This window comes from Ruegeria sp. (assembly GCF_965199275.1).
Classification (GTDB): Bacteria; Pseudomonadota; Alphaproteobacteria; order Rhodobacterales; family Rhodobacteraceae; genus Ruegeria.
Genome location: NZ_CBDAQX010000021.1, coordinates 963,259 through 1,006,990 on the forward strand (window position 1 = coordinate 963,259; position 43,732 = coordinate 1,006,990).

At 57.5% G+C, this 43,732-nt stretch carries 39 protein-coding genes (1 of these 39 cut by a window edge); 21 read left to right on the plus strand and 18 right to left on the minus strand.

Features of this window, described 5'->3' with window-relative positions:
* On the minus strand, positions 1-630 hold the 5' portion of the coding sequence (locus ACOERD_RS19525) for an ABC transporter permease (RefSeq protein ID WP_419740119.1). 174 nt of this gene lie to the left of the window's left edge; the window shows 630 of its 804 coding nt (coding positions 1-630); the start codon lies at positions 628-630; its stop codon lies off the left edge, out of view.
* Between the two features lie 125 nt (positions 631-755).
* On the opposite strand from ACOERD_RS19525, the gene ACOERD_RS19530 reads away from it, so the two are divergent.
* Complete coding sequence (locus tag ACOERD_RS19530; protein WP_170719371.1) at positions 756-1,331, plus strand: GcrA family cell cycle regulator; 576 nt, start codon at positions 756-758, stop codon at positions 1,329-1,331.
* Positions 1,332-1,558: 227 nt separating this feature from the next.
* Here the strand turns inward: ACOERD_RS19530 and ACOERD_RS19535 are convergent, their stop codons facing one another.
* Positions 1,559-2,323, minus strand: a complete 765-nt coding sequence (locus ACOERD_RS19535) for a hypothetical protein (protein WP_419740120.1) — start codon at positions 2,321-2,323, stop codon at positions 1,559-1,561.
* Between the two features lie 238 nt (positions 2,324-2,561).
* On the opposite strand from ACOERD_RS19535, the gene istA reads away from it, so the two are divergent.
* The 3 genes from istA to ACOERD_RS19550 all read left to right on the plus strand — a co-directional run bounded on the left by istA (position 2,562) and on the right by ACOERD_RS19550 (position 5,730).
* Entirely contained in the window at positions 2,562-4,070 is a 1,509-nt protein-coding gene (gene istA, locus ACOERD_RS19540) for an IS21 family transposase (protein ID WP_419737605.1), read from the plus strand.
* Positions 4,057-4,788: an IS21-like element helper ATPase IstB gene (istB, locus tag ACOERD_RS19545; protein WP_419737606.1), complete on the plus strand. Its 732-nt coding sequence runs from the start codon at positions 4,057-4,059 to the stop codon at positions 4,786-4,788. Before istA ends, istB (ACOERD_RS19545) begins: the two co-directional genes overlap by 14 nt.
* A gap of 195 nt (positions 4,789-4,983) precedes the next feature.
* Positions 4,984-5,730, plus strand: coding sequence for a glutamate synthase-related protein (locus tag ACOERD_RS19550; protein WP_419740121.1), 747 nt, complete (start codon positions 4,984-4,986; stop codon positions 5,728-5,730).
* Between the two features lie 6 nt (positions 5,731-5,736).
* Here ACOERD_RS19550 and ACOERD_RS19555 read toward each other — a convergent pair whose 3' ends face one another.
* Positions 5,737-7,479: an IS1634 family transposase gene (locus ACOERD_RS19555; protein WP_419737624.1), complete on the minus strand. Its 1,743-nt coding sequence runs from the start codon at positions 7,477-7,479 to the stop codon at positions 5,737-5,739.
* On the opposite strand from ACOERD_RS19555, the gene ACOERD_RS19560 reads away from it, so the two are divergent.
* Together ACOERD_RS19560 and ACOERD_RS19565 are read left to right on the plus strand one after the other, a co-directional pair.
* A complete protein-coding gene (locus ACOERD_RS19560) occupies positions 7,472-7,687 on the plus strand; it encodes a hypothetical protein (RefSeq protein ID WP_419740122.1) in 216 nt (71 codons plus the stop codon). The genes ACOERD_RS19555 and ACOERD_RS19560 overlap by 8 nt on opposite strands.
* Before the next feature lie 96 nt (positions 7,688-7,783).
* A complete protein-coding gene (locus ACOERD_RS19565) occupies positions 7,784-9,130 on the plus strand; it encodes an FMN-binding glutamate synthase family protein (RefSeq protein ID WP_419740123.1) in 1,347 nt (448 codons plus the stop codon).
* A 3-nt stretch (positions 9,131-9,133) separates the two neighbouring features.
* Here ACOERD_RS19565 and ACOERD_RS19570 read toward each other — a convergent pair whose 3' ends face one another.
* From ACOERD_RS19570 to ACOERD_RS19585, 4 genes are read right to left on the minus strand one after another with little or no spacing between them, the layout of a single operon-like run.
* A complete protein-coding gene (locus ACOERD_RS19570) occupies positions 9,134-9,790 on the minus strand; it encodes an ABC-type transport auxiliary lipoprotein family protein (protein ID WP_170378328.1) in 657 nt (218 codons plus the stop codon).
* Positions 9,787-11,103 (minus strand): MlaD family protein, encoded by a 1,317-nt coding sequence (locus tag ACOERD_RS19575; protein WP_419740124.1) that lies wholly within the window; start codon positions 11,101-11,103, stop codon positions 9,787-9,789. The genes ACOERD_RS19570 and ACOERD_RS19575 overlap by 4 nt, the downstream gene beginning before the upstream one ends.
* Positions 11,104-11,116: 13 nt before the next feature.
* Entirely contained in the window at positions 11,117-11,923 is an 807-nt protein-coding gene (locus ACOERD_RS19580) for an ABC transporter ATP-binding protein (protein ID WP_419740125.1), read from the minus strand.
* 1 nt (position 11,924) lies between these two features.
* Positions 11,925-13,049, minus strand: a complete 1,125-nt coding sequence (locus ACOERD_RS19585) for an ABC transporter permease (RefSeq protein ID WP_419740126.1) — start codon at positions 13,047-13,049, stop codon at positions 11,925-11,927.
* Positions 13,050-13,272: 223 nt separating this feature from the next.
* Between ACOERD_RS19585 and ACOERD_RS19590 the strand changes: the two genes are divergently transcribed.
* The 3 genes from ACOERD_RS19590 (at position 13,273) to ACOERD_RS19600 (ending at position 17,820) form a co-directional block, all read left to right on the plus strand.
* Positions 13,273-15,168, plus strand: a complete 1,896-nt coding sequence (locus tag ACOERD_RS19590) for a PAS-domain containing protein (protein ID WP_419740127.1) — start codon at positions 13,273-13,275, stop codon at positions 15,166-15,168.
* Entirely contained in the window at positions 15,168-15,869 is a 702-nt protein-coding gene (locus tag ACOERD_RS19595) for a response regulator transcription factor (RefSeq protein ID WP_170666619.1), read from the plus strand. Before ACOERD_RS19590 ends, ACOERD_RS19595 begins: the two co-directional genes overlap by 1 nt.
* 181 nt (positions 15,870-16,050) lie before the next feature.
* On the plus strand, positions 16,051-17,820 hold the full coding sequence (locus ACOERD_RS19600) for an ABC transporter ATP-binding protein (protein WP_419740128.1): 1,770 nt from the start codon (positions 16,051-16,053) through the stop codon (positions 17,818-17,820).
* A gap of 282 nt (positions 17,821-18,102) precedes the next feature.
* On the opposite strand, the gene ACOERD_RS19605 is transcribed toward ACOERD_RS19600, so the two are convergent.
* On the minus strand, positions 18,103-19,845 hold the full coding sequence (locus tag ACOERD_RS19605; RefSeq protein ID WP_419737624.1) for an IS1634 family transposase: 1,743 nt from the start codon (positions 19,843-19,845) through the stop codon (positions 18,103-18,105).
* Between ACOERD_RS19605 and ACOERD_RS19610 the strand changes: the two genes are divergently transcribed.
* Positions 19,838-20,002 carry a hypothetical protein gene (locus ACOERD_RS19610; protein ID WP_419740129.1) on the plus strand — a complete coding sequence of 55 codons (165 nt, stop codon included), beginning with the start codon at positions 19,838-19,840 and terminating at the stop codon, positions 20,000-20,002. The two genes, ACOERD_RS19605 and ACOERD_RS19610, sit on opposite strands and share 8 nt — an antisense overlap.
* A gap of 11 nt (positions 20,003-20,013) precedes the next feature.
* On the opposite strand, the gene ACOERD_RS19615 is transcribed toward ACOERD_RS19610, so the two are convergent.
* Complete coding sequence (locus ACOERD_RS19615) at positions 20,014-21,324, minus strand: HlyD family type I secretion periplasmic adaptor subunit (RefSeq protein WP_419740130.1); 1,311 nt, start codon at positions 21,322-21,324, stop codon at positions 20,014-20,016.
* Positions 21,308-23,191, minus strand: a complete 1,884-nt coding sequence (locus ACOERD_RS19620; protein ID WP_419740131.1) for a type I secretion system permease/ATPase — start codon at positions 23,189-23,191, stop codon at positions 21,308-21,310. The genes ACOERD_RS19615 and ACOERD_RS19620 overlap by 17 nt, the downstream gene beginning before the upstream one ends.
* 80 nt (positions 23,192-23,271) lie before the next feature.
* Here ACOERD_RS19620 and ACOERD_RS19625 point away from each other — a divergent pair, with 80 nt between their 5' ends.
* A complete protein-coding gene (locus tag ACOERD_RS19625) occupies positions 23,272-24,402 on the plus strand; it encodes a tyrosine-type recombinase/integrase (protein ID WP_419740132.1) in 1,131 nt (376 codons plus the stop codon).
* A gap of 62 nt (positions 24,403-24,464) precedes the next feature.
* Positions 24,465-25,511, plus strand: a complete 1,047-nt coding sequence (locus ACOERD_RS19630) for a tyrosine-type recombinase/integrase (RefSeq protein ID WP_419740133.1) — start codon at positions 24,465-24,467, stop codon at positions 25,509-25,511.
* Between the two features lie 413 nt (positions 25,512-25,924).
* Here ACOERD_RS19630 and ACOERD_RS19635 read toward each other — a convergent pair whose 3' ends face one another.
* Together ACOERD_RS19635 and ACOERD_RS19640 are read right to left on the minus strand one after the other, a co-directional pair.
* Positions 25,925-27,106, minus strand: a complete 1,182-nt coding sequence (locus tag ACOERD_RS19635) for an ISNCY family transposase (RefSeq protein WP_419737600.1) — start codon at positions 27,104-27,106, stop codon at positions 25,925-25,927.
* A 78-nt stretch (positions 27,107-27,184) separates the two neighbouring features.
* The gene (locus ACOERD_RS19640) at positions 27,185-27,559 is read right to left on the minus strand and encodes a hypothetical protein (RefSeq protein ID WP_419740134.1); all 375 of its coding nucleotides are present in this window, start codon (positions 27,557-27,559) and stop codon (positions 27,185-27,187) included.
* Positions 27,560-28,094: 535 nt separating this feature from the next.
* Here ACOERD_RS19640 and ACOERD_RS19645 point away from each other — a divergent pair.
* Positions 28,095-29,420, plus strand: a complete 1,326-nt coding sequence (locus ACOERD_RS19645) for a hypothetical protein (protein WP_419740135.1) — start codon at positions 28,095-28,097, stop codon at positions 29,418-29,420.
* Between the two features lie 132 nt (positions 29,421-29,552).
* On the opposite strand, the gene istB (ACOERD_RS19650) is transcribed toward ACOERD_RS19645, so the two are convergent.
* From istB (ACOERD_RS19650) to ACOERD_RS19665, 4 genes are all read right to left on the minus strand, one after another.
* Positions 29,553-30,284 carry an IS21-like element helper ATPase IstB gene (istB, locus tag ACOERD_RS19650; protein WP_419737606.1) on the minus strand — a complete coding sequence of 244 codons (732 nt, stop codon included), beginning with the start codon at positions 30,282-30,284 and terminating at the stop codon, positions 29,553-29,555.
* The gene (locus ACOERD_RS19655) at positions 30,271-31,119 is read right to left on the minus strand and encodes a Mu transposase domain-containing protein (protein WP_419740136.1); all 849 of its coding nucleotides are present in this window, start codon (positions 31,117-31,119) and stop codon (positions 30,271-30,273) included. Before ACOERD_RS19655 ends, istB (ACOERD_RS19650) begins: the two co-directional genes overlap by 14 nt.
* Positions 31,098-31,610 (minus strand): hypothetical protein, encoded by a 513-nt coding sequence (locus tag ACOERD_RS19660; protein ID WP_419740137.1) that lies wholly within the window; start codon positions 31,608-31,610, stop codon positions 31,098-31,100. The genes ACOERD_RS19655 and ACOERD_RS19660 overlap by 22 nt, the downstream gene beginning before the upstream one ends.
* Positions 31,611-31,748: 138 nt before the next feature.
* The gene (locus ACOERD_RS19665; protein WP_419737624.1) at positions 31,749-33,491 is read right to left on the minus strand and encodes an IS1634 family transposase; all 1,743 of its coding nucleotides are present in this window, start codon (positions 33,489-33,491) and stop codon (positions 31,749-31,751) included.
* Between ACOERD_RS19665 and ACOERD_RS19670 the strand changes: the two genes are divergently transcribed.
* The 8 genes from ACOERD_RS19670 (at position 33,484) to ACOERD_RS19705 (ending at position 40,737) form a co-directional block, all read left to right on the plus strand.
* Positions 33,484-33,759: a hypothetical protein gene (locus ACOERD_RS19670; RefSeq protein WP_419740138.1), complete on the plus strand. Its 276-nt coding sequence runs from the start codon at positions 33,484-33,486 to the stop codon at positions 33,757-33,759. The genes ACOERD_RS19665 and ACOERD_RS19670 overlap by 8 nt on opposite strands.
* A gap of 315 nt (positions 33,760-34,074) precedes the next feature.
* Positions 34,075-35,238 (plus strand): NAD(P)/FAD-dependent oxidoreductase, encoded by a 1,164-nt coding sequence (locus ACOERD_RS19675; RefSeq protein ID WP_419740174.1) that lies wholly within the window; start codon positions 34,075-34,077, stop codon positions 35,236-35,238.
* 39 nt (positions 35,239-35,277) lie between these two features.
* Entirely contained in the window at positions 35,278-35,961 is a 684-nt protein-coding gene (locus ACOERD_RS19680) for a glutathione S-transferase family protein (protein WP_419740139.1), read from the plus strand.
* Between the two features lie 134 nt (positions 35,962-36,095).
* Complete coding sequence (locus ACOERD_RS19685; protein WP_419740140.1) at positions 36,096-37,619, plus strand: ABC transporter substrate-binding protein; 1,524 nt, start codon at positions 36,096-36,098, stop codon at positions 37,617-37,619.
* The gene (locus ACOERD_RS19690) at positions 37,616-38,299 is read left to right on the plus strand and encodes an ATP-binding cassette domain-containing protein (RefSeq protein WP_419740141.1); all 684 of its coding nucleotides are present in this window, start codon (positions 37,616-37,618) and stop codon (positions 38,297-38,299) included. Before ACOERD_RS19685 ends, ACOERD_RS19690 begins: the two co-directional genes overlap by 4 nt.
* The gene (locus ACOERD_RS19695) at positions 38,278-39,018 is read left to right on the plus strand and encodes an ABC transporter ATP-binding protein (protein ID WP_419740142.1); all 741 of its coding nucleotides are present in this window, start codon (positions 38,278-38,280) and stop codon (positions 39,016-39,018) included. The genes ACOERD_RS19690 and ACOERD_RS19695 overlap by 22 nt, the downstream gene beginning before the upstream one ends.
* Positions 39,015-39,953 carry an ABC transporter permease gene (locus ACOERD_RS19700; protein WP_419740143.1) on the plus strand — a complete coding sequence of 313 codons (939 nt, stop codon included), beginning with the start codon at positions 39,015-39,017 and terminating at the stop codon, positions 39,951-39,953. Before ACOERD_RS19695 ends, ACOERD_RS19700 begins: the two co-directional genes overlap by 4 nt.
* The gene (locus ACOERD_RS19705; protein ID WP_419740144.1) at positions 39,946-40,737 is read left to right on the plus strand and encodes an ABC transporter permease; all 792 of its coding nucleotides are present in this window, start codon (positions 39,946-39,948) and stop codon (positions 40,735-40,737) included. Before ACOERD_RS19700 ends, ACOERD_RS19705 begins: the two co-directional genes overlap by 8 nt.
* Positions 40,738-41,329: 592 nt before the next feature.
* Here ACOERD_RS19705 and ACOERD_RS19710 read toward each other — a convergent pair.
* Together ACOERD_RS19710 and ACOERD_RS19715 are read right to left on the minus strand one after the other, a co-directional pair.
* Entirely contained in the window at positions 41,330-42,070 is a 741-nt protein-coding gene (locus ACOERD_RS19710; protein ID WP_419737952.1) for a dCTP deaminase, read from the minus strand.
* Between the two features lie 293 nt (positions 42,071-42,363).
* Positions 42,364-43,732 (minus strand): IS1634 family transposase (locus ACOERD_RS19715; protein WP_419740145.1); only part of this gene is annotated, 1,369 nt, incomplete at its 5' end.

Below are 43,732 nucleotides of genomic sequence, written 5' to 3' on the forward strand. Positions count from 1 at the left end.
GTTGAGCACAGGCGGCAGCGCCTCGACCGAGTAGAAGGTACCCGACAGGAAGGCCAAAGGCGTGACGATGAAGTTGGTGATCGCCGCCATCTGGTCGAATTTATTGGCAAAAATCCCCGCAAACAGGCCCAACGCGCCCATAAAAGCGCCGCCCAGAATGACGAAGATCAGAGTGATGAACAGGTTCTGCGGCGCAATCGACAGAAACACCAGAAACGCGAGGGCCACAACACAAGCAATCAAAACGCCGCGCGCGATGCCGCCTGCAAGATAGCCCAGCAGGATCTCCAGAGGAGACAGCGGCGGCATCAGGGTATCCACGATGTTCCCCTGAACTTTCGAAATCACCATTGAGGACGAGGTATTGGCGAAGGCATTCTGGATAACCGTCATCATCATGATGCCAGGTGCCAGAAAGATCAGAAACGGCACACCCATCACGTCAGGCCGGCTTGGGCCGATGGCAATGGTGAAGATCAACAGGAACAATCCAGCCGTCACCAACGGGGCCAGCAAGGTCTGGGTCCACACCGCCATAAAGCGCAGGGTTTCGCGTTTGGCCAGCGTGTAGAGGCCCATCCAATTGACCGCGCCAAACCGGCGCGCGTCCTGATCCATAAGATTTTGCATGAGTGCCTCTTAACTGATTCGAAGACCGCTTGTAACTCGGCCCGCAGTGATTAGAATAGGGCGCTGAGACGAATTCCCAAGGCGGCCCGAATCCGGGGCCGCTTTCCGCTTTTGAAAGGCAACCGATGTCCTGGACTGACGAGCGCGTAGAACTGCTGAAGAAAATGTGGGGCGAGGGCCAGTCGGCCAGCCAGATCGCCAAGGAACTGGGCGGCGTGACCCGCAACGCGGTGATCGGCAAGGTCCACCGTCTGGGCCTGTCCAACCGCGCAACCGGTGCAACGCCCGCCAAGGCCGAGCCCAAGGAAAAACCGGCACCCGCGCCCAAGGCCGAGGCGAAACCAAAGCCCGCACCCAAGACCGAACCCGCGCGTCCCGCCCCTGCCCCGGCAGCGGAGACGAAGCCCGCGGTTCCCGCCCGTCGTCAGATTATCCCGGCGGGTCAACCTCTGCCGCCGCAACCTTCGGCGAATGAGATCAGCCCCGAGGCGCTGGCCAAGGTCAACGAGGTTGAGAAGAAAGCCAAGAAGCTGACGCTGATGGAGCTGACCGAAAAGACCTGCAAATGGCCCGTAGGCGACCCCGCAACCGAGGATTTCTGGTTCTGCGGCCTGCCGGTTGAAGCAGGCAAGCCCTATTGCGAGGCGCATGTGGGCGTGGCCTTCCAACCCATGAGCTCGCGCCGCGACCGCCGTCGGTGATTTGGAACGCCAGAACCATATTTCTATTCTTGGGTCTGGGAAGGGTACGGGGTTTCTCCGAGCCTCTTGTCAGAAGAGTTGCGAAGTCAGAACAACGCTAGGCGTAACGGGCGCTTTCAAAAACACCCTCGCAGCTTTCTGCAAAGGTGTTTTAGATCGGGGCGTCGGATGTGCGGACAAAGCCGACCTCAGAACTTCCAATTCTTTGGGGTGCTCCGACGCCTTATTCACTCTTGGAAGGGAATGCTTGTATAAGCTCCGACTTCGTCATTTCCTGTGCGTTCGTTGAATGCCCTGATCATTTCGTTTGTAGCTTCAGCTGCTCCGAGATCCATGCTCTCGAGATCAAATTCGGAGAACGGGAACTCTGCAGCTGAGTCAGGCGGTTGCTTGGGCATTTGTACTGGTGCCGGGAAAGACTCTTCATTGGGCACTCCTTGACGAGTACGAATACTATCTTTGGTTACATTCCAGGTCATGAAATCAGCCGCCAAGTCCAATGGCCCATCATATGTTTCTCGGATTGCTGAATAGACGGCCAGCGCAATGTCATGATCATTTTGGAAGTGGTAGCAAACCGCCAATCTTGGTTCCGTTTCGGACATAATCTTGCCGAATGCTTGCGCGGAAGTGTGCCCTTGAGAACCAACAAAAATTGCTTCGGAAGGGGCAAACCCATATTTCTCGATCATGAAATCTGGAGGGGTGAAGCATTCATGAATCGCAAGGTCCGCACCTACCGCATGCTCTCTCCACCATCGCGTGGGAAGCGTGTCGGATGAAAAAGCAAACTTCAGACCGTTCCATTCAAGTAGAAAACTAACTGATTGTTCACCATGTATGGCTGGCAGGGTTCTGACCTGAACACCGTTTTCGTCAAAAATGACGTTATTTACGATTTTCCAATCGAATTCGTTAACCTCAAGTTGCAGCCCTCTGGGGTCGACCGCCGCACCGCGAGTCGCTTCTTCCCATGCCCACATTTTCTTCATGTGATCTGCCCAAGACTTTGTTCCCCACTCAGGCTTGATGCCTTCGGGCCCCCAAAGTCGAACAGGCGTTAGACGGTTGTTTACGGGACCGGTGAAGTAAAAGGCTGGAAAATCGCCAGCATTGTAGAAAAGCGTGCAATTTTGACCCCCTAAGCGGGGAAATCGGCGTCCAAATTTGACCCCTCCCTATGGTTGTAGACATCCTTTTCATTGAGCAGTCGATGGAGAGGCAAGCGGGATGATTTGCGTGGAAACTATTAGAAAAGTGCGTCGCTTACACCTGATCGAAAAAAAGAGCATCAAGGAAATTTGCCGTTCGCTCAATTTGAGCCGTGCAACGGTTCGAAAGATAATCCGATCGGGAGTGACGGAGTTCAAATATGAGCGCAAATCGCAGCCATACCCGGTGCTCGGGCCTTGGCGCGCGCGTCTGGATGAAACGCTTGAGGAGAACGAGGCGCTTCCGAAGAAACACCGCAAGCGGATGACCAAAATCTGGAAGGAACTCTCCGATGATGGTTTTGGCGGCGGGTATGACAGTGTTCGACGCTACACAAAGAATTGGCGCATTGCGCACGGCCGACAACAGGCGCAGGCGTTCATCCCGCTGATCTTTGATCCTGGGGAGGCGTACCAGTTCGACTGGAGTGTGGAGACGGTTTTGATGGACGGTGCACTCACGACCGTGAAGGTTGCCCATTTCAAACTTTGCCATAGCCGCATGCCATTCTCCATTGCCTATCCGCGCGAGACGCAGGAGATGGTCTTTGATGCCCACGACGAGGCCTTCAAATTCTTTGGTGGAGGCTGCATCAACGGGATCTACGATAACATGACGACCGCCGTCGATGCGATCCTGTCGGGCAAGGAAAGAAAGTTCAACAAGGCATTCTCCCGGATGTGTTCTCATCATCTGGTGAACCCGATCGCCTGTACGCGCGCGGCCGGTTGGGAGAAGGGTCAGGTTGAGAATCTGGTCAAGGAGAGCCGCGCCTATAGTTTTACACCGCGTCTGGAGGTGGCCGACTTCGATGAATTGAATGCCCGGCTGCAAAAAGACGCGATCAAACGCGCAAAAGAACTGCGGCATCCGGAAAACCTGGAGGTGACGGTCTGGGAGGAGTTCCAGCAGGAAAAGCCGCTGCTGACGCATCTGCAGAAGCCCTTCGTCGGGTTCCGTGAAAAGACGGTCGCCGTGAGCCGAACCTGCCTGATCAACTTCGAAAGAAACAAATACAGCGTTGAGGCAAGAGCTGTTGGACGTCAGGTCCAGTTGCAGGTCTACGCCACGCGGATTGTCCTGCGCCAAGACGGTGAGATTGTCGGAGAGCACGAACGGTGCTTCGGCCGAGGAAAAACGATCTTCAACCCTTGGCACTATGTGCCCGTCCTCAAGCGCAAGCCTGGCGCTCTGCGCAATGGAGCACCGTTCCGTGACTGGGACCTACCACCGGCAATGACGCAGATCTGGACCCATCTGCGGGGCACATCCGACGGAGACCGGCAACTTGCCGATATTCTTTTCGCTGCTTACCAGCACGACATTGATGTGGTCGAGGCTGCCTGCGAAGAAGCTCTAAAATCTGGCCTGCGCAAGGCCGATGCGATCCTGAACATTGTCTCTCGGCGCACCAATCCCCCGCCGCCAAAGGCGATTGAGCCGCCTGCCCACCTGCAGCTGAAAATGGCACCGATCGCGGATTGCGCTCGCTATGACAGGCTTGGAGGCTCCCATGCAACTGCGTAAGGAAATTCTCGAACTTGCCCGTCAACTGAAGTTGCCAGGCATCGTCAACTGCTTTGACGAAGTGATGCAGGCCGCAGCCAAAAACAACTGGCGGCCCCAACAGGTCGTGGCCGAACTCCTCACGGCCGAACTGGCCGAAAAGACTGCGCGCTCGATCCGGTATCAGATGGGTGCCGCAAAGTTCCCGGTCTGCAAGTCCTTACCTGAGTTCGACTTCACGGTCAGCCCCGTCAACGAGGAAGTCGTGCGCAATCTTCATGACGGCGATTTTATGGACCAGGCCAGGAATGGCGTGCTGGTCGGTGGAACCGGATCGGGCAAAACGCATCTCGCAACAGCGATCGGGGGCCACGCGGTCAATAACCGCCGGCGGGTCAGGTTCTTCAGCGCTGTGGATCTCGCGAACAAGCTGGAGGCTGAACATCGCGAAGGCAACGCCGGGCGGCTCAGCGAGCAGCTGATCCGCGTCGACCTCGTGATTATAGACGAACTCGGTTATCTGCCGTTCGCAGAGTCTGGTGGACGATTACTCTTCCATCTCATCAGCAAACTGTACGAGCGAACGTCTATTCTGCTAACAACCAACCTCGCATTTGCTGAATGGCCGAGTGTGTTCACAGATGCCAAAATGACCACTGCTCTCCTGGATCGACTGACACACCATTGCGATATCATCGAAACCGGGAACGAAAGCTGGCGAATTAACCACCGCGACTAACCTCGAAATCGGGGAATAAATTCAAAACAGACAGCAGGTCAAACCTTCAGTCGAGCTACGCTCTCTTTTCGGTTTGACCTGCTGTCCACCCCCTCCTGAATCAACCTAAACACGACCCCCTCAACGCCCCTCTTAGCTCCAAGGGGGGTCAAATTTGGACGCCGATGGGGGGTCATTATTCAATGCCGATTGACAGTGGAAACTAACGAAAGCGGTCGTCCCTACAACCGGATCGTTCGCAGCCTGATTTACTCCCGTGCCAAGGGTCAGGTCGATACGCAGGCCTTTGGCACGCAATACGACATCACGACCGTGGGCTACCACCGTGCCAATCATTCGTTGGCCCCCAAACACGTGGATGAAAGCGAAGAACGTATCATGTTGGGCGGGCCGCAATGTGAAAAACCGTACAGCGCGTCGCGCCTGAATGTCTCGGCTATGAGTTTCGGGGCGCTTAGCGCCAACGCCATTCGGGCTTTGAATGGTGGGGCAAAAGATGGCGGTTTCGCCCATAACACGGGCGAGGGCGGATTGTCTCCGCATCATTTGGCCGAAGGCGGTGACATTATCTGGCAGATTGGCACCGGCTATTTCGGTTGTCGGACCCCCGACGGCGGGTTCGACAAAGGCAAGTTCGCAGAAAAGGCCACTACGGACGTGGTCAAAGCGATTGAGATCAAGCTGTCTCAGGGGGCTAAACCCTCGCATGGCGGGGTACTGCCCGCGGCCAAGGTCGACAAAGAGATTGCTGAGATCCGAGGCGTACCGGAGCATAAGGACGTCATTTCCCCGCCGGTTCATTCGGCCTTTGACGGCCCGACCGAGCTGCTCGAATTCCTGACTTCCGACATTTTTTCGTATAAGTCATTGATATTATTATGCCTTGGTTGCCAAAAGGCACTACACGGACTTTTTTCGCCAGCGATTGTTTCGGAGTGTTGAGGGAGCTCAGGCTTTGGTCTGGCCAGTTTTTCGGGTGCGCCCGGGGGGTATCTTGAAAGGGGCTTCGTTCCAGGTCAGGCCGACGCAGGTGAGGATGCGTCTGGCATCGACCGTGGCATGGCTTGGCATGCCGTAGCGGTCAGGGGTGCCTTTGTGGCGCAGGATCGAGAGCTGCAATGCGTTCAACTCGTTGCGGATACGAGCCGGGCTCATCGGGTGTCCGAGCAGGTCCAGATGCTTGCGCAGGTGCTGCAGGCAGCAGAAGGCCATGTAGCAGATGGCGATATGGGCCCGGACCCGACGCGGCGACCAGTGATAGATGGGCCGGATTTTCAGATCGTGCTTGTTGGTGCGGAAGCAGGCTTCGATCTCCCACAACTGGTGATAGCGGGCAATGACGTCCTGTGCCTCCAGTTCGTCCGCACCATGAACAACAATGGCATGCAGCCCGTCCCATTGTGCCGCTGCCTTGATCTTTGCATCATCCAGCGTGACGTCCCCGCTGTCGGGGAAGGCCAGGAAGCGGCCATATCCCCGGCTGCTGAAGCTGCCGGGTTTGCGAGAGCGCTTGAGCTTCTTGTGCAGCTTTTCGATTGCCTTGTCGCGCTTGTGGGCATCATTGCGTGCCCGGGTGGGTGACCAGGTCACAATGACCCGCGCTCCCTCCTGGTCGATCACCTTGTACCAGCCCTTCTCGGTTGCCTCTTCAGAACCGTGTCCAGCCCAAGGCTGGCGTCCCTCCGGGCTCAAAATGTTCGCCTTCACGGCGGCCGGGGCGGACTTCATGCGATAGCCGAGGATGTAGGGCAGACCCTTGTTCTGCAACATCTGCTGGTTGTCCTTGCTGAGCATGGCGGCATCGGCCACGAACGTGACCCTGGCCACGTCGAAGCGTCCCTCCAACGCCTTCAGCGCAGCTTCCAGCGTATGACCTTCCCAGGTGTTTCCCGGGAAGAGTTCATAGCCCACAGGCAGCCCATCGGAGGTGACGATCAGCGCCAGCATGACCTGAGCGCGGTGATGCTTGCCATCCTTGCTGAAGCCCTTGGCCAGAAGATGATCCTGCTCGACCCCGTCCGCATCCTCGGCCGGGTCCTCGCGCTCGGTGTCAAAGGCCAGGGTCGTGCAATCGTAGAACAGCACGGTCACTGGCCCGCCCAGCAACTTCTCTGCCGCCGCGTGAGAGGTTTTGCAAATCCCGTCTATCACCGGCGTATTGATGTAATCCATGCTCCGATAGACCACGTCCAGATTGAGCGTGATGCCTGCCTGGTTCTCCAACGCCTCCACGGTCGCGCGCTTGCTCTCGGGCTGTGCGATCCGCGCCATAACCAGCTCTTTCACAATGCGATTGGCACTTTTACGCGCCGCCCCCAGAAGGGCCCCCCAACCCAGTTGGTCATACATCGTCCCCATGACATCCCGCAGACCCAGAGAGACCCGCGCCTCCTCACGGCACTCGGCAAGATCAACGCCAAGCTTGTCCGGCCGCGGAGCGCGGCGCACCAGCGCCTGCAGATCGGCATATTCCGTGGGCGTGAACAGTTCCATTTGCGGCGAGCGATCAATGCGTAATTGCTCCATCAAGCGGCCCGCCAGACGCTTGATATCCTCAATCTCGCTGTCGTTATGGGCCACACCCACATGGCGCAGGATCTTCTGGCGTACCTTGGAGCCGGTGCGGACGGATTCAACGATCTGGATCCGTGTGCGGTTGAGCTTTGCGTCATGTTTGGTGCGGATGAACATGGGCGAAGAGGTTAGCCATCTGAAGGCCCATGTCAATACTTTTTATAATAATGGGGCACTACAACGCGCCTCTGAGCAACCACACCTGAAAACAAACCAAAAACCCAGTCAGATCAACAAAAAGGTCGGAAGTCAGGAGACAGCAGGTCAAACCTTCAGTCGAGCTACGCTCTCTTTTCGGTTTGACCTGCTGTCCACCCCCTCCTGAATCAACCTAAACACGACCCCCTCAACGCCCCTCTTAGCTCCAAGGGGGGTCAAATTTGGACGCCGATGGGGGGTCATTATTCAATGCCGATTGACAGTGGAAACTAACGAAAGCGGTCGTCCCTACAACCGGATCGTTCGCAGCCTGATTTACTCCCGTGCCAAGGGTCAGGTCGATACGCAGGCCTTTGGCACGCAATACGACATCACGACCGTGGGCTACCACCGTGCCAATCATTCGTTGGCCCCCAAACACGTGGATGAAAGCGAAGAACGTATCATGTTGGGCGGGCCGCAATGTGAAAAACCGTACAGCGCGTCGCGCCTGAATGTCTCGGCTATGAGTTTCGGGGCGCTTAGCGCCAACGCCATTCGGGCTTTGAATGGTGGGGCAAAAGATGGCGGTTTCGCCCATAACACGGGCGAGGGCGGATTGTCTCCGCATCATTTGGCCGAAGGCGGTGACATTATCTGGCAGATTGGCACCGGCTATTTCGGTTGTCGGACCCCCGACGGCGGGTTCGACAAAGGCAAGTTCGCAGAAAAGGCCACTACGGACGTGGTCAAAGCGATTGAGATCAAGCTGTCTCAGGGGGCTAAACCCTCGCATGGCGGGGTACTGCCCGCGGCCAAGGTCGACAAAGAGATTGCTGAGATCCGAGGCGTACCGGAGCATAAGGACGTCATTTCCCCGCCGGTTCATTCGGCCTTTGACGGCCCGACCGAGCTGCTCGAATTCGTCCAACATCTGCGTGAGATGGCGGGCGGAAAACCGGTCGGCTTCAAGCTTTGCATCGGCAACCCATCCGAATTCATGGCAATCTGCAAAGCGATGTTGGAGACTGGGATCCTGCCCGATTTCATTACCATTGACGGCTCCGAAGGCGGCACAGGGGCTGCTCCGGTCGAGTTCACGAACCGCCTTGGCATGCCGCTGAACGAGGCGTTGATCTTCGTGAACAACTGCCTGAAGGGGGTGGGCCTGCGCGACAAAATCCGCATCATCTGTTCAGGCAAAGTGGCCACGGGCTATGATCTGGTCGAAAAATTTGCTCTGGGGGCCGATATCTGCAACGCCGCGCGTGCCATGATGTTTGCGGTCGGTTGCATTCAGGCGCTGCATTGCAACACCAACCGCTGCCCATCCGGCGTGGCGACCCAAGACCCGGTCCGGGGGCGGGCGGTAAACGTGCCGCAAAAACGTCAGCGGGTTCATCGCTACCACGATGCCACCTTGGAGAGTTTTCGCGAATTGCTCGGCGCGATGGGAAAATCAACGGTAGCCGAGCTTCATCCACGTGACATCCTACGCCGGACCGCCGACGAGCGGGAGCATTCCTACGCGCAAATGCACACGATCCTGGAAGAGGGCGCGCTGCTGTCAGACGCTATACCCGCTGAATTTGCCGACGATTGGAACCGTGCGTCGGCCCAGCATTTCTAGGGTCTATTGCAAAGACGGTCGGGGATTGTTGGCCGCGTGCGAGTGGATTTTACGCACGCTCCACTCCACGGCATCCCGCATGGTTTTGCCGAGCGCGATGTCGAAAGCCTCTACCAGATCAGGAGTTTGATCGCTGGCCGAGACGACATATTCGCGGAATGAGCTTGAGGCGATGATTTTGTCTTCGAACTCGTCGATGATCTTGATGTTCATCCGCACCTCGACCCTTACCGACGTGGAATCCTCAGTTTCCGATACGACAAGACCCTGAAATTCACGCAAGTCCGGTTGAATGACATAGTCCGCGCGCAGACCGACTGTGGATCGACCCACCGCAGCAACCTTGCCCGAGTTCTCAAAGCTCTCAACCATCAGCGCCTGCACGATCAGCGGCGCGCGATCGACCCAGCGCGCTTGCGGCAGGTATTGCACCTGAAGCGCAGTGGGCTGAATGGCGATCTGGTCGGTGTTGACGGCGGCCGTCGCCGTCGGCTCTTGCACGACGATCTGCTTTTGGACCCGGGGCAGCGAAGAAGAAAACGTGCTTTTGGGTGTCAGCAGATACAGGTTGTTGGGTTTTGAGGCCTGTCGCAGCGTACCAAGACCGGCGCAGGCCCCCAGCAACGTCAAAGACAGGGTCAGAAACAGGGTCCTAATCATTGACGGAACTCCGATGCTTGGGTGCCCAGCAGGAACCGTGCCGGGTCGCGTTCTATTCTGTCAGCCAAGCGGTCGAGGGAAATGACCAGCCGCTGCGCCTCTTCGACAAAACGGACGAATTGAGGCAGGCCAACGCGTAGGAAGTTCGACACCTGCCGGCTGTTGTCTTGTACGATCTTGTCGACCGTTCCCAGCAGCTCCTTCGCTGAGTTCGAGGCGCTGAGGACATCGTCCGAGATTTCGTCGATTTTATTGGTGATGTTTGAGACGGTCTCGGTCACCTGATTGGCCGCTTTGCGGATGTCTTCAGCCACAGGAGCCACGTCTTCGTCTATTACCCGGTTGGCCGTATCAAAGGCGCGCTCGGCCGAGGCCAATACGCCTTTGGTCGAGTCCATCGCGGTGGTGATTGACGCCAGCGTGGTGTTGGCATTCGCCACAGTTTCGGTGATCACACCTAGCGAGACACTGGCCTCATTTGACAGCCGCGTCAGGTTCTCGGCCAGTTCCGAGCCGCGCTGAATAAAGGGCTTGATGTCTTCGGCCATGACGCTGTTTGCCGTTGTCAGGGTTGTTTTGGCTTCATCCAACGCGCCTGTCGCCGAGTCCGCTGCTGTTTTGACCGATTGCAGCGTCTCGTTTCCGGTCTGAAGCGTGGTTTCAGCCGCAGCGATCAGCGGGTCGAGACGTTTGGTGAACTCACCGATATCCTTGGCCGCATCGCCGATATTGCCGGAAACAGTTTCAAAATCCGACATGGTCTTGTCCAAACGCCCGGTGGCGGAGGCTAGGTTTTCGAGAATATCCGAGACGGCCTTGCGGTTCTTTTCATCGACGACCGAGTTCAGCTCCTGCAACAAAGTGATCGCTTCATCGAGCACCTTCGGCGCGCCTTCGAACAGAGATTGAATCGTACTGCGTTTGCTTTTGATCACGCTGTTTTGTGGCAGGCGAGCGGCGGTGGTCGATCCTCCTGTCAGTTCGACATAGCCGACGCCGGTAACGCCAAGCGACTGCAATTGGGCGATCGTGTCTTCTGTGACGGGGATATCTGCATCGACCTCAATCCTCACCCGCACTTTCGAGGGGTCGTCATCATCCAGATTTAATGAGATCACCTGACCCACAGGAAGGCCGTTGAAACTGACCCCGCCAGCGGCCGACAGGCCAGAAACGTTGTCGAACAACACGTCATAGTAGGCGTATTGGCGGGTCACCTCGAACTTGGCGAGCCATATGAAAAAGCCAAAAGCCCCTAATAGTGCTGCAAGGGTAAATGCGCCGATTAGAATATAGTTCGCTCGGGTTTCCATCGCCTTACCTGCCTTACCCCTTCTGCTGCGCCGCGCGGGCGCGGGGGCCTGTGAAGTATTCCTGAACCCAAGGATGGTCGACCTTGGTCATCTCTTCTATCGGACCTTCAACCAGTACGCGTTTTTCTGCAAGTACCGCGATGCGGTCGCAAATCGCATACAGACTGTCCAAATCATGGGTGACCATGAAAACCGTCAGGCCCAATGCCTGCTGCAACTCTCGGATCAACTCGTCATAGGCGGCGGCACCGATTGGGTCCAAACCAGCGGTGGGCTCATCTAGAAACACGATCTCGGGGTCCATGGCCAAGGCGCGAGCCAGCGCAGCCCGTTTGCGCATCCCGCCCGAAAGTTCGGATGGAAACTTGCCGCAACTCAGCTGTGGCAGACCCACTAGGCTGATCTTCAATGCGCCCAGAGATTCCATCAGTTTTTCACTCAGGCCAGTATGTTCACGCAGCGGGGCCATGACGTTCTGCAAAACGGTGAGCGAGGAAAACAGCGCACCATCCTGAAACGCCACGCCCCAGTGGCGTTCGATACGGCGGCGGTCTTCCTCGGGGCCATTCAGGACATCTACGCCCAGAACCTCGATGCTGCCTGCCGCTGGCGTGTTCAGCCCCACAATCGTCCGCAGCAGTACCGATTTACCGGTGCCCGAGCCGCCCACGATGCCCAAGACCTCACCCCGCCAGACATCGAGATCCAGATTGTCATGGACAACCTGCGGCCCGAACTGATTGCGAAGCCCGCGCACGCGGATCACCGCCTCGCGTTGCGCGTCTGCCTGAGTGGTCTGAATTTGCACCGTGCCGTCCATGTCAGATCCCAATCTCAGAGAAGAAGATCGAAAACAGGGCGTCGATGGCGATCACCATGAAGATCGACTGCACGACCGAGGCCGTGGTGCGCTGACCCACGCTCTGGGCCGAGCCTTTGACCTGCATGGCCTGCCAGCAGGCGATCACGCCGATGACCAGCGCGAAGAAGGGCGCTTTGATCAACCCAACCGCCAATTGCCAAACATCGGTGCTTTCGTTCAAACGGGTGACGAACATACCGGGGCTGATGCCGAGGTCGATCCAGCTCATCAGTCCGCCGCCGAAAAGCCCCGCCAGATCGGCGACAAAACCGAGGATCGGGAGCATGATCAAAAGGGCCAGGACACGCGGAACAACCAGCACCTCTATCGGATCGAGACCCAGCGTGCGCATGGCGTCTATTTCCTCCTGCACCTTCATCGACCCGATTGAGGCGGTAAAGGCCGACCCCGACCGACCGGCAACGATGATAGCAGTCAGAAGGATCCCAAGCTCACGCAGAACAGAGATCGAGATCAGCTCGACCACGAAAATCTCGGCCCCGAACTGTTTCAGCTGTGTCGCCCCCTGAAAGGCCAGAACAACGCCGATCAGAAACCCCATCAAAGCCACGATGGGCAGGGCCTTAAACCCGGTTTCCTCCATATGTGTAAACAGGGCAGCCCGGCGCAAACGCCAGGGCATGACCAATGTTCGCCCAAGCCGATGCAGCGTTAGACCTAGGAACCCCAGGATCGAGAGCGTGTCCGTCCACGCGCCAACTGTTTTTTGACCCACGCTGGCGACCCAATCCACGGCATTGCGAGGCGGGGCCAGTTTTCCTGGATGGTCTGGGATGTTCTGCGAAACGGTCTCGATCAGTGCGGCATGGGCCGGTTGAACACCTCGGAATTCCAGTTGCGCGCCAGCCGTCGTGAACCGCTTGGCAAGATCCGCAACCAGCCACGCGCCGCTTGTATCCAATGCTTCCACATCCGATAGATCCAGCGTGACATGCCCGCCCGCTGGTTGAACGTTTGCAAAAGGCCCCTCGACCGGAGCAAGCGATTGCGTCAGCATTTCGCCTGCGATACGGATCCGGGTGCCATCGCTTTCGCGTTCGGCGGAAATGGTTGGGCTGCTCATATCTGTATGTGATGCAAAAAAAGCCTGAATCTGCAATGGTTGTATGCCTTTGTCGGCGGATTTACAAATCCAGCATTGCGCCGCTGCGACACGTGCAGCTTGCACGCCACGGTTGTTCGACGCGGACCTGCTTGCCGATTGTGGGACAAAATAACCGGCTGGGCGTTCGCCTCTACACCAAGTCTAAATCTGATGCTACGGATAGGCCGCAGGGAGGGCGATCTTGACCGTTAGCGAAAAGCGCATCAAAGCGATGACGACTGCCGGGCTGAATTTGATCGGTCAGGCACTGTCGATCTACGACAACAAACTGCGTCTGGTTCTCAGCAATCGACGTTTTCAAGAGATGTTCGGCCTTCCCGACGACCTCGTGCAACCCGGCGCGTTGTTTCGTGACACGATCCATTTCCTTGTCACCCGCGGAGAATATGGGCCCGAGGGCGATGTAGATGAAATGGTGCAGCAGCGCGTCGAGCAAGCCATGGCGTTTGAGCCGCACTATATGGAGCGTGTCCGCCCGAACGGGCAGGTTGTGGCTGTTGAGGGATCGCCTCTGCCGCAGGGTGGTTGGGTCGCCGTGTACACCGATATCACAGGCACGAAACGCGCTGAAAACCTGCTGCGCGCCCGATCCGAGGAGCTTTCCGACCAGCTTCTCAGCCATACTGAGGAGCTTTCGGCCACCAACCGTAAGCTTGCCGCCACCATCGCTGCGTTGGAGGAGGCCAAGCGCGAACTGACCGAGATCGAAGCCCGCACGCGCATGACGACCGAGATGATGCCCGCCCATATCGCGCATCTCGATGTCGATGGGCGCTACGATTACTCAAACCGGCGGCTCAGCTCGGTGCTGCCGGGTCGCCCGTCGGACATTCTGGGGCTGCATATCTCTGACGCCCTTGGCCGACACGCCTTTTCACGGGTCGAGCCGCATCTGTCAAAAGCCTATGGCGGAGAAACCTCCGTTTTCGAGTTCACGGAAGAACAGGATTCCCGCCGCATTCGCGTGTCCTTTACCCCGGATGGGGAAGGTGGCGTCTACATCATGTCCGTGGACATCACCGAAGAAACCCAAACCCGCGTTGCGTTGCAACAAACCCGCCGCCGCGAGATGGCCGCGCAGATGACCAGCGGGCTGGCGCATGATTTTTCGAACTTGTTGACCATCATCCTGGGGATGCAGGGGCGGCTGGACAAAATGAACCTGCCCGATGAAGCGCATGAGCTGATTGCGGCGACCCGTCAAACCGCACAGCGCGGCGGGCAGCTTTTGAACCAGATCGCGGATATGACGGGGACCCGGACGCCGCAGCCCAAAGCGACGGATGTGCTGCAATTGCTTGAGGATCTGCGCATTCTCGCCTCACCTTCTCTGCCGCGCGGGGTGGGGCTGTCGGTGGTCAACACTCTGCCGGATCAGGCCCTGATGCTGGATCCGGGCATGGTGCAGGATGCCTTGCTGAATTTGGTCCTGAATGCGCGCGATGCTTGCGGCAACAACGGTCAGATCACCATCAGCGCCCATGCGATTGGCGCGATTTGGATTGAGATTACGGTCTCTGATACCGGGCCGGGGTTTTCGCCCGAAGCGCTGGACAAAGCCCTCAATCCGTTTTTCACCACCAAGGGCAGCGACGGGTCCGGACTTGGTTTGCCGATGGTCTATGACACGGTGAAACTGGCCGGAGGGGATTTGAGCCTGAAGAACACACCCTCGGGCGCGTCGGTGGTATTGCGGCTTCCCTACCGTCCTGCGCCCCCCATGCGCGGCGGATTGGTTCTGCTGGTCGAAGACAATCAGGACTTGCGCCTCCAGTTTCGCGACATGCTGATCGACTTTGGGTTTTCGGTCATCGAGGCTACCTCGGTCGACGAGGCATTAACGCTGGTGAGCGAATTGGATGACATTGTTCTGGTCTTGTCCGATATCCGGTTGGAAGGGGAGGCAACCGGGCTGGACCTGATGGAGCGTCTCAAACCCCGGCTACCATGTATCTTGATGACGTCGCTGCCATCGACTGATCCTGTGCTGAAACGCGCGATCGGTCGGGTGCCCGTCTTGCACAAACCGTTCACCCCCAAACAACTTTCGGCGTTGATCCGAACCGAGGCTGCTTGATGACCCAACCGTTGGTGACCATTCTCGATGATGAGCCCGAGATCCGCCATATTCTGACAGAGACCCTGCAAGACGCAGGTTTTCGAACCCAGAGCTTTTCAAGGGCCCGAGAATTCGAGGCCGCGTTGAACCGCGTGACGCCCGATGTCTGCCTGGTCGATCTGTCCCTGCCAGATACGGATGGTTTGGCGTTGGTGCATCGGCTAGCGCTGGAACAGGGCGCCGCCGTCATCATCATTTCTGGACGTGCGCAGGTACAAGATCGGGTCACCGGGCTAGAGCTTGGCGCCGACGACTATATCACCAAACCCTTCGACCCTGCCGAGGTCGTTGCCCGAGTGCGGGCGCGTTTGCGGGCGCCGAAGGGGCAGGTGGCGCATTCGGAGACGGCCAGTTTCAACGGTTGGGTCGCGCATTTTGACCGCTATATTCTTGAGGACCAAAACGGTGCAGAAACCGCGTTTAGCCATGCAGAAGGTGAAGTGCTGCGTCTGTTTCTCGAAAGTCCCAAACGTCTGATTAGCCGCGCCCAGATGCAGGAAACGCTGGGCGGCGCGGCTGGTGAGAGCTTTGATCGTGCAATGGATGTGCGTATTTCCCGCCTCAGAACCAAGTTGGGTGAAGATCCCAAAAACCCGCGATTGATCAAAACGATCTATGGCGCAGGCTATATTTTCCTGGGCGATGTGGTCTGGCACTGAAGGTCCCGGTGCGCGCATTTGACCCTGCTTCAAGGATATCTGCACGGGTGGGCTGGAAAGTCGGGCTTGTCCTGATTAACTAAAGCGACCTCGACGACCGAGGGGCAGAGGTATAAGACACCGCTGTTTAACCGTGCGGTTGCCCGATAAGGGCGGCTACAACGACGATCTGGAGTGTGAAATGATCGGCAAGGCCTGGGCAAAATGGCGATCGGGCTATATCGGAAGGCTTGTCGTGGAAAGCCTGCGCAAGCAAGGATGGATGTACGGCATCGCGATGGGTGCGATGGTAATCGTTGCTGCCACGACCGCTGGTACGGCTTGGATGATGGAGAACATCGTTGATGCCATGACCACCCCGGAAATGAGGTCTCAGGCACATTGGATCGCGCTTCTTGTTGTCGGGTTGTTCGGCGCTAAGGCGTTCGCTTCCTATATTCAGTCGATTTTTTTGGCGCGCGCGGGGAACCGAATTATCGCAGTCCAGCAGGAGCGGTTATACAATCGGCTTCTACAGCGCGGCATTGGGTATTTTGCCGAGATTGAATCCTCGAACCTGTTGATGAGGGTCACCGCAGGGGCGGGTGCCGCCCGGAACCTGGTAAACATCATCGTGACCAGCTTCGTACGCGACGCGCTGACGCTTGTTGGTCTGGTTATTGTCATGATTTATCAGCAACCGCTGCTTTCCGTGCTGTTTTTCGTCGTTGGTCCGGTTGCTTTGATCAGCGTGCGCTACCTTTTGAAGAACGTACGGCGAATTATGCAGGCCGAGTTGAAATACCTTTCCGAGATCATCCAGGTCCTTCAGGAAACGTCGAACGGGATCAAAGTTATCAAGGTCTTCAGCCTTGAAAACCGCATGACCGATCGGATGAACACTGCGATCAAACGCGTCGAGAAACGTTCGAACGACATCGCCTCTTTGCAGGCCATCGCCAGCCCGCTGATGGAATTTCTGGCCGGTCTTGCTGTTGCAGGCATTCTGGTTGTCAGCACTTTGGGGATCGGAGGGTCTGAGCCTCCGACGGCGGGTCAGCTGATGTCGTTTATCACGGCCCTGCTGATGGCCTATGAACCCGCCAAACGCTTGTCGAAAATGAGGGTTTCGATCGAGACCTGCATGGTACCGATTGGTCTGATGTTCGAGCTTCTGGATGAACAGGATTCTATGCAGGAGCATTCAGAACCTAAAGAGATGGTTAAAGGTCCGGGCGAAATTCGCTTGCGTGATGTGACCTTCGGGTATCAGGGGGCAATACCCGTTATCAAGGATATGGATGTCACTTTCGAAGCAGGAAAAACCACGGCCCTTGTAGGCCAATCCGGCGGAGGAAAGTCCACGATTTTCGGCCTGATCATGCGATTTTATGATCCTAATCAGGGCTATGTTGAGATTGACGGCCAGGATTTGACCGAGGTCAGCTTTGCATCGCTTCGCCGAAAAATATCCTATGTTGGGCAGGACACGTTCCTCTTCTCAACCACCGTCATGGACAATTTGCGCTATGTAGCGCCCGACGCAACGGATGAAGAAATTGTCGCAGCTGCGCGAGCAGCGCATGCCCATGACTTCATCTCTCAGTTGTCAGAGGGCTATGACACTCAGGTTGGGGAAAACGGAGCTTTTCTTTCCGGAGGTCAGAAACAGCGGATCGCAATTGCCCGTGCAATTTTGCGCAAAGCGGAAATCCTTCTGCTGGATGAAGCTACAAGTGCGCTCGACGCAGAATCCGAAACTCTGGTCAAAGAGGCCTTGGACAAGTTGACGGAAGGGGTCACGACAATTGTAATCGCCCATCGGCTATCGACCGTTCTGGAAGCGGACAACATCATGGTCGTTCAGGATGGTCAAATCGTCGAGCAAGGGACCTTGAATGTGTTGTTGGAAGAAAACGGCGCGTTCCGCCGGCTGTTTGACCAGCAATTCAAGAAGCCTAACACGTTATAACAACAGGTTTTCACGTGACGTTAATGAGTTGAGTGTGGAGCTGTGACCAAGCCTGCGCTATTCCCGCAGCGCTTGGTCCTTAATCTTCACGACCGGTTGGATCAAATAGTCCAGAACGGTTTTACGCCCAGCCAGAATATCGACCTCGGCAATCATGCCGGGAATGATTTCCTGACTTCCGACATTTTTTCGTATAAGTCATTGATATTATTATGCCTTGGTTGCCAAAAGGCACTACACGGACTTTTTTCGCCAGCGATTGTTTCGGAGTGTTGAGGGAGCTCAGGCTTTGGTCTGGCCAGTTTTTCGGGTGCGCCCGGGGGGTATCTTGAAAGGGGCTTCGTTCCAGGTCAGGCCGACGCAGGTGAGGATGCGTCTGGCATCGACCGTGGCATGGCTTGGCATGCCGTAGCGGTCAGGGGTGCCTTTGTGGCGCAGGATCGAGAGCTGCAATGCGTTCAACTCGTTGCGGATACGAGCCGGGCTCATCGGGTGTCCGAGCAGGTCCAGATGCTTGCGCAGGTGCTGCAGGCAGCAGAAGGCCATGTAGCAGATGGCGATATGGGCCCGGACCCGACGCGGCGACCAGTGATAGATGGGCCGGATTTTCAGATCGTGCTTGTTGGTGCGGAAGCAGGCTTCGATCTCCCACAACTGGTGATAGCGGGCAATGACGTCCTGTGCCTCCAGTTCGTCCGCACCATGAACAACAATGGCATGCAGCCCGTCCCATTGTGCCGCTGCCTTGATCTTTGCATCATCCAGCGTGACGTCCCCGCTGTCGGGGAAGGCCAGGAAGCGGCCATATCCCCGGCTGCTGAAGCTGCCGGGTTTGCGAGAGCGCTTGAGCTTCTTGTGCAGCTTTTCGATTGCCTTGTCGCGCTTGTGGGCATCATTGCGTGCCCGGGTGGGTGACCAGGTCACAATGACCCGCGCTCCCTCCTGGTCGATCACCTTGTACCAGCCCTTCTCGGTTGCCTCTTCAGAACCGTGTCCAGCCCAAGGCTGGCGTCCCTCCGGGCTCAAAATGTTCGCCTTCACGGCGGCCGGGGCGGACTTCATGCGATAGCCGAGGATGTAGGGCAGACCCTTGTTCTGCAACATCTGCTGGTTGTCCTTGCTGAGCATGGCGGCATCGGCCACGAACGTGACCCTGGCCACGTCGAAGCGTCCCTCCAACGCCTTCAGCGCAGCTTCCAGCGTATGACCTTCCCAGGTGTTTCCCGGGAAGAGTTCATAGCCCACAGGCAGCCCATCGGAGGTGACGATCAGCGCCAGCATGACCTGAGCGCGGTGATGCTTGCCATCCTTGCTGAAGCCCTTGGCCAGAAGATGATCCTGCTCGACCCCGTCCGCATCCTCGGCCGGGTCCTCGCGCTCGGTGTCAAAGGCCAGGGTCGTGCAATCGTAGAACAGCACGGTCACTGGCCCGCCCAGCAACTTCTCTGCCGCCGCGTGAGAGGTTTTGCAAATCCCGTCTATCACCGGCGTATTGATGTAATCCATGCTCCGATAGACCACGTCCAGATTGAGCGTGATGCCTGCCTGGTTCTCCAACGCCTCCACGGTCGCGCGCTTGCTCTCGGGCTGTGCGATCCGCGCCATAACCAGCTCTTTCACAATGCGATTGGCACTTTTACGCGCCGCCCCCAGAAGGGCCCCCCAACCCAGTTGGTCATACATCGTCCCCATGACATCCCGCAGACCCAGAGAGACCCGCGCCTCCTCACGGCACTCGGCAAGATCAACGCCAAGCTTGTCCGGCCGCGGAGCGCGGCGCACCAGCGCCTGCAGATCGGCATATTCCGTGGGCGTGAACAGTTCCATTTGCGGCGAGCGATCAATGCGTAATTGCTCCATCAAGCGGCCCGCCAGACGCTTGATATCCTCAATCTCGCTGTCGTTATGGGCCACACCCACATGGCGCAGGATCTTCTGGCGTACCTTGGAGCCGGTGCGGACGGATTCAACGATCTGGATCCGTGTGCGGTTGAGCTTTGCGTCATGTTTGGTGCGGATGAACATGGGCGAAGAGGTTAGCCATCTGAAGGCCCATGTCAATACTTTTTATAATAATGGGGCACTACAACGCGCCTCTGAGCAACCACACCTGAAAACAAACCAAAAACCCAGTCAGATCAACAAAAAGGTCGGAAGTCAGGAGTTGAGTGTGGAGCTGTGACCAAGCCTGCGCTATTCCCGCAGCGCTTGGTCCTTAATCTTCACGACCGGTTGGATCAAATAGTCCAGAACGGTTTTACGCCCAGCCAGAATATCGACCTCGGCAATCATGCCGGGAATGATTTCAACGGCGACACCGGAGGCGTCGAGCATCGTGCCATTTGTCCGGATCTCGATGACAAAGACCTCTTCGTCGTTGCGCTCGGACCGGGTGATGGTATCTGCGCCAATACGAACAATTTCCCCGCCCAGCCCGCCGTAGCGGGCGAAATCATAGGCGGTGACTTTGACTTTGACGGGCTGTCCAGCATGAAGAAACGCGATATCTTGCGGGCGAACATAGGCTTCGACCAGTAGACTGTCATCCAATGGAACGATCTCGATCAACTCCTCTCCGGTGCGCGCAAGGCCACCAAGAGTGGTGCGGTGTATACGGTTTACGATGCCGCGCGCCGGGGATTGAACCTTGGCTCGAGACGCTCGATCCTGTAGAGCTGGCAGTATTGGTTCCAGGGCGGACAGCTCAGCTGTCGCAAGGGCGAGGTCGGTCAGAGCATTGCTCCGAAATCTACTGCGCGCCGCTCGGATTCGGTCATCAATCTCTTCCAGACCAGTTTTTAGTCGGCTGGTCGCAGCTACGGCTCTGACCTGGCGGCCCCTCCATTCTGCCTCACTGCGCCTAAGGGCCAGAAGCGTGGTCGCGGGTTCCATTTTGCTGGCGACCAGAGGCGCCATTATCGCCCGTTCCTCAGCCAGAACATTCAGTGTCTCTTCCGCAGTGACCTGATCTACCAATCCTTCCTCGTATTCCCCATGGCGTTGTTGTTGCTGTCGCAGCAAGATATCAATTTCAGCCTGCAGTTCGGCTTGCCTGCCTTGGTACAAAACCGTTTCCGATTGAACTACATCCGGGGCGCCTGTGACGAGCGCAGTGTCAAACTGAAGGTCGCGCCCCTCGATCTCGGAGTGTAGCCGCTGGATCCGAGCCATCAGGCCATAAGCACGTTGTTGTTCCTGATTCAACTGACTGTCGATTTGCGTCGTGTCGAATTCCATCAACAAGGTGCCGGCTTGAACCACTTGGCCTTCCCGCACGTGCAATGCCTTCAAAACGCCTGGCTCTATTGCCTCGATGATCTGGATGTCTCCAGATGGCACAATCCGGCCATCTACGCGGGTTACGTCGTCCAACTCGGTCAGATACGCCCAAAGCCCGGCCGTGAGGAGGCATGCGAGAATTGCCACAAGCAGAAGAGAATTTCGCAAAGGCGACGCTCCGCGCGTCGCGCGTGCCAACGAGGCAAAATCATGATACTGCGACATTCAGGTGCCTCCTGTTTTGGCGTGCATGTTGTGACAGAAGGCTTTTTGGCCCGTCTTTCGCGATTTGACCGTCGTCAATGACGATAACGCGGTCCACCAGTTCCAAGAGGCTAGGACGGTGCGTGACGATCACCATCGTCGTGTCTGGGGTCGCCTGTTTGAGGCGGTTCAGAACGCGCGCTTCGGTTTGAACATCCATGGCGCTTGTCGGCTCATCCAGCAGCAGAACCGATGGCTTGCCAATCAAGGCTCGCGCCAAAGCAATCGCTTGTCTTTGTCCGCCAGAAAGCCCTTCGCCCCTTTCCGCAAGCTGTTGATCATAACCTGCTGGATGGCGCGCCGCAAAATCCTCAACTCCCGCAATTTGCCCGGCTTCGATCACTTCTTCGTCGCTCGGTCTGATGGTGCCACTGGCGATGTTTTCGCGGATCGAGCCGGAAAACAGCCAAATATCCTGTAGAACTGAGCCGACACCTTGTCTTAGATCACCAGGGTCAATTTGCCGAATGTCCAAGCCATCCAGCATGACCGATCCGACCCGAGGCGTATAGAGGCCCAGCAACAGTCGCGCTATCGTGCTTTTACCCGAGCCAATTTGGCCAAGAATTGCGACTTTCTCACCAGGGTTGATGGTGAAGGAAACACCTTTCAACGTATCTTCGGATTGATCCGGGTATGCGAAATGGACGTTGCTAAAAGAAATCGCGCCCTTGAAGCGTGAACGGCCGATCCAGGTTCTGCCTTCCGGTCGCTCACTGTCTGCCCGCATAATCTGGTTGAGGTTTCGAAAAGCGCTGCGCGCCTGATTGTATCGCGTTAAAGTTTGCGCCAATTGCCCCAATGGAGCCAAGGCACGACCCGTCAACATGACAGCGGCGATCAGGGCGCCCATGCTGGCTTGACCTTCCGTGACGCGGAATACGCCATAGAAAACGATCATGACCTGCGCCACCTGTTGCGTGAGGCCGGTCAGGTTCAGGGCGAATTGTGTAATCGCGCGACTGCGAACGCCGTGGTTCGATTGTCGTTCTATCGCGCTTTCCCAACGGGAACGCATCTGACGATCAGCAGAGGTGGTCTTTATGGTTTCAAGGCCAGAGACGGCCTCAACAAGAACCGATTGCTTGGATTGACCATCCTTGAATTGCCGCTCGGCCAACCGCGATAGCATAGGTTGGGCGAGCAAGCCGGTCAGCAGCACGATAGGTACCACCATCGCAGGAACGATGGCCAGCGGGCCGCCCACCAGGTAGATCACGAAGACGAAAAGAGCGATGAAGGGGAGGTCGACGATTGCCACCAATGTTGCGGACGTGAAAAACTCGCGCAGAGTTTCGAACTCGCGAACTGTATTTGCCATCGCGCCGGTCGATCCGGTGCGAGATTTCATTTGAATATCGAGTAACTTGTCAAAAATGCGCCGTCCCATCAGCCGATCGGCCTTTTGACCGGCCTGATCAATGAAACCAGCTCTTAGAATCTTGAGTAGGAAATCGAAGCCAAGGGCGAGACCCACGCCAATGGTGAGTGCAATCAGAGATTCCGTTGCTTCGTTGGGAAGAACACGGTCATAGACGACCATAATGAAGATAGAAGTTGAAAGCCCTAGAAGATTGGCGAGCACTGCAGCGAGAATGACTTGGCAATAGGACCATCTACTGGCCGCCAAAGCAGACCAGAACCAATGTCCAGACCTTTGGGCCTCGTTATTCTTCAAGATATCTTGATGGTCTCGGCGAAATAGAATTGCGTAGCCGGTATACGCTTTTTCCAACTGTTTCTGTGGAATTGTTCCGGTTCCCGGCCCTATGCAAGGGTCGTACACCATTTGCCGCACCTTCGGTTCTAAATCACTGAAACAGTGCATGTTTTATCCTCTCTATGTCGAGGTTTCGGGCGAAACCCTGCGTGGTTTTGTCCGGGATTGCAACCGGATGGAGGGATATTATGCCGAGATTGACGGACGCGCGCGTGCGCGACCTGCGCGCCAGAAAAACCACACGCAATGTCAGAGACACCACCCTTGCGGGCTTTGGTGTCAGGGTTCTGCCCGGCGGCGGAAAGCGGTTCTTTTTGCACAGCCAGCACGAGGGGCAGCGTGTCTGGAAGATTCTGGGCGATCCGGCCACTATGTCGGTTGCCGAGGCCCGCGCGCGGGCGCAGGCCCTGCTGGTCTCGCTCCGGTCGGGGCAGCGCGACGGGGAGATGCTGTTTGAGAGAGTTGCGGAAGAGGCCTTCCGCCGCCATGGCCGACAGTGGAAGCCGGGTACGCTCATGGTCAACCGGAGCTATCTCAAGAACCACATTCTTCCGCGCTTCGCGGGGCAGCGCATTGCGGATATCACGCGGCAGGACGTGCGGGACTGGTTTGCCGCGATGCACGCAACGCCGGTATCGGCGGATCGCTCGATGCCAGTGCTGTCGGTCATCATGACGGTGGCCGAGATGGACGGGCTGCGCCCGGAAGGGTCCAACCCCTGCAAGGGGATCAGGCGCTACCGGCGCAGGAACAGGGAGAGGTTTCTGTCGGAGGCCGAGTTCGGACGCCTTGGCGCGGCGCTGTGCTGCGCGGCCCCATCCCCGGCCGTGCCGCTCATTCGGCTGCTGGCGCTGACGGGATGCCGGTCGAGCGAGATCAGGACACTTCGCTGGGCAGAGTATCGCGACGGGCATATCTTTCTGCGCGACAGCAAGACGGGTCCGCGCACGGTGTGGCTGTCGGAGGCGGCGCGCAGGGTCCTTGACGCGCTTGCCCGCACATCGCCTTGGGTGTTTCCGTCCGTCCGGGGTGCGGGCCCGATGCCGGGTGCGACGCTCACCCGGGCATGGTTCAGGCTGCGCGTGCAGGCCGGTCTGAGAGATGTGCGCCTGCATGATTTGCGGCACTCCTATGCAAGTGCGGCCATCGCGAGCGGGGAAACCGTTCTGGCAGCGGGTCGGCTTCTTGGGCATAACAGCCCCGAAACCACCCTCAAATACGCCCATCACACGCAAAGTGATGTGGAGAATGCCGCCGCCGCGATGGGGGCGGTTCTCGGAGGAACGCGGAGAGGAACAGGGGGAGGAACCCGGCCATGAGCAAGGTTCGGTTGACGGATGCGCGGGCACGGAGGTTCAGACCGTGTGCGCGGGAATATTGCGTGCAGGACAGCGCGGTGCCGTCCCTGAGCCTTCGGGTCTATCCCACGGGGACGAAGACATGGACCTGCACGGTGGCGGGACGCAAGGTCTCGCTGGGCCGGATTGAACTGATGCCCGCCTGCGCCGCGCGCCGGGAATGTCACCGGTTGCAGGTCGAGGGGGTCGCGCCGGTCCGGGACCTGCCCACCTACCGGGGCTTTGCGCTGGATGTGTGGCACAAGACATGGTCCACGCGCTGCAAGCCATCCACGGTCAGGGGGCGGGATCACATTCTGGCGCGGCAGCTTCTGCCCGCGTTCGGAGCGCTTCGGATTGACCGGATCACGCGACAGATCATCGAGGACTGGTTTGCCGCCTATAGCGCCTCTGCGCCCGGCGGCGCGAACCATGCGCTGAAACTTTTGCGCCAGAGCCTGAACTTTGCCCTTGAGCGCGGCCTCATCGACAGCAACCCGGCGGGTTTTGTGCTTCCGAACCGGCGCGCCAAGCTGACGCGGTTCCTGTCGCGGGATGAAATCGCGCGGCTGAACGCGGCGCTTGACCGGCACAGCGCAGGGCGCACTGGCGTGCAGGCTGACATCATCCGGCTTCTGCTGCTCACGGGCTGCCGCAAATCGGAAATCACCCATCTCAGGCGCAGCGAGGTCGATGGCAGCCGCCTCAGGCTGGAAGACAGCAAGACGGGTCCGCGGATTGTGTATCTCAGCGCCGAGGCCCGCGCCATCGTTGAGAGGCGCATGAGGGGAGCCGGGGCATATCTGTTCCCCTCGCCGCGCAACCCGGCGCGGCCCGGCTCGGGAGAGTTGAGGCTCTGGTACAGGATCAGACGGGAGATCGGCATTGAGGACGTGCGTCTGCACGACCTGCGACATTCCTATGCCAGCCAATCTGTGATGGCGGGTATTCCCCTGCCGGTGGTGTCGAAGCTCCTGGGTCACAGCCAGGTCACGATGACGCTGCGCTATGCCCACAGCGCAGACAGGGACGTCGAGGCCGCAGCCGAGCGGGTCGGGGCGCGCATTGCCGGGCTGTTGTGGTCTGGCTGAGCGCTTTGCCTGTCTTATGATGCGTGGAGGCGTCCGGTTTATTGGAAGCCCCTTCCAGTTTGCCATTCAGGGCGGGCCGTTCTGGCGGTTGGATCGTAATATGCCTAGCTGGCCTTGGGTTTTGCCACAGTTCAGACAAAATTTTGACAATATTTTGACACTGTGGGAAATTTCTGCAACCTTTGATTGCGGCTCGTCAATAAACGCGGCGAACAAAGAGAGCAGTATGGGGATGGGGATTTCGCGTGTTAGCGACATTAGCGACAATCAGCGCTGTCGAGAACATTCTGAATTGTCCGGTGTAGGTAACATGCCAATTGTCCGCTTCAGTTGATTGCGCGGTGGCCCAATTCGGAGGGAGCCGTAGGCGACCGTAGATTTGGGCCACCGCGTTCGCGCCACGTCGAAGCGGGTCACGCGACTTTGTGTTTGCTATCCTCCTGTGTGATGGGTGATCCGTCAGGCTGGTAGCGGCCAATGCATCTCGGGCCGTGGAAGATGACCAGTTGACCATCGGGGTATTCGTGGACCCTGACCTTCGCCTTGACGAAATGATGACGGTGCCTGTCTGCCGCGATCTGCATGACCAGGCCCTTGTAGCGCACCGTATTGTCGTTGCCGACGACGCGGTCTTCCTGCACACACAGGGTGTCGCGCACATTGCCTGTAAACGGCACGAAGGCCGAGGTCGTATCCTCCGGCTCCCTTGCAAACAGGGCATTGTGTTCGGGAAGATAGACCTCTTTCAGGAACTGATTGGCCTCTTCAATGGTTGTGATCCCATGGGACCGCAGTTCCTGCGGCAATCGGTTCTGGAACGTGCCAAACATGCGTTCAGACCGTCCACGGGCCTGCGGTGAATAGGCCGGGATCAGCTCAATGCCGAGTTGCTGCAAGGCGCGCCCGACCTGGGTCAGATTGTCCTTGTCCACTTTGCCGCCCGCTTCGGGCGTATGCCAGTAATGAGAGCCCCGATCGGCATAGAGCGAGCAAAACAGACCTTGCGCCTCGATCACCTCTGTCAGCCCCTGAAAACTGCTCATCGTCCCTTCTTCCTCGACAAAGAATGCCGAATAAACCCGGTTGGTGGCATCGTCCATGGTGACGATCAGATCCCACCACTGACCCGGAACCCATTCATGGCTGGAGCCGTCCTGATGCAACATCATGCCAACCATCGGACGGCGGGGCCGCTTGCGCCGATGGGCACCTCGTCGGGGTGCTGCCTGAACCCGGCCGTGGCGCTGCAGTGTAAGCCGCACCCAGTTGTAGCTCTGTGTGAAACCATGGTGGGCCACCAGCTTCTCGTGGAAATGCTTCGGCGTGTAATCCCAGTACTTGGTATCAAACAGTTCAAGCATCTCCATGACCTTATCCGTGGCAACACGATTGTTGGCCAGTTTGCCAAGCCGACGGTCGTACAGACCTTCTGCACCATCCGCCTCAAATCGATCCTCCCAACGCCTGACGGTGCGCACGGATACACCCAGTATCTCAGCCGCCTGTTCTTGCGTCAGCTTGTTCGCGCTTCGCCGCGAATACACATCTTCAAACTTCATCAGTCGAACTTCCTGTAACACTTCTGCTCGGTTCATAACGCCTCCTCTCAGAGACAGAATAGAACCGGACAGATCGCATGTTACATACACCGGACATATCGCGTGTTAGCGACATTAGCGACAATCAGCGCTTGACAATGCGCAGTTGGGCGATATCGTCGCTCGTCGCTCGTCGCTCGTCGCTCGTCGCTCGTCGCTCGTCGCTCGTCGCTCGTCGCTCGTCGCTCGTCGCTCGTCGCTCGTCGCTCGTCGCTCGTCGCTCGTCGCTCGTCGCTCGTCGCTCGTCGCTCGTCGCTCGTCGCTCGTCGCTCGTCGCTCGTCGCTCGTCGCTCGTCGCTCGTCGCTCGTCGCTCGTCGCTCGTCGCTCGTCGCTCGTCGCTCGTCGCTCGTCGCTCGTCGCTCGTCGCTCGTCGCTCGTCGCTCGTCGCTCGTCGCTCGTCGCTCGTCGCTCGTCGCTCGTCGCTCGTCGCTCGTCGCTCGTCGCTTCATGTCTGTTGAGGGCCTGTCAGATTGGGGCGCGGTCTCACGGCGGGTAGAGCGCGCCCGGTTCGGGCTTTTCCGATATTGTGATCCCTGTCGTTGCGCTGGCGATTTTGTGCCTCGCGCAAGCCTTCGTTTGTGTTGTGCTGCATGTGTCCGGCAGACCTTGAGCCGGCATGCGGCTGCAGGCGCGTTGGCGCTCCAGCGCAGGGAAACCTGCACGACCTCGATACATCGCGCCTGTGCGGAATGGTTGAGGTTTCATTGCGTGTCAGTCGTCGCGGCTTCGGAGGCACGCTTTGCCACCCCCTTTGGCTCTCTGGCTGTCCTGCTGCTTCCGTCTTTGTTGGACAAGACAGAAAACAAAGCGTTTGCTGGCCCGATTGAGGCAGCCTTCGCTGTCTTTCGTCGCTGCTTCAGGCGCGCCCTCTGCCAATCCCTCTGCCAATCCCACTGTCATCAGGCTTCCGACTGCCCTTCATCCCCGCTCTGGCGGGCAAGACACATGCTGTAATCAACCCTTTCTTATGGAGACCCCCTCACCATGACCCAAGCACAACTTTCGACTGTATCGACTGGCGCGTCTGCGTCTCAATCCGTGATTGTATTCCCTGAAGGGGTTCAGGGTTTACTGGTTCCGCTTGGTCCGAACGTGATCGCACGCACCTTCCGGCAAGGTGATGACCTTGTGATTGTTTACCAGGATGGTCGCCAGGTTCAAATTGCCGGTTTTTTTGACACGGGTGATCGTGTTTTGGTCGCGCAGGACCCGGAGAGCGGGGATCTGTTCGAGGTCAGCCTCGCGCCGGACGGTTCCCTGATCGGGGTTGAGCCGAGGTCCGTTGCGGATATTGCGGAGCTACTTGGCGCGACGCAGGAGGAGGTTGAGGCGCTGTCTGCAGCCCATGGGGCGGATGCGGATGCCGGGTTTGCCGACAGCGATCACGTGACGCTTTCAACACAATCCGGTGTCGAACTGGCCGCAATCAATCCGGGCCTGGTCGCTGCGGGAATTCTCGGCGCAGGTGCAATCGCCGCCATTGCAACCAGTAGCGGTGGATCGAGTTCGAAGAGCGATGGCAACAACCCGACCCCAACACCGGACACAACATCGACAGAGACCACCGACCCAGGCACGACGCCTGCCCAGGGACCCGGCGGTGGTGATGCGGATAGCGACGCTGCGACTGTGACGGCGATTGACCGCGAGAATGCCTTGGGCGACATCGCGGCCTATGCCGAGGATCAGGGCAATACTGCGCCGACGGTTGATACCTACGCCACGGCGGGCGTGACGGGCGTGACGGCTGACAATCTTGCGGCAGTGAATGCGGCGATTGCAACAGGGGGCAGCAGTGCCTTTGTGCCCGATACTCTTGTGGAACCGACGGTCTTTGTTCAGGGCGTCGTGAACCGAGTGATATCCTCGTCGGAAACCGGTGATGGTGAAAACCAGACCTCACCAACAGATACAACATCTACAGAGACCCCCGATGGAACCGGCGACGGTGATGTGGGCGGGAACGCTGATGCAGCAGTGGCTGCGGCGACAGCACTGGGGACCATCGCGGATTACGCTGATGATGACGCGAACAATCCTGCGCCGGATGCGGCGACCTACACCACGGCGGGCGTGACGGGCGTGACGGATGCCAATCTCGCGGCGGTGAATGCGCGGGTTGCAGGTGCAGAGCGCGAGGGTGCGGACACGGTGGCCGAACTGGATGCGCTGGTTGGGCTGGCCAACGGCGATGTTGCGGCGGCAGCGGCTGCGACGGCAGCACTGGGGACCATCGTGGCCTATGCCTGTCAATCGGCATTGAATAATGACCCCCCATCGGCGTCCAAATTTGACCCCCCTTGGAGCTAAGAGGGGCGTTGAGGGGGTCGTGTTTAGGTTGATTCAGGAGGGGGTGGACAGCAGGTCAAACCGAAAAGAGAGCGTAGCTCGACTGAAGGTTTGACCTGCTGTCTGTTTTGAATTTATTCCCCGATTTCGAGGTTAGTCGCGGTGGTTAATTCGCCAGCTTTCGTTCCCGGTTTCGATGATATCGCAATGGTGTGTCAGTCGATCCAGGAGAGCAGTGGTCATTTTGGCATCTGTGAACACACTCGGCCATTCAGCAAATGCGAGGTTGGTTGTTAGCAGAATAGACGTTCGCTCGTACAGTTTGCTGATGAGATGGAAGAGTAATCGTCCACCAGACTCTGCGAACGGCAGATAACCGAGTTCGTCTATAATCACGAGGTCGACGCGGATCAGCTGCTCGCTGAGCCGCCCGGCGTTGCCTTCGCGATGTTCAGCCTCCAGCTTGTTCGCGAGATCCACAGCGCTGAAGAACCTGACCCGCCGGCGGTTATTGACCGCGTGGCCCCCGATCGCTGTTGCGAGATGCGTTTTGCCCGATCCGGTTCCACCGACCAGCACGCCATTCCTGGCCTGGTCCATAAAATCGCCGTCATGAAGATTGCGCACGACTTCCTCGTTGACGGGGCTGACCGTGAAGTCGAACTCAGGTAAGGACTTGCAGACCGGGAACTTTGCGGCACCCATCTGATACCGGATCGAGCGCGCAGTCTTTTCGGCCAGTTCGGCCGTGAGGAGTTCGGCCACGACCTGTTGGGGCCGCCAGTTGTTTTTGGCTGCGGCCTGCATCACTTCGTCAAAGCAGTTGACGATGCCTGGCAACTTCAGTTGACGGGCAAGTTCGAGAATTTCCTTACGCAGTTGCATGGGAGCCTCCAAGCCTGTCATAGCGAGCGCAATCCGCGATCGGTGCCATTTTCAGCTGCAGGTGGGCAGGCGGCTCAATCGCCTTTGGCGGCGGGGGATTGGTGCGCCGAGAGACAATGTTCAGGATCGCATCGGCCTTGCGCAGGCCAGATTTTAGAGCTTCTTCGCAGGCAGCCTCGACCACATCAATGTCGTGCTGGTAAGCAGCGAAAAGAATATCGGCAAGTTGCCGGTCTCCGTCGGATGTGCCCCGCAGATGGGTCCAGATCTGCGTCATTGCCGGTGGTAGGTCCCAGTCACGGAACGGTGCTCCATTGCGCAGAGCGCCAGGCTTGCGCTTGAGGACGGGCACATAGTGCCAAGGGTTGAAGATCGTTTTTCCTCGGCCGAAGCACCGTTCGTGCTCTCCGACAATCTCACCGTCTTGGCGCAGGACAATCCGCGTGGCGTAGACCTGCAACTGGACCTGACGTCCAACAGCTCTTGCCTCAACGCTGTATTTGTTTCTTTCGAAGTTGATCAGGCAGGTTCGGCTCACGGCGACCGTCTTTTCACGGAACCCGACGAAGGGCTTCTGCAGATGCGTCAGCAGCGGCTTTTCCTGCTGGAACTCCTCCCAGACCGTCACCTCCAGGTTTTCCGGATGCCGCAGTTCTTTTGCGCGTTTGATCGCGTCTTTTTGCAGCCGGGCATTCAATTCATCGAAGTCGGCCACCTCCAGACGCGGTGTAAAACTATAGGCGCGGCTCTCCTTGACCAGATTCTCAACCTGACCCTTCTCCCAACCGGCCGCGCGCGTACAGGCGATCGGGTTCACCAGATGATGAGAACACATCCGGGAGAATGCCTTGTTGAACTTTCTTTCCTTGCCGACAGGATCGCATCGACGGCGGTCGTCATGTTATCGTAGATCCCGTTGATGCAGCCTCCACCAAAGAATTTGAAGGCCTCGTCGTGGGCATCAAAGACCATCTCCTGCGTCTCGCGCGGATAGGCAATGGAGAATGGCATGCGGCTATGGCAAAGTTTGAAATGGGCAACCTTCACGGTCGTGAGTGCACCGTCCATCAAAACCGTCTCCACACTCCAGTCGAACTGGTACGCCTCCCCAGGATCAAAGATCAGCGGGATGAACGCCTGCGCCTGTTGTCGGCCGTGCGCAATGCGCCAATTCTTTGTGTAGCGTCGAACACTGTCATACCCGCCGCCAAAACCATCATCGGAGAGTTCCTTCCAGATTTTGGTCATCCGCTTGCGGTGTTTCTTCGGAAGCGCCTCGTTCTCCTCAAGCGTTTCATCCAGACGCGCGCGCCAAGGCCCGAGCACCGGGTATGGCTGCGATTTGCGCTCATCCTGACTTCCGACATTTTTTCGTATAAGTCATTGATATTATTATGCCTTGGTTGCCAAAAGGCACTACACGGACTTTTTTCGCCAGCGATTGTTTCGGAGTGTTGAGGGAGCTCAGGCTTTGGTCTGGCCAGTTTTTCGGGTGCGCCCGGGGGGTATCTTGAAAGGGGCTTCGTTCCAGGTCAGGCCGACGCAGGTGAGGATGCGTCTGGCATCGACCGTGGCATGGCTTGGCATGCCGTAGCGGTCAGGGGTGCCTTTGTGGCGCAGGATCGAGAGCTGCAATGCGTTCAACTCGTTGCGGATACGAGCCGGGCTCATCGGGTGTCCGAGCAGGTCCAGATGCTTGCGCAGGTGCTGCAGGCAGCAGAAGGCCATGTAGCAGATGGCGATATGGGCCCGGACCCGACGCGGCGACCAGTGATAGATGGGCCGGATTTTCAGATCGTGCTTGTTGGTGCGGAAGCAGGCTTCGATCTCCCACAACTGGTGATAGCGGGCAATGACGTCCTGTGCCTCCAGTTCGTCCGCACCATGAACAACAATGGCATGCAGCCCGTCCCATTGTGCCGCTGCCTTGATCTTTGCATCATCCAGCGTGACGTCCCCGCTGTCGGGGAAGGCCAGGAAGCGGCCATATCCCCGGCTGCTGAAGCTGCCGGGTTTGCGAGAGCGCTTGAGCTTCTTGTGCAGCTTTTCGATTGCCTTGTCGCGCTTGTGGGCATCATTGCGTGCCCGGGTGGGTGACCAGGTCACAATGACCCGCGCTCCCTCCTGGTCGATCACCTTGTACCAGCCCTTCTCGGTTGCCTCTTCAGAACCGTGTCCAGCCCAAGGCTGGCGTCCCTCCGGGCTCAAAATGTTCGCCTTCACGGCGGCCGGGGCGGACTTCATGCGATAGCCGAGGATGTAGGGCAGACCCTTGTTCTGCAACATCTGCTGGTTGTCCTTGCTGAGCATGGCGGCATCGGCCACGAACGTGACCCTGGCCACGTCGAAGCGTCCCTCCAACGCCTTCAGCGCAGCTTCCAGCGTATGACCTTCCCAGGTGTTTCCCGGGAAGAGTTCATAGCCCACAGGCAGCCCATCGGAGGTGACGATCAGCGCCAGCATGACCTGAGCGCGGTGATGCTTGCCATCCTTGCTGAAGCCCTTGGCCAGAAGATGATCCTGCTCGACCCCGTCCGCATCCTCGGCCGGGTCCTCGCGCTCGGTGTCAAAGGCCAGGGTCGTGCAATCGTAGAACAGCACGGTCACTGGCCCGCCCAGCAACTTCTCTGCCGCCGCGTGAGAGGTTTTGCAAATCCCGTCTATCACCGGCGTATTGATGTAATCCATGCTCCGATAGACCACGTCCAGATTGAGCGTGATGCCTGCCTGGTTCTCCAACGCCTCCACGGTCGCGCGCTTGCTCTCGGGCTGTGCGATCCGCGCCATAACCAGCTCTTTCACAATGCGATTGGCACTTTTACGCGCCGCCCCCAGAAGGGCCCCCCAACCCAGTTGGTCATACATCGTCCCCATGACATCCCGCAGACCCAGAGAGACCCGCGCCTCCTCACGGCACTCGGCAAGATCAACGCCAAGCTTGTCCGGCCGCGGAGCGCGGCGCACCAGCGCCTGCAGATCGGCATATTCCGTGGGCGTGAACAGTTCCATTTGCGGCGAGCGATCAATGCGTAATTGCTCCATCAAGCGGCCCGCCAGACGCTTGATATCCTCAATCTCGCTGTCGTTATGGGCCACACCCACATGGCGCAGGATCTTCTGGCGTACCTTGGAGCCGGTGCGGACGGATTCAACGATCTGGATCCGTGTGCGGTTGAGCTTTGCGTCATGTTTGGTGCGGATGAACATGGGCGAAGAGGTTAGCCATCTGAAGGCCCATGTCAATACTTTTTATAATAATGGGGCACTACAACGCGCCTCTGAGCAACCACACCTGAAAACAAACCAAAAACCCAGTCAGATCAACAAAAAGGTCGGAAGTCAGGAAATGCTGCACAGCAACGAATGGCTGCTCTTGCTGTTTAGCCGCTTGCCAGGCCAGCTATCATTGCGCCTTGCGCGACAAGGTGCACAAGCACGAGCGCTTTGTAATTTCATATTGCGCCGACGGCGATGAATTGTCCCAAACGGCAGATGAGAACGGACAACCGAGCGGCGAATTAGAGTGCACATAGTGATAGGGTGGTAGCAGAGGAGCGATGTTTTTTGTGAGCATGGGGCCAGGAGGCTATCTGCCCAAAGCGCAGCCCCTGACATTGGTTTTTGCCGATGCCGCTGAGTATAGTCTGTTTGGCTTAAGGGACACTTCAGACGGAAAACACTGTTTTCCGAACACCTCATAGACTACAGGTCAATTGGTTCAAGCGAGTCGTCAAAGTTTTAGGCGCAGGCCAGACGTCAAATAGAACAACACTTCGGGATAAAGAACGTGATGTACAGGATTGCTGTGGTAGGCCGTGGCTTGATCGGTGGTGCGGCGGCGCGCCATTTGGCTGAAGGAATCGATGGCGTCGTTTGTATAGGACCTGATGAACCAGAGAAGCGTGCCGATCACAGAGGCGTCTTTGCCAGCCACTACGATGAAGGTCGCATGACGCGCCATGTCGATCCGATGCCTGAATGGGCCAACACTGCCGGGAAATCGATTGAGCGCTACAGAGATTTGGAAGCGCGTAGCGGGATCAGCTTCTATTCACCTGTGGGCTATCTCGGGCTTGGTGTGCCGGGCTCGCAATACAACGCCTTTTGCGCAACTACCGGTGAGCAGAACGGAGTGTCGGTGGAAAGACTAAACGCAGCGGAGATACGGACCCGCTATCCTTATCTTTCGGTGCAGAATGATGCTGACGGCTTGGTCGAAACCAATGGTGCTGGATACATCAGCCCGCGACGCATGGTTGAGGCACAGACACGCCTGGCTGAAAAGGCTGGCGCAACCTGCATAAAACAGGCCGCGCGCAGGATAAATGCTACCTCGAAGGGCGTAGATATCGAGCTTTGGGATGGCTCCAACGTGATTTCTGAAAAAGCGCTAATCGCCGCTGGAGCCTTCACCGCACCTTTGGGGCTCAGCCCTGTAAACCTCGGGCTCACGACTTATGGGCGCACAGTTGTTCTGGTTCAAATCGAAGGCGAGGCTTCACGCGTCTTGCAAGATATGCCGACGATGATCGACACCAGCATCGGCGCCTATATCCTCCCTCCCATTCGCTATCCTGATGGAAAAAGTTACTTGAAAATTGGGGTTGGTGACACGTCAGACCCGCAGTTCGCTTCCCTAGAAGGGTTGCAAAACTGGTTCAAAGGCGAAGGTCTGGCTGCGAACCGAAACGATTTCACAGCGCGCCTGAAAGAACTCATCCCAGTTCTGGAAACCTGTCCGACGTGGAAAACCGACACCTGTGCGGTTACCGCGACAAAGAGCGGGCTCCCAATCATTGACACTGTACTGGACGACAAGATCGCGGTCGCCGTTGGAGGATGCGGCAAAGGTGCAAAAGGGGCGGATGAATGGGGACGCATCGCGGCTGGTGTCGTGCGCGGATTGCCCTGGTCGTCCGAAGTGCAACAAAGCAAACTGGCGGGCCCGAAATAATCTCCACATCTCAGACAAGCGACGAGAAAACTCAAGCTGATGAAATACAGATTGCACAATCGCCTCGGCTCCGGCGGTTTCGTCATACAAGCCGCCCTTGCTGCGGCGAAGATTGATTTCGACTACGAACCTATAGTGTCGGTCCCAAATGCTCCTTTGGGTGCAAAAGTCGAAGGGTTGAACCCCTGGGGTCAAGTGCCGATCCTTGAACTGGAAGATGGAACCCGCTTGACCGAGGTCGCGGCTATTCTGGCACATCTTTCCTTTGTTGAACCATCCCTCCGACAAGGCCCCGAGCTTTGGATTGACAACCATCCCATGTTCTTAAGGTGGTCAGTCTTTTTGTCGGTAAATGTTTATGAAGGTATTCTGCGCCGGAGTTATACTGATCGATATTTCAGCGAAGTCTCCGATGAGAGCGACCGTGCATCGATTGAAGCCTCAATCCGCAAAGCGGCCTGGGAAAGAATCCACGCGGCGTTCCAGTGTATCGAGACCGAAACATCGGGTCACATGTTTCTGTTGGGCGACCGTATGTCCCCCGGCGACATCTATCTTGCTATGCTCTACGCTTGGTACAACCAAAAGCCAGATCTCCCGAAATGCACGTGGATCACTACTCAGGTCGCCACGCACCCAGAGATCGGCCCGATCTGGGAGCAGAACTTCCACGACAGGTTAGACTTCAAGTGGCACGAGCTAAGAGTACAGGGTCTCAAATAATGTTATGTAATATCATTTTTTGTTTGCGAGTTTAGATTTGCTCGCGTACTCCCTTTGCAGCCCGCGCCACCGCTGCTCGCGTTGTCAATTTGGTGCTAGCTGAACTTCTGCAACCGCAACCCTAGGATTCATAGATGTCATTCGCAAAACAGCTCGCCTTTGCCTCTGCTTTGGCTTTGAGTTCCGTTGTGCCCGCCGTGGCCCAGCAGGACACACTTACCATTTCTGGTGGCTTTGGCCCCGACACCGAAGTGCCTGATCCCCGCGAAGGGTATAACGGCTGGATGTCGAACAGACTGGGCGTTACCGAAACTCTGATGGGTCTCGATTTCGATTTGAATCTCTACCCACGCTTGGCAGAAAGCGTTGAACAGTCCTCGCCCACCACTTGGCGTGTCACGCTCCGCGATGATCTAACGTTCCACGACGGCATAGCTGTAACGGCTCAGGCCGTAGTTGATGCAATCACACCAATCTCGGAAGAAGGGGCAGCTGGACACAACAAGCGGATTGCAAACCTTTTGGACCTCGCCGGGATTTCCGCAGACGGCGACAACGTTGTTGTATTTGAAACCAACAGCCCGAACTCGGCCTTCCCATGGACCTTGTCCGAACCCGGCATCGCAGTTCTGGGCGGCGCCTCTGATGAGTATCCGATCAACGGGACCGGCCCTTTTATCTTCAAAGAAGTGGTGCCGGACCAACTCTACCGCGTTGAAGCAGACGAAGACTTCCGCATGGGCACGCCTGCTTTGAAAGAGGTGAGTGTTGTCTTCTCCGATGACCCTGGCACTCAGGCGCTCGCCTTTGAGGCAGGCGAGGTCGACATAGTCATGAACTACCCGGAAACGGATTTCGAGCGCATTCAGGAGGGAGGCTCGGTCGGTATGTCCGGTCCCACGGCACGCCTCTTCTTCTATACCGTGAACGCCAAAAGCGGCCCTATGTCGAACCCGTTGGTGCGCAAGGCCGTGTCAGTCGCCATTGACCGTCAGGGTATTGTGGATGCGGCCCTCTCTGGCGTTGCTGGCGTCCCAGCAGGCACTATGTTCCCCGAAGGCAAAGGCTGGGCGGCTGATATTCCGGCGGTCTACGATATGGCTCAAGCTGAGGCGCTGCTAGCCGAGGCCGGTGCTGTGAAACAGGGTGGCAGCTGGATGCTCGATGGTGAGCCTCTGGAAATCGATATTGTCACCTACTCCAGCCGGGCGTCCCTGGCGCCTACGGCAGAGCTCACGCAGGCCTTCCTGCAAGCTATTGGTATAAAATCAAATATCCGCGTTGGCGAATATGATGCAAGCAATGATGCAATTGCCGCAGGTGAGGCCGACATGTTCTTGCAAGCATGGGTGATGACCCCTCAGGGTGATCCCGGCGCCGTACTCGAAACGCTTCTTAAAACCGATGGTGGTTCCAACGCAGGGGGTTACTCGAACCCTGAGCTGGACGCGCTCTTGGATGCAGGGCGCGCAAACTTTGAGCAGGAAAAGCGCGAAGAGATTTACCGGGAAGTGCAAGAGATCATTGCCGCAGACACTGCGCTGATCCCGGTCTTTCACAAAAGCATGCTGGTCGTTTCGCGCCCGGGTCTGAGTGGCTTTGCCGTTCACCCAACGGAATTCTACTGGCTGACTCACGAGACCAAGTGGGAAGAATGACGCTTTCCGTTTCCGGCCTGAGCGTTCAACGCTCGGGCCAAACCATTCTACATCCAACATCGCTAGACATTGAACCTCGAGACCGTATCGGCCTCGTGGGTGCGTCAGGATCTGGCAAGTCTACTTTGGGTCTTGCATTGATCGACGAATTGCTGGCCCAAGGGTATAGCGTCGCACAGGTGCCACAAAGCCCGGACGAAGCTTTGGACCCATTGCGAAGCATGGCCTTTCACTGGCGCGAGGCTGAACGTGCATTGGGGATGAGACCGGGCTCGGCTGACCAAAAGGGTCTCTTTTCTGCTCTCAATATAGCGCATGGCGACACCGGCAAACGCCCATGGGGATGGAGCCGCGGCATGCAACAGCGATTTGTCATCGCCATGGCTCTGATCGGAAAACCGGATCTGATTGTACTGGATGAACCAACATCGGCCCTCGACCCGGTGGTCGCAGCGGCATCGATGGACCTGTTGGCAAGATTTCTGACAGGGACCCAAACCGCGATGATCCTGATCACTCATGACCTCGGAATGGCTGCCAAACGCGTCTCAAAGGTCATGGTGATGGATGCCGGTCACCTGGTTGAAACGGCCTCGACAGAGGATTTATTGGATCGCCCGCAAAGCAGGGCCGCCAAGTCTCTGGTGGCACACCGTAGTTGGATGTCCCTGCCGTGCTAAACGTAGAAAATGTAACGATCCGCCGTGGCGCAGCCACCACGCTTCACGATGTTTCGCTAACACTGGCCTCAGGCAAAACGCTTGCTGTCGTCGGCGAAAGCGGGGCTGGGAAATCGACGCTTATTGGCGCGATCTTGGGTATCCTGAAGCCCGCGAAGGGCAGAATCACTTGGGACGACAAGCCCGTACCACAAGGCCGCCCCGCGCTGGTCATGCAAGAGCCGCGCTCGGCGTTCAATCCTGCTCTTTCGCTGATGCAATCGGTCAATGAGCCCCTGATTGCGCAAAGGACAAAGATGGATACCAGCCGCTTAGAACGGCTTTGCAAGGGTCTGGAATTGCCCCTTGATGTGCTCGACCGGCGGCCCTCAGAGGTTTCCATCGGACAGGCGCAGCGCGTAGGTATCCTCCGTGCACTTATCGCCAAATCTCCGCTGATCCTGTTCGACGAACCCCTCTCCGCGTTGGATGCCACCACACAGAAGCACACAGCGAGGTTGATCGCGGAACTGCAAGTCGAGGAAGGCTTTGCGGCGCTGATCGTCACCCACGATCTGGGCTATGCATGCGCCTATGGCAACGACATTGCCGTCTTGCGCGAAGGACGGATCGAGGAGTTTGGCGACGCCAGTGCATTTGTTGCTTCCCCCAAAACGGAATACGGCCTGACGCTCAGAAACGCGGCAATTGCCCTCGGCGCTTTGGAGCTTGCAGCATGATCCGCATAATTCTCGGCCTGCTGCTAAGAGCCTTCGTGGTACTGGGCGGCGCAGCCATCGCGACCTTCTCCCTCTTGTGGCACGCACCAGGAGATCCCGCTTTGGCAATTGCGCTGGCACGCTACGCCACAGTCGTCCCACCTGATGTGATAGAGCAAATTCGTGCCGAGGTCGGGCTGGATCAAGGCTTCTGGCGCGCCTTTGTCGGATGGGTGCGGCCACTAATTGTAGGCGATTTTGGCAAGTCCTCTGTGACCGGGCAGGAAATCTGGCCACAACTGTGGACCGCTATCCGTTATACCGTACCCTTGGCCTTTGCAGGATTACTGATCGGCTTGGTCGTTTCTCTACCACTAGCGATCATTGCTGCGAAAAAGCCAGGTGGATGGATCGACAGATTCGCCGTTGGCATTGCCTCGCTGGGTGTCGCAATTCCCGCCTTCTGGCTCGGGCTTTTACTGATCCTGCTTTTTTCCGTGGAACTCGGATGGCTACCAGCAATGGGCCCGCGCACATCAGCTCACATGATCCTCCCAGCTTTGACACTGGGTCTTGGCGTGTCCGCATCGCTGACACGGATCATCCGCTCGGGCATTCTTGAGGCGCGTGAGAGCGCATTCTTGCCGGCGTTCCGGCGGCGCGGCGTATCCGAACGCGCGATAGAACGTGATCATGTCGGTCCCCATGCCGCCATCCCAGTGATCACTGTGCTAGGCTTGGAGCTGGCTTTTCTGCTTGAAGGCGTGGTGGTGGTCGAGGTGATCTTTGGCCGCCCTGGTCTCGGCAGCTTTCTGGTCGAAGCAATCTTCTCTCGGGATTTCCCGAAGGTTCAGGCTGTTGTTCTTCTCACCGCCGTGGTTTTCGTTGTCGTCAACTTGCTGATCGATCTGGCCTATAGCCTGCTTGACCCCCGCATCGGAGGACACGATGCGTAGCGTAATAATCCTCGCCCTGGTTTTTGTCGTGATTGCGGTCGCTGGCCCAATGTTTGCCCCGTATGATCCGGCTGCGATCAACATTCCCAAAAGGTTGAGCCCGCCCACGTCAGAAAACTGGCTTGGTACTGACGCCCTCGGGCGGGACATCCTTTCACGGCTTCTGTTCGGGGCGCGATGGTCATTGGGTTTGGCCTTCCTCATTTCCTTGCTGGGCCTGTTCATCGGCACTGTTATTGGCCTGGTCGCTGCCTTGGGTGGCAAATGGCTGGATTGGGCCATGATGCGCGTTACCGACACTTTGCTCGCCTTCCCAGAGCTTGTCGCCGCCGTAGTGATCGCGGGTGTGCTGGGCTCCGGAACGGCCAGTCTGATCTTCGCGCTAAGCGTTGTTGGCTGGATGCGCTATGCCCGTGTCGCCCGCGGTATTGGGTTGTCACTTCAAACGCGCGGCTATGTGGTTCAAGCAGAGCTGGTAGGGCTATCGCCGCTCTATATCGCTCGCTGGCACTATTTGCCCTCGCTGATGCCCTCACTGATTGTAGTTTGGACAGGTATGTTCGCCCGTGCAATTTTAGGCATCTCGACCTTGGGCTTTCTGGGTTTCGGAGTGCAGCCCCCTATGCCGGAATGGGGTACAATGCTCCTAGATGCACGCATTCACATGCGGTCGACACCGCTACAGATGGTGTGGCCGGGGTTGGCGGTTGTAGTCTGCGTCCTCGCAATCAACTTGGTCGGCGACGCGCTCCGGGATACTCTGTCCAAGAAAGAGATCAAGTGACATCATACTGCTTTCTACGCCTTGCCTAGGTTTCACAGTAGGGAAGCTGCTAGTCAGCGAATTTAGAGCCTTGTCCAGCAAGGCAGACGTTGGCGCCTTGTAACCTTGGTTCGGCTCTCCGTCCCAAGGCAAGAATCTGATAAAGTCCGGGAGACCTCTGCATCGGGCCAAAAACATACCTGTCGTTCCAATGCAATCTCCAACACACCGGTTGCGAAACGGCTACTGCCTGCCACTACTGATTTACCATTGAGTGGATAGGGCTATCCATATGCCGGCAAACATCAGCGCACCGCCAATATTCACCCATGTATGCCCGATAGGGCATAGTTTTTTGTGCATAAAACACCGTTCCAATGACATAGGCGGCGGAGCCAGCCAAGATGCACCATAGTGTCATGATGGGTATATTCGTGAGGTCAGGTGTAGCGCGACAGAATTATTGCTCAATCCGCGACAGTTTCGCGCCCAATCGATGTGATTTTCGCGTTGATTTCCGGTGCGACAGTTTCGTGCTCAATCGGGATTTTGTGCGGCAGTATTGTTGTCACACACCGGATGCGCACTGCTGACAGTGCAGTACAGCAGGACTCTAGGGCGCGGGGGGTGTTCCAAAGAAACTCTGCAGGAGTGACATAACAATCCACCCGACGGCGGCAACTCCAGCGGCACCCAAAATCCAGCCGATGACCTTTAGCCAAGGCTTGGCATCATTCACAATCTGCCGAATTTCATGTACATCGGAGGTCAGGATTTTCAGGTTACTGGCAAGGTTTTTGACCGAGTGATCAAGCGTTTCAACGTTGTCAATAACATCAGCAAGGTTCCGGCTGCGCATTCTCATCATAAATTCGACATCTTGTGACGGAAAGTCCTTTTGCCCTTGATATGGCCCGGTATATCCGTGCTCGTCCTCTGATGATAGCTCATAGAAAATGACCGACATGATCACCTGGCCGTATTGCAAAATAATCGGCTCCAGCGTCGGATTATATAGGGAAACAAAAATTTTTCCCTTATAGCCGGGATCGATTTGAGGACCCCCAAACGCGATGACACCCCTCCTCGCAAGACCAGAGCGGATGCCGTATGACGCGCAAATGCTGTTGGGCAGTTCAAAAAACTCTTCCGAGGATACAGACGCCCAAGAGTTGCTTTCGAGAATGAACTCATCGCCCTCTCCCCAGACATGACGACCGGCACCGGCGGCAAGAACATCGCCTATTCGACAATCGTAGCTCGCGGGCTCGATTTTAGTCTTGTCAAACGGCTCGATTTTGATCGCGCCCGTTGCGATTCTGTCACCGATATCTTTTCGTCCAAGGATTGCCATGCCTGCGCCTTTTCCTGCCTTGCAGAAAGATTAACATTCCCGACCGCACAATGGAATCCCGCGCGTTGATTTTCGCCGCGACAGTTTCGCGCCCAATCGGGTTGTTGTTTTGCCATTTTTGCTTTTGATCAGCCTCATTACTTCAGCGCAGAAAACGGCTCGGTGAGAGCGCGGCAGAAGTCCTGACTTCCGACATTTTTTCGTATAAGTCATTGATATTATTATGCCTTGGTTGCCAAAAGGCACTACACGGACTTTTTTCGCCAGCGATTGTTTCGGAGTGTTGAGGGAGCTCAGGCTTTGGTCTGGCCAGTTTTTCGGGTGCGCCCGGGGGGTATCTTGAAAGGGGCTTCGTTCCAGGTCAGGCCGACGCAGGTGAGGATGCGTCTGGCATCGACCGTGGCATGGCTTGGCATGCCGTAGCGGTCAGGGGTGCCTTTGTGGCGCAGGATCGAGAGCTGCAATGCGTTCAACTCGTTGCGGATACGAGCCGGGCTCATCGGGTGTCCGAGCAGGTCCAGATGCTTGCGCAGGTGCTGCAGGCAGCAGAAGGCCATGTAGCAGATGGCGATATGGGCCCGGACCCGACGCGGCGACCAGTGATAGATGGGCCGGATTTTCAGATCGTGCTTGTTGGTGCGGAAGCAGGCTTCGATCTCCCACAACTGGTGATAGCGGGCAATGACGTCCTGTGCCTCCAGTTCGTCCGCACCATGAACAACAATGGCATGCAGCCCGTCCCATTGTGCCGCTGCCTTGATCTTTGCATCATCCAGCGTGACGTCCCCGCTGTCGGGGAAGGCCAGGAAGCGGCCATATCCCCGGCTGCTGAAGCTGCCGGGTTTGCGAGAGCGCTTGAGCTTCTTGTGCAGCTTTTCGATTGCCTTGTCGCGCTTGTGGGCATCATTGCGTGCCCGGGTGGGTGACCAGGTCACAATGACCCGCGCTCCCTCCTGGTCGATCACCTTGTACCAGCCCTTCTCGGTTGCCTCTTCAGAACCGTGTCCAGCCCAAGGCTGGCGTCCCTCCGGGCTCAAAATGTTCGCCTTCACGGCGGCCGGGGCGGACTTCATGCGATAGCCGAGGATGTAGGGCAGACCCTTGTTCTGCAACATCTGCTGGTTGTCCTTGCTGAGCATGGCGGCATCGGCCACGAACGTGACCCTGGCCACGTCGAAGCGTCCCTCCAACGCCTTCAGCGCAGCTTCCAGCGTATGACCTTCCCAGGTGTTTCCCGGGAAGAGTTCATAGCCCACAGGCAGCCCATCGGAGGTGACGATCAGCGCCAGCATGACCTGAGCGCGGTGATGCTTGCCATCCTTGCTGAAGCCCTTGGCCAGAAGATGATCCTGCTCGACCCCGTCCGCATCCTCGGCCGGGTCCTCGCGCTCGGTGTCAAAGGCCAGGGTCGTGCAATCGTAGAACAGCACGGTCACTGGCCCGCCCAGCAACTTCTCTGCCGCCGCGTGAGAGGTTTTGCAAATCCCGTCTATCACCGGCGTATTGATGTAATCCATGCTCCGATAGACCACGTCCAGATTGAGCGTGATGCCTGCCTGGTTCTCCAACGCCTCCACGGTCGCGCGCTTGCTCTCGGGCTGTGCGATCCGCGCCATAACCAGCTCTTTCACAATGCGATTGGCACTTTTACGCGCCGCCCCC

What these genes read in the sequence shown, in the direction of transcription:
- ACOERD_RS19690 (WP_419740141.1), top strand. Translation starts at nt 37,616, where the DNA reads ATGACGCTTTCCGTTTCCGGCCTGAGCGTTCAACGCTCGGGCCAAACC.
- ACOERD_RS19620 (WP_419740131.1), bottom strand. Translation starts at nt 23,191, where the DNA reads ATGCACTGTTTCAGTGATTTAGAACCGAAGGTGCGGCAAATGGTGTAC.
- istB (WP_419737606.1), bottom strand. Translation starts at nt 30,284, where the DNA reads ATGCAACTGCGTAAGGAAATTCTCGAACTTGCCCGTCAACTGAAGTTG.
- ACOERD_RS19710 (WP_419737952.1), bottom strand. Translation starts at nt 42,070, where the DNA reads ATGGCAATCCTTGGACGAAAAGATATCGGTGACAGAATCGCAACGGGC.
- ACOERD_RS19605 (WP_419737624.1), bottom strand. Translation starts at nt 19,845, where the DNA reads ATGTTCATCCGCACCAAACATGACGCAAAGCTCAACCGCACACGGATC.
- ACOERD_RS19585 (WP_419740126.1), bottom strand. Translation starts at nt 13,049, where the DNA reads ATGAGCAGCCCAACCATTTCCGCCGAACGCGAAAGCGATGGCACCCGG.
- ACOERD_RS19575 (WP_419740124.1), bottom strand. Translation starts at nt 11,103, where the DNA reads ATGGAAACCCGAGCGAACTATATTCTAATCGGCGCATTTACCCTTGCA.
- ACOERD_RS19610 (WP_419740129.1), top strand. Translation starts at nt 19,838, where the DNA reads ATGAACATGGGCGAAGAGGTTAGCCATCTGAAGGCCCATGTCAATACT.
- ACOERD_RS19675 (WP_419740174.1), top strand. Translation starts at nt 34,075, where the DNA reads ATGTACAGGATTGCTGTGGTAGGCCGTGGCTTGATCGGTGGTGCGGCG.
- ACOERD_RS19680 (WP_419740139.1), top strand. Translation starts at nt 35,278, where the DNA reads ATGAAATACAGATTGCACAATCGCCTCGGCTCCGGCGGTTTCGTCATA.
- ACOERD_RS19600 (WP_419740128.1), top strand. Translation starts at nt 16,051, where the DNA reads ATGATCGGCAAGGCCTGGGCAAAATGGCGATCGGGCTATATCGGAAGG.
- ACOERD_RS19595 (WP_170666619.1), top strand. Translation starts at nt 15,168, where the DNA reads ATGACCCAACCGTTGGTGACCATTCTCGATGATGAGCCCGAGATCCGC.
- istA (WP_419737605.1), top strand. Translation starts at nt 2,562, where the DNA reads ATGATTTGCGTGGAAACTATTAGAAAAGTGCGTCGCTTACACCTGATC.
- ACOERD_RS19530 (WP_170719371.1), top strand. Translation starts at nt 756, where the DNA reads ATGTCCTGGACTGACGAGCGCGTAGAACTGCTGAAGAAAATGTGGGGC.
- ACOERD_RS19615 (WP_419740130.1), bottom strand. Translation starts at nt 21,324, where the DNA reads ATGTCGCAGTATCATGATTTTGCCTCGTTGGCACGCGCGACGCGCGGA.
- ACOERD_RS19640 (WP_419740134.1), bottom strand. Translation starts at nt 27,559, where the DNA reads ATGAAGCGACGAGCGACGAGCGACGAGCGACGAGCGACGAGCGACGAG.
- ACOERD_RS19570 (WP_170378328.1), bottom strand. Translation starts at nt 9,790, where the DNA reads ATGATTAGGACCCTGTTTCTGACCCTGTCTTTGACGTTGCTGGGGGCC.
- ACOERD_RS19535 (WP_419740120.1), bottom strand. Translation starts at nt 2,323, where the DNA reads ATGAAGAAAATGTGGGCATGGGAAGAAGCGACTCGCGGTGCGGCGGTC.
- ACOERD_RS19705 (WP_419740144.1), top strand. Translation starts at nt 39,946, where the DNA reads ATGCGTAGCGTAATAATCCTCGCCCTGGTTTTTGTCGTGATTGCGGTC.
- ACOERD_RS19670 (WP_419740138.1), top strand. Translation starts at nt 33,484, where the DNA reads ATGAACATGGGCGAAGAGGTTAGCCATCTGAAGGCCCATGTCAATACT.
- ACOERD_RS19700 (WP_419740143.1), top strand. Translation starts at nt 39,015, where the DNA reads ATGATCCGCATAATTCTCGGCCTGCTGCTAAGAGCCTTCGTGGTACTG.
- ACOERD_RS19625 (WP_419740132.1), top strand. Translation starts at nt 23,272, where the DNA reads ATGCCGAGATTGACGGACGCGCGCGTGCGCGACCTGCGCGCCAGAAAA.
- ACOERD_RS19655 (WP_419740136.1), bottom strand. Translation starts at nt 31,119, where the DNA reads ATGTGTTCTCATCATCTGGTGAACCCGATCGCCTGTACGCGCGCGGCC.
- ACOERD_RS19635 (WP_419737600.1), bottom strand. Translation starts at nt 27,106, where the DNA reads ATGAACCGAGCAGAAGTGTTACAGGAAGTTCGACTGATGAAGTTTGAA.
- ACOERD_RS19685 (WP_419740140.1), top strand. Translation starts at nt 36,096, where the DNA reads ATGTCATTCGCAAAACAGCTCGCCTTTGCCTCTGCTTTGGCTTTGAGT.
- ACOERD_RS19665 (WP_419737624.1), bottom strand. Translation starts at nt 33,491, where the DNA reads ATGTTCATCCGCACCAAACATGACGCAAAGCTCAACCGCACACGGATC.
- ACOERD_RS19560 (WP_419740122.1), top strand. Translation starts at nt 7,472, where the DNA reads ATGAACATGGGCGAAGAGGTTAGCCATCTGAAGGCCCATGTCAATACT.
- ACOERD_RS19555 (WP_419737624.1), bottom strand. Translation starts at nt 7,479, where the DNA reads ATGTTCATCCGCACCAAACATGACGCAAAGCTCAACCGCACACGGATC.
- ACOERD_RS19645 (WP_419740135.1), top strand. Translation starts at nt 28,095, where the DNA reads ATGACCCAAGCACAACTTTCGACTGTATCGACTGGCGCGTCTGCGTCT.
- istB (WP_419737606.1), top strand. Translation starts at nt 4,057, where the DNA reads ATGCAACTGCGTAAGGAAATTCTCGAACTTGCCCGTCAACTGAAGTTG.
- ACOERD_RS19580 (WP_419740125.1), bottom strand. Translation starts at nt 11,923, where the DNA reads ATGGACGGCACGGTGCAAATTCAGACCACTCAGGCAGACGCGCAACGC.